This window comes from Lonsdalea britannica, assembly GCF_002111595.1.
Lineage (GTDB): Bacteria > Pseudomonadota > Gammaproteobacteria > Enterobacterales > Enterobacteriaceae > Lonsdalea > Lonsdalea britannica.
Window position 1 is genome coordinate 57,672 of record NZ_LUTN01000011.1, and the last position, 57,671, is coordinate 115,342.

The following is a 57,671-nucleotide window of genomic DNA, read 5'->3' on the forward strand; positions in this document are numbered from 1 at the left end:
CAACTAGTAGCCCATTCATCGGCATCACTTCATGCAAGTTTATTGATTTATCTTTGAATCAATCCCGCGAATATCACTGTTGATGTCACGTATTTACCGGAAGTTTTCAATTTCGCCGCATATCTTCACAACAAACTGACCTTGCATGATCAAACGTCAAGACCGGGTTTTCGGGGGGGAGCGCCGAGCGTATTCTTGCCGAGGCATGGCTCATGCGCGACGAGATTACCGAAGCCCGGCGCGCGACAGGAGACTAAATATACAGCGAGGGTTCGCCCGCCGGGCGAGTTTTAAAACGTCGATGTAGCCAAAGATATTGGCCTGGCGCCTTCATAATTTCACGCTCTATAGCCCGATTGATGTAGGCTGCGGCGGCCAGGCTATCGTCATAGGGATAGTGTTCAAGCGCTGGGGAAATCATTAGCTGATACCCCTGCCCCGCCGGTTTACGGATGACGACGGCTGTCACCAGTTTGGGTTGGGCTAGGCGGGCGATAGTGAAAGTTCCGTTTGAGGTCGCAGCTTTCTCTACGCCAAAAAAAGGAACGAAGACGCTGCCCTTAGGCCCGTTGTCTTGATCCGGCGCGAACCACACCGTGCCGCCGCGTTTGAGCGTGTGTACCATGCTAATTAAATTTCTTCGGTTAACCAGCACGTTACCCGAACGGGAGCGGCCCCACTTCTGTACCCGCTCCAAAATAGGGCTATTGTGCGGCCGATACATGACCACCATCGGTTTACAGTGGCCGAGAATACGAAAATGCAGTTCCAGCGTCATGAAATGCACGCCGATCACCATGACGCCGTTCTGCTTATCCTGTGCGTTGTGCAGGTGTTCCAGCCCGACGATATCGATCCATCGTTTTATGCGTTTGTCCGGCCAGAACCAGGCCATCCCCGTTTCCAACAGCGCAATGCCGAGCGACGAAAAATGCTCAGTCAATTTGAGCTGTTTCTGGCGATCATCAATCTCAGGAAAACACAGTTCGAGGTTACGCCGGGCAATGCCGACCCGTCGTTTCAAAAAACGCATAGAACGCCGCCCCAACCAGCCGCCCAAACGTACCTGAATGGGATAAGGCAATTGAACCAGCAGATACAAGAGCGCCAAACCGCACCAGAGTGGCCAATGCCTGGGGTGTGCGTCACGGGCAAAGAAAAGAGGTCGCGAGCGGGTCACCATAAACGCTTTATCCTTCACTGTCAGATCATGACAGCATCAATGAATAACGGGGGCTCCAACTGCTCGAGCCGTTTCTGTACAAAACCATTGCAGCAACGGCGAGTGTTTAGACATTGCTGAGAGACGTTAATTCCGGGCGAAATACGGGCAACCGCAGATTTCACACAACGGTCAAATAGACTGGGGCGGCACAGGGAGACAAAGCGCAGCAGAACAAGAAAAGAGAAGCTAGCGCATTACAGTGGCAATCTGTGGAACGTGACGGCAGGAAGAAAATGAAGGCCGCAGTGAGTCCGCGGCCCGAGAAGGTATTTCAAGCGACTAGGGTTTCAGGATGGATTCTATTTCCGCCATTTTTGGCCCATACGGAGCACGCATCCGGAGGTTGGACTCGCCGCCGGGACTTTGCACCACCACCGCTTTGGCATGACTGAAACGACGGAAGCCGTAAATACCGTGATACGCCCCCATCCCGGACGCGCCTACGCCGCCGAATGGCACGCTTTCAATCGTGGCCTGCGTCATGACGTCGTTCACCACCAACGCGCCGGACGTCGTCTGCTCGCTGAAATCACGCTGACGCACCGGATCCTGACCAAAGTAGTAAGCCGCCAGCGGACGCGGATGCGCATTGATATAGGCGATAGCCTCCTCCGGTTTTGCGTAGGTTTTCAACGGCAGAATCGGCCCAAAAATTTCTTCCTGCATCACCAGCATGTCGTCGGTCACATTCAACACCACCGTCGGCGACAGTTTGCGCTGCGATAGCGAGACGCCCGCTTCGCCTTCGGCGGAAAGCTCAATCACCGTCGCGCCTTTCTCACGCGCATCGGTCAACAGCTGCTGCAGCCGCTGGAAGTGACGATCGCTGATAATGCCGGTGTAGTCGGGGTTTTCCGACAATGTTGGAAACGCTTCGGCAACAAACGCGCGCGCATGCGAGACAAAGTCATCGCACGCCGACTCAGGAAGAAGCACGTAATCCGGCGACATACAAATCTGTCCGGCGTTAAACGTTTTGACCGTCATCACGCGCTCGGCCACCGTTTGGATATCCGCATCGGTATCCACCATCACCGGTGATTTCCCCCCCAACTCCAGCGTCACAGGGACCAGATTCTCCGCCGCCGCTCGCATGACGTGGCGGCCCACGCTGGTGCTGCCGGTAAAGATCAGGTGGTCAAAAGCCTGTGCGCTAAACGCTTTACCCACATCCGCATCGCCCAGCACGGTCGTCACTTCCAGCGGGTCGAAATAACGCGCGACCAAATCCGCCAGTCGTTCTGCCGTCCGCGGCGTGAGCTCGGAGGGTTTGATTATCGCGCGATTGCCCGCGGCGAGGACGCCGGCCAGCGGACAAAAGGCCAGATTCAGCGGGAAATTCCACGGGCTGATAATCCCAACGACACCGAGCGGCTGGTATTGCACCCGCGCGTGCATGCCCGGCCCCGGCGCAGGCTGTTCGTCGGGCTGCATCCACTGCGCCAGATTTTCCCGGGCATAATTCAACGCGTTCACAGATCCCAGAATATCCGCCATGATGGTCTGATAAGGACTCCGATGACCGTAGTCGGCGCGAACCGCTGCTTCCAGTTCCTGATGATGGCGAGTCAGTAGCTGGATGGCGCGCTCAATGCGGTCGCGGCGCAATTCGCTGCTGGCTGGGCCGTCCTGCACGTGCGCACGTTTCATGTCGGCGACGGCGGCGGCCATTGAGGCCGCGGTAACTGAAGAACTCATGATTCACTCCGAAATAAAAAACACATTAGGCCAGCTGCTTGAGCAGAGCCTGAGCGACCCCTTCTGAACTCGCCGGGTTTTGGCCCGTAGTAAGAAGGCCATCGGTCACAATATGGGGCTGCCAGTCGGCGCCTTTTTCGTAGCGTCCGCCCAGCTGCGTAAATTCATCTTCGATCAGGAACGGAACCACGTCCGTCAACTGGACCGCCGCCTCTTCGCTGTTTGAGAAACCGGTCACTTTGCGTCCTTTGATTAGCGGCTCGCCGTCGGCGGCGCGAACATGACGCAGCGCCCCTGGCGCATGGCAAACCAGACCCAGAGGTTTACCGGCGCGGTCAAAGGTTTCAAGCAAGGCGATGGAGTCGGCGCTTTCCGCCAGATCCCACAGCGGCCCGTGTCCGCCGGGATAAAACACCGCGTCAAAGTCCGCCACGTTCACCTCAGCCAGTTTTGCCGTATGGCTCAGCGCGTTCTGAGCATGCGCATCTTGTCGGAAACGTTCGGTCGCGGCAGTCTGCGCTTCCGGCGCATCGCTCACCGGATCCAACGGCGGCTGTCCGCCCAACGGCGACACCAGCGTGATAGCGGCTCCCGCATCTTTAAATACGTAGTAAGGGGCCGCAAACTCTTCCAGCCAGAAACCCGTTTTCTTGCCGGTATTGCCAAGACGATCGTGCGACGTTAATACCATCAGAATGTTCATACAAGACTCCTAAAAAGAGGATGAAGGCACGCCGAGAACCGTTCCGACGTCCCTAAGGCCCCCGCGGGGGGTAACAATAACTCGGTAGTGATCAATGCCTGGTGCAACGGCGTTTTGTCCTTGCCCAGCTTGGATAGTAGCGCCGCCCCCAGCCACAGCTGATACAGCGTTTGCGCGGTTTCCGTCGGCGACAGCGTTAAGCGTAACGAACCATCGGCTTGCCCATGGGCTATCGTCTCAGCGATACGCGCCACCAGATGCGACACGCCGTCGCATAAAATCAGCCGCATATCTTCGGAAAGGTCGGCGACCTCCGCAGCCAGTTTGACCACCAGGCAGTGTTCAGCCCAGCCGCCCAGTAAGGGATCGTCAATCCACGCGGTCCAGTAACGCATTAACCGCTCGCGGCCGCTGCCCAGCTCTGCGTTGAATAGCGCATCCAGACGTTGTTGATATTCGTTGACGTAATCAGCCAGCAGCGCGCAGCCAAACTGCTCTTTGGAAGCAAAGTAGTGGTAGAACGACCCCTTAGGCACCTGACTGGCGTCCAGAATCGCTTTGAGTCCTACGCCGACAAAACCTCGCCGCAGCACCAACAGGCGACCGGTATCAAGGATTTGCTGACGGGTCTGTTTTGTTTTGTTTATCGAAGTCATAACATCACGCTAACATTAAATAGACCGGTCGTCTAGTAACGAATCCACAATAAGGATCGCGCCATGACAAGCCCCTCTTCATATGAACGTTGCGAACGCTAATTTACAGGAGGTGAGTAGAGAGCTTGAGCTGCGAGCAAAAGAAAGGAACCAGGAGGCAGCGATTGAGGCCGGAGACGGGCAGGCAGTAAAGCTAGAAGCTAGAAGCTAGAAGCTAGAAGCTAGAAGCTAGAAGCTAGAAGCAGAATTTATCACCAGCGCCAAAAGCGACATAACGGCGCACGATAATATGGAAGCCGCCGTTAAGCCATTGAAAGAGGACGCTACCGCTCAATCAGGGCGATATCGGTCCCGAGAAAATAGGATCGCCGCACCAGCATATTTTCATCAAACTCATACACCAAGGGAACGCCGGTGGGGATCTGCGCGCGGATGATCTCTTCGTCCGAGAGGTGATTCAACTGCTTAACCAGCGCCCGAATCGAATTGCGGTGGGCGATGACCAGCAACCGTTCACCCGCACGGATGCGCGGAGCCAGCGACGTCTGCCAGTAGTGCATGACCCGATCGCCGGTCATGCGCAGGCTCTCCCCTAGCGGAAACTCGCCCGGCGCCAGATGCGCATAGCGAGGATCGTAGCCGGAAAAACGATCGTGAATTGACGTTAACGGCGGCGGCGGAACGTCGTAACTTTTTCTCCACTGATGCACCAGCGCTTTGCCGAGCCGTTCGGCCGTTTCCGCCTTGTTAAGGCCTTGCAGCGCGCCGTAGTGTCGTTCGTTCAGACGCCAGTTTTTCTCCACCGGCAGCCATTGCAGCCCCAGTTCATCGAGCGCAATTTGCAGCGAATGCAGGGTACGTTTAAGCACCGATGTACACGCCGCGTCAAACGTAAACCCTTGCTGTCTGAGCAACTGCGCCGCCAGCCGCGCTTCTTCTTTTCCCTTGTCGGTCAGCGGCACATCCACCCAACCGGTAAATCGATTTTGATCATTCCATTCACTTTCACCATGCCGCAACAATACCAACTTAAACACAGCCATATTTTTTCCTTCACACCCTTCAACTTTTACATTCATTCGCAGCCTATACCATCGCTTGTTATGATTATCGTGGCTGATTCAGCATCGTCCGCATTGTGTCTTTCTACCGCTTTCATCGGCGTTTCCGGCTTCTTTCCCACCGGCTCACTGGCCCAACTTGAACACGTCTACCATCAGATTATCCAGCGTCCATACATCATGCAATTATTAATTCCCCAAATGATAGGTATCGAATTAGATATTTATGCTCAAGTGGCGCCCCAATAAAAATAAGCCAAACCATCTAATTAATTTTCTTCACTTAATTAAAATCAGTGTTATTTTCCATTATTTAACATGTTAAAAACACACCTTACGAATGCATTCATTTATTTACCCTTTTCCCGTTCAATTTTCACATTATTTATTCTTTTTTCAAACCAATATATTGATATAACTACATAATATGACATTTAACTTTTCTTTAAAGTCGTTACGGTTTTATTGCCAATCCGGAGAAAAATAGCAGAAGAGAAATAGTTGTAGCGGTAATAGCGATTTCATTAATGGCCAATTAGCGTAGCCTATAAGTAATAAGGAATCGTAACTTATGCGAAAACATGACTCGGCGCCCTCATTGGGGCCTTCGGCATTTGCTGCAAAACCGCAGGGGAAAGACCCTGAGAATTATGTATGTCGCGCGCCGCTGCCGGAAGGTCGGGAATCCGTTTACTGGATGAATCTGGAAGCCATTACCGCCGTCGACAAGGATTCGATTCAAAACAAAAGCGTGCTTCAGTTAGCCGTGTTGTCACGTATCAAAATGCTTGTCCGCCCCGGCGGCGCTGCGTTTAAATCATCAAGTCGATTCGCTGACGATCACGAATCCCACGCCCTATTTCGTCACGCTGGTCAGTTTCACGATGGGTGCGAAAAAACTGCCTAACACCATGGTGTCCCCGAAAGGAACCACGGCGGTTGAACTGCCGAGCGGCAGCAACGGCGAAGTCGCCTTCCAGACCATTAACGACTACGGCGCCGTCACCCCTAAAGCGACCGCCACCCTTCAGTAATTCCTGATTCGAGACGTTTAACCAGGATTATTTTATCAGGAAACGGCTCGGCGTCGCCCTGCTGATGACTGCGATCTGCAGCCTCTGCGAGACGGCGAACAGCAGCGACAGTACGCTGCCGGCATTGAACAGCGCCAGCAGTGCAACGAACCTGAGCATTGCCATTCTGGATAAGGACCGCAATCGCATCCCGCTTGGCCAAAACAGTGAGCTGTATGCGCTCACCAGTAATACCAACGTATTTTACGGTCAATATGTGGCGACAGGCGGCGTCACGCCAGGATCAGCTAACGGCGACGCCACGTATACTCTTAACTACCCGTAGCATTATCGCTTGAAACCGTTGCGCCGGGCGCTACCCGTCTCAGCGGTTCTGACAGGGAAAAACTTTTTAGGCGTCCGTGCGACATGGTGAGGGTGCCTTCCTCCTGCAGCTTCTTAATCACGCGCAGGATCGTACTTTTCGATAGGGAAGTTCGTTGACTGATAAAAGAAAGCACGGTGAAACGTTTTCTCACGTCAGGAGGCAAACGTTCCAACGACGACAACATCTTTGTGACGATAGAAACGGAATCACCACCGCTATCAACGCAATAATTAAGCAGCGAATGAAAATGGTAATTCACGATATTAAGGACATCATCGAATCGTTGATAGGCCGTCACCACTCGCAACGCGGTATCAAAAGATAAACAGTAGATTTTGCCATAATCGATCCTTTCAATATAAACCTCGTTCGCGCCATAAATTGCGTTAGACCAACCGACAATACAAGGTGCCAAAAGTACACAAAGCACTCGGTTGTCTTTGGCGCTTTTCATAAGAAACTCACCCTCCTCGATAAAATAAATCAGTCGAGTCTCTGCAACATGGAAATGATATCTTCTTTTCCCTTTCACCACTTCGGTGGGCTGGGCAAGTTGCCTGTGGGGAGAAAGTATTTTTGTCAGACGAGATATGGATTGCAGCAGACTAATCATTCAAATAACCTTTTAAATAAAAAACAAAAAACACCTCTACCGCCCGCATGTAGCGGTCGACGGCAAGATATTTAACTTTTTACATCTGTGGAAAAAACAACCAGGAAAATAAGCATTTTCTTAATGAGTTTAAAGCTCAGAATTTTCCCTCAGCGACTACCGCTTCTGTATTATCTTTATGGTCAGTCACACATAATGCGTAAACTCATCAATGCTTTTCACCGGCCTTATTTTGGGCCTAACCTAAGTGAAATCGAAAATCAACGATATTTAACTCACCTCAACAAACGAATATCTCCTCTAAAAAATAATATAAAAAAAACTTATAGTGATGACATGGAAATACACATGAATAACGCCAACAACCAAAGAGTTTAGATATAAATTAACGGGTAAATATAACTTAAAAGGGAAAAAACCATCATCAAAAGATTCAAATGGAACCCTATGTTAAATTATTGTTCATTCTCTTTGTCACCGCGCATGCTCTGTGTTAATTGTTTGCTTTGCAATCAACACGAGAGGATCTCCTGCGGAAAAAGCGATATTGCCGCGAGAAAAATTATAAAAATATCGCATTGAAATAAATATCCAGAATAATATATCGCCTTCTTTGGGTATATCGCGCCAATCACTCAACTCCATCGCCTTTGTATAGTTTCAATTGATACCTTTTGTTTCTACTTGCGAAAATAGCAATATGCCAGCAATCAGCTCTGACGTATTCTCGCCACTCTGGCTTCATTGCCATTTCTTTACGTTGAGAGAGATGATAAAGCCTTATTCCCCTATTCAGAAAAAACAAAACTCAACTATCATACAGTGTAAAAAGTCACTCTAAGAGGAAAAATAATTATTTAAACTGAAAAACGGCCTATCATGATATAATTTCAAGAGTGGTTAAAAGAATTTAATCCCTCGTTATTTTTTAGGCGGAAAGATACCGATACAGCAAAGCTAACAGAAATCATCAACACATAAAGCAATAACCGCCTTACTCAAAAAAAGACAAAACTGTAAACAATAAAATATTCACTTACAGTGATTTAACTGTTCCCGAAAATGCTAAATTTATGTTTGCGCAAAATATAACGCTGCGACAAAATAGAGAAAATCACCTCCTCCCGAGAAGATGCTCACCAATAACTCCCCCCCTCCCAGTGTTAATCAATACTCTAAAATAACACCACCCAAGCGCTCCCCTAAAAATAATAGATACCGTAATAGGATAACCTCATTAATTTATCAACTATAGAACGGTATCTATTTAGGGTTCCACCTTCTCGAAAACAGGTCCGTGCATTATTTTCTCATTAAAGATGACTGCGTGATTCACCAAGCGCTTAGCATCGCTAAATAGATGTTGGGGGTCTCCACGTGTTTAAAAATACGGTGTTCGACACAAGATACATGGAAAGATAATGGTCTTGAGACTGAGCAGGCAGGGAAAGAGGATGTTCGGGAAATTCAACGCCTGCGAGTGCAGGAGCAGAGAGGAACTTGATGATAGGGCCTGATGATAAACTGTTAGCGACGGCAGAGTGCACGATAATGGCTGTCAACGCTGTTGCTCATCGCGTTGCAGCCTCCGCCCCGCAGATGAGCAAGCACGACAGCGAACGATATAAATCGGCTATCTCACCGCACCTCACTGGCGATTAGAAGGATACCCGATTGATGTTCATCGTCTTATCGCATATCGGCCCCCTTTTACTCTTGCTGCAGGCAAAAAAACGCCGGCAAAAAAAACGCTGCCGGCGGCCGACAACTGGCGGCTCGAGTCATGCCCTGCGACATAGGGCTGCCGCGACCGACATCACCAATGCAATCATCCGCTCAGACAGGTACGGATGACATTCTGACGAGCCTAACTATGTTTAATAAACACCATATTTGAAAAAACGATGTTTGAACAAACTATGTCTTAAAAAGACTGTGTTTAAACACCCATTTCAAAACAAGGTTTAATAATAATCACTCGATAAAAACGTCCAATGCGAGACTATCTACTCCAGAATTCAGGGGGAGCTGGAGGATTCATCACTCATTTCGCGAATTTATTATTGCTCACGGAGTTAACTACCACTTGATGACAGAACCATGACTAGCGCGGCTCATTACGTCGGGAACATCATAGAATAAATAAAAAGAAAAGTGATAGTTAAATTTTCAATTCCTATATAAAACCTTAGCCTGACGAATTTAGCCGCATCCCATAACTTCAGAAACAACAGCATAAAAAACAATAACTATCATGAAGTTAAAAATAATCATCATTTTAAAAGGCGCCCATTCATTTATAAATGTAGTCCGCTAATATATAAAACATAAGTTTTAACCGAGATTTGTTAATGACCCAATAATTTATTCCCTCTAACATCATTATTATTACTGAGTAGCGACAGAGACTGAATTGAAAAGCAGATAAAGACTAAATACGCACTTTGTTTATCCTTTGTTTAAATACCATCTTATAACCACAAATAAAGAGTAAAATATCAACAAAAACGCATCGCAAATAAAAAAGAATAACTCAGCAGCGGCTTTATTCATTCGCATGGCATCAGTCTTAAATAAGCTCGACAAAGTCGATTCATCACTGACTCACACGGTAAACGCTTACTGAAGCCCCGCGTGGAGACACCGCAACACCGTCTCTGCGTTCATCGTCACCGCCCTAATTTTTTCCCTTGGTTATCAACCGCGAATGCGGTAGGTGAAACGGCAATCTCAATGGCACCCTGCTAAATTGTGTCTAAACTTTACTGTCGAAAAGACACCATTTTTATCGAAGAGAGGACTTTTTGACTCAGATGTTGAAGTTGTTGAATGCGCTGGTGCCGCAGGTCGCGGATCTCTCGCGGGAGATGCCGTGTGAAGTCCGTTATCAACGTTTGCTTGATTCGCTGAATCTCCTGATCCCGGCGGACGCAACCGCGCTGCTGCAGCTGAAAGGCGAAGAATTAACGCCCGTAGCCATCAAAGGTCTTCATGCCGAGGCGCTAAAACGGCGCTTCATTTTGGACGATTATCCACGCTTCGCCGCCATACTGGCTACCGCCAACGTGATGCGCTTCCCGCCGGATAGCGAGGTGCCAGACCCCTTCGAAAATCTGTTCGAAAGTGAAGGAAGTCGCGCAGGCGAAAATGACGCTATCGGCTGCGTCCTCCGTCTGGATCATCATCTCTGGGGGTTGCTGACGCTGCATGCATTTGATGGACACACATTCTCCGCCGACGCGCTCAAAACGTTGGAGATATTCGGCGGCATCGCCGCCGCGACCGTCTCGGCCAGCACCCACGTCGACCAGCTCAAGTCCACGCTGGAAAGCGAGAATCTGCGCGCCGAGGCCTTCCGCCTGACGGCAGTACACGGCCACGACGAACTGACTGGCAGCAGCGAACCGTATCAGTTACTGATGGATGATATTGAACTGGTTGCGTCCAGCGACATGACGGTACTGATTACCGGTGAAACCGGGGTAGGTAAGGATTTGGTCGCTCGTCGGCTGCACGCGCGGTCGCGACGTGCCAATGCCCCTCTCATCGTCATTAACTGCGCCGCCCTGCCCGACCATCTGGTGGAAAGCGTCCTCTTCGGCCACGTGCGCGGCGCATTTTCGGGAGCCACGACAGACCGTTACGGCAAATTCCAGCTCGCCAACGGCGGGACCTTGTTTCTTGATGAAATCGGCGAACTGTCACCGGAGACTCAGGCCAAACTGCTCCGTGTATTGCAAGACGGGCAATTGCAGCGCGTCGGCTCGTCTAACCCGCATCATGTCGATATCCGGCTGATTGCCGCCACCAATCGCAATCTGTTCGCTGAAGTTCAGTCCGGGGAGTTTCGCGCCGATCTGTATCACCGACTGTGCGCGTTCCCAATTCACGTTCCGGCGCTACGGGAACGTCAGCAGGACATCCAGCTTCTGGCGGGCGCATTCCTCGAACAAAACCGTAACCGGATGGGGCTGAAAGGTCTACGCCTGTCGCCCACCGCGCAAACAGCGCTCTCGAGCTATCAGTGGCCCGGTAATGTGCGCGAGCTGGAACAGGCCATCAGCCGCGCAACGCTACGCGCCACGGGCAGACTGGCGTCGTATCCGGCCAAACGCGCCTCGTTTGTCACGATTAGCGAGCGCGATTTGGGGTTGGATACAAATGAAAAGCTACAGCATGACGTTGCGGCCAATGAGCCTCAACAATTCGGCCTGCGCGAAGCGCCGCAGCAGGATCTGCGTACGGCGGTTAACGAATTTCAAAAACAGCTCATCGAGCGGACGCTTCAACACCATCAGGGCGATATTTCGTCGGCGGCCCACGAACTGGGTCTCGACCCCACCAACTTGACGCAGCTGGCGCATCGGTTAGGCGTTATGAGTCAGCCTGAAAAGTCCGTTCTAACCCGTCATTCCAACCGCTAATCCTCGACTCAGCCGCCCCGTTTATTCTGGGCGGCCTCCTCAATCTCACAGGGTGTTTAGCGAACCTCCGGCAGCGCGTACGCAATAATGTAATCCCCCAGTTTGGTGCCGAACGAGCCGTGTCCCCCTGCGGCAATCAACACATATTGCTTGCCGTTGACGGCATAGGTCATCGGCGTCGCTTGCCCTCCGGCAGGCAGGCGCGCCTGCCAAAGCGGCTCACCGTTGGTGATATTAAACGCGCGCAGATAGTTGTCCGCCGTCGCGGCGATAAACAGCACATTGCCCGCGGTGGAGATCGGCGCGCCTAGCATCGGCATTCCGACTTCGAACGGCAAGGGCAGCGGCGAACTATCGCGCACGGTCCCGATCCGTTTTTTCCAGACGATGACATTGGTTTTCAAATCAATGGCGGAGATATAGCCCCATGACGGCTGTTTACACGGGATACCAAGCGGCGACAGAAACGCCTTCAGCGTCACGCCGTAAGGAACCCCGTACTGCGGCTGTACGCCGGACTCCGTCCCCGAGCCCCCTTTACCCGCCGTGTTCGGCTCGATCGGGTTTTGAGTACCTCGCGGGATTAGCCGCGAGACAAACGGCAATGCCATCGGGTTGGCTATCGCAATCTGGCGATCCGTGTCGACGGAAATACCGCCCCACTCAAACATGCCGAGATTGCCGGGGAACACCAGCGTGCCTTGCTCAGACGGCGGCGTAAACGGCCCTTCATAACGGAGCTGGTGGAACATGACGCGGCAGACCAGCTGATCAAACATCGTCGCCCCCCACATATCCTTACCGGCCAGATTTTCTCGGGGACGGTAGCTCAGCTGCGAGAACGGCTGCGTCAGCGAAACGCGATCGCCCTTCGCCGCGCCCTGCGGCACCGGCGTTTCCGGCGCGGGTACGACCGCTTTGCCGTCTCGGCGATCCAGTACAAAGACATTGCCGGTTTTCGCGGGCACATAAACCACCGGCACCGTCTTGCCGTCCTGATTCGTGATGTCCGCGAGCGTTGGCTGCGCGGGCACGTCCATATCCCAGAGATCGTGATGCACGGTCTGATAAAACCAGACCAGCTTGCCGGTGGTCGCATTCAGGGCCAATAAGCCGCTGGCGAAACGTTCCATTTCCGGCGTGCGATAGCCGCCCCAGATATCCGGCGTGGCGACACCGGTAGGCAGATACACGATATCCAGCTTGGCGTCGTAGGCGGCTGGCGCCCACGAGTTGGGGGAGTTCGGGGTATAGAACTGCTTGCCGTCGGGGATCTTGTTAGGATTTTTGCTGCCGGTATCGAACGCCCACAACAGTTTGCCGGTGTTGACGTCAAAGCCGCGAATGACGCCAGACGGTTCACGCGTCGAGCCGTTATCGGTGACCGCGCCTGCGATAACGATGACCTTGTCGGTGACCACAGGCGGCGACGTTGGCTCATACGCGCCCGCCAGCGGGTACGGCATGTTGGTTTGCAGATTCAGCTTGCCGCGTTCGGCAAAATCCGGGCACGGCTGGCCGCTCTGCGCGTCCAACGCGTACAGAGAACCATCGTTGACCGGCAAGAACACGCGGCGCGCACACAGGGCTGGCGGTGTATTCTGAGACCCGGACTGCGCCGTCGTCGGCGTTTCGTGGTACGACACCCCACGGCAGGTCACGTGCTGAAAGGTCGGGTTAGTCTTGAGATGCGGATCAAACCGCCACTTTTCCTTCCCCGTCGCCGCATCGAGCGCAAACAACTTCTGGTGAGGCGTACAGAGATAGAGCGTATCGCGGATTTTGATGGGCGTGACTTCGTTAGTGATTTCTATCGGATCGTTCGGTCCTTTCAGATCGCCGGTGCGAAAGCGCCAGACTTCCTTGAGGCCGCCGACGTTTTTGTCATTAATCTGGCTCAGCGGAGAGTAACGCGTGCCAGCCTGAGTCCGGCCATAAGCGGGCCAGTCGGCGTCCGGGATCGTGCTCCCGAACTGCGGCGAGGCGGTGGTTCCCGCCGCACGCAGCGTCCCGTTAATCTCCTGGGGATCGTTAAACATCGCGTAGCCTAAAACCCCGACGGTTACCGCCAGCGACAGGATCTGCGCAACCCACGGCAGCTTGGTGCGGAACGCCAGTTGGTTGTAGATAAACGGCAGCACCAGCCAGAGCCCAAAGAAAAAGACAACGTCCAGCCGCGGCGTCAGTGCCCAGAAATCCGTCCCGACTTCCCACACACCCCACAGCGTCGTCCCCAGCAAAAAAAGCGCATACAACAGCACCCCGGCCGCCCGACGACGATACAGCAACCCCGCCGTCGCCAGCATGATCGCCCCGGCGATGAGGTAGTACCAGGAGCCGTTAAGGCGAACCAGCCAGATACCGCCGATCAACAGATACAGGCCGCTCAGTACGGCGAACAGCACAGTAAGGAGGAGTAGGACACGAGCGGTCCCCGTGCTTTTTTGCATAGTCTTGCCTCTGTCAATGTATTGCCCCGGTTAAATCGACGCGTTGCTCGCGCTGAACGGAGAACGGGCAGCGAACGGACGTCCGACATCACCTTTACAGGTTAGCGTCGTCATGCCTCTGTTTTATGGTGTCACCGCGTAGCTCATCGGCCCGGCGACGGGAGGAGTTATTCCGCCCGGCCTGCCCATGCTTATCCCGTCACTTAAAGATAGGTCATCCCTCACGATATGGGCGAGCCAGCCCCGTTTTTCAGCACGTTATGCGGTTGCAGATGGCCACGGAGATGGCAATGCAGGAGGAATCGTTAACGGCAGATTCAAGACGCACATTGTGATGTTCTCGACGCACTGGCGCGAGACAACGCGTGATAACGTGACACAGGGATGACCGTTCGAGATAAAAACTCTGGTCGGGGAAACCCAGGTGGCATCAGATTGCCAAACCCCAATCAGGCGCAGATGCTGGCAAGAGGGAATACGGGCAAGGAGATCGAAAAGACAGCGGCATCGCGTTGAAACGCGCAAACGCGGCGCCGCTGTAGAGATGACGACCCGTCAGACACCGGCCGTCAGGGGGAGATTACTCTTTGACCGTATCTTCAAGGAAGAAGCGGCCCAGCGGGTTCTGATAGAAGCCCTTGATATTTTTACGGCTGACGTTGCGGTACGGGCTGTAGTACAGATCGATCCAGTTCACGTCGGCTTTCGCCATTTTCTGCAGGTCGATGTACATCTGCTCACGTTTTTTAGGATCCACTTCCAAACGTGCTGCCGCGACCAACGCTTTCACTTTCTCGTTATGGTAGCGCGTCATGTAGTTCATGTTCGCGTCGTGACCCAGCACGAACGTGGTTTTCTGATCCGGGTCGAGCACATCGTTGGTCCAGTACATAACGGAAATATCATAGTCGCCGGAGACCAGCATGCCCCAGCTCTGGCTCGGGTCGACTTTTTGCAGCGTGACGGTCACGCCCGCTTTGGCCAGCTGCTGCTGCAACAGAATGGCGATTTGTTCGTCCACTTCATCGCCCGCATTCACGACATAGTTCAGCTTCAGATTAGAAGCGCCTGCGTCCGCCAGCATTTTCTTGGCTTTTTCCACGTCGTAAGGACGTTTCAAATTGTTGGCGTAGTGGTACACCGCGCCGGCCGGAATGTAGGAGTTCGCAACCTGACCGTAGCCGAAGGTGACGGTTTTCACGATGGCATCTTTGTCGATCGCATAGTCCAGCGCCTGACGCACTTCAACCTTCGACAACAGGCCGTGTTCGTGGTTGATCAGCAGGTGATCTTCACGCGTTGACGGGTCCAGATGGATGGACAGGTTCGGATCTTTTTGCAGAGAGACGATGCGTGAGAACGGCACGTTGATCGCCGCATCCAGTTCACCCGCCTGCACTTTCAGCATACGCGTGTTGTCGTCCGGGATGGTCTGCCACTCGACGCCATCCAGAGAAACCTTGTCCGCACGCCAATAATGCGGGTTTTTGACCAGCACAACGCGGTCGCCGCGCAGCCACTCTTTGACGCTGAACGCGCCGGAGCCGACCGGTTTTTCCGCAAACGCTTCTTCACCCATCGCTTTCATCGCCTTTTCAGAGATGATGGAGGCATTCGGCAGGGCCAGCTGAGACAGGAACGGAACGGACGGCGCTTTCAGGGTGATGACCAAGGTACGCGCATCCGGCGCTTCCACTTTATCCATCACCATGAACGGGTCGCGCCACAGTGAATTTTCATCGTCGCGCAGGCGCAGCAGGCTAAAGGCCGCGTCGTTGGCGGTGACCGGCGTACCGTCGGAGAACACCGTGTTACGGATCTTCAGCGTATAGACTTTGCCGTCCGGAGAAATGGTCCAGCTTTCCGCCAGCGCAGGCTCCAGCTTGGTGCCGGTCTTGTCCACCCAAATCAGGCGGTCAAGCACATTGGAGAACACCCAGTTGTCTTCGTTTTGCGTCGTTCTAATCGGGTCGAAACTGGTGCTGTCTTCGCGTCGTCCAATCGTCAGCACACCGGCCGCTTGCGCCATTTCACTTGCCACGCAGGCCGCCAGCAAAAGCCCGGCGGCTGCAACCTTTAAGTATTTACGCTTCATCAAACATTCCCTCATTTAACGGATTAATGGCTTGTTCGCCCTTGTCGTCCAACACGCAGGCGAAGGTATGACCGACAATGTGTCGGGTCTCTGGCGGCGCGCCATGTTGGCAGCGCGACAACGCATAGGGGCAACGCGGGTGAAACGCGCAGCCGTCCGGCAAGGCCAGCGGGCTGGGCGGTTCGCCCGAAAGAGGATGGGCGGGCAGCGGCCGGTCGGGATCGATTTCCGGAATGGCCGCTATGAGCGCCGCGGTATAAGGATGGCGCGGCTGGGTAAACACCGCTTCAACCGGGCCAGATTCCACGATACGCCCTAGATACATCACGGCGACGCGGTCGCACAGGCGTCGCACTATCGCCAAATCGTGGGCGATGAACAAAATGGCGAGTCCCATTTTGTCCCGCAGATCCATCAGCAGATTGATGATCTGTCCTTGAATGGACACATCCAACGCCGCCACGCACTCATCGGCGACGATCAGCCGCGGCTCCAATGCCAGCGCCCGGGCAATACCGGCGCGCTGGCACTGTCCGCCGCTCAGCGCATCGGGCCGACGCAGGCCGTGCTCAGGGGTCAAGCCCACCAGAATCAGCAGCTCCCTCACCCGCTCCCGGATCGCGGATTTCGGCACTTTGTGATGCACGCGCAGCACCTCGGCGATGCTGTCGCCGATGGTCTGACGCGGATTCAGCGAAGAGAACGGGTCTTGAAAGATCATCGCCGTCTGCTGACGCAGCTGAGCGATTTCCTGCTGGCTTCCCGGCGTGATCGGCACTCCGTCGAAATACACCCGGCCGCCGACGGTCGGCTCCAGCTGAAGCAACGCGCGGCCCAGAGTACTTTTACCGCTGCCGGACTCCCCGACCAGACCGAGCACTTCCCCGGCGTGAATGTGCAGACTGACGCCATTGACGGCGTGCAGGCTTCGTTTGTTGAAGAGGAAGCCGCCGACCGGAAAACTGACCTGCAGATTGTCCGCCGCCAGCAACGGCGCCGTAGATTGGACCGGACTCACTATAGACTCTCCTCGTGATTCAGCATGGCGAACGGATGGTGACAGGCCGCAGCGTGCGCGAGATTGCGCATTTCACCGTACATATCGGGCCGTACCGCCTTGCAAATCTCCGTGGCGTAACGACAACGGGGATGGAATCGGCAGCCGCCGGGAAAATGTTCCGCCACCGGCGGCTGACCTTTAATGGTCGCCATCTGTCCGGTGCCGCCGGCGCTGACCGGTTGGCAGTCAATCAGTCCCTGCGTGTAAGGATGCAGGGCATCGCCCAGCACCTCGCGTTTTCCGCCCAGCTCACACAGACGCCCGGCATACATCACCGCGATACGGTCACAGGTCTGCGCCACGACGCCAAGATCGTGCGTGATCAGGATAATCGCCACGCCGAGGCGGTCGCGCAGATCGCTCAGCAACCGCAGAATTTGCATCTGCACAGTGACGTCCAACGCCGTCGTCGGTTCATCGGCAATCAGGATTTTAGGCTCGGACGCCAGCGCCACGGCGATCATCGCCCGCTGACGCATCCCACCGGAGAATTCATGAGGATAGTTGTGTATCCGTCGTTCGGGATCGGGAATGCCCACCTGCCGCAATAGCTCCACCGCATGGGCTTTCGCCTCGCGGCGGCTGGCGCCGAAGTGCAGACGTCGACTTTCGGCAATCTGTGCGCCGACGGTCATCACCGGATTCAGGTGGCTGGTCGGGTTCTGGAAGATCATACCGATCTCCCGGCCGCGCACGGCGGAAAGCGCGCGTTCCGGCAGCGCGAGGATATCGCGCCCGTTGAGATTGATGCTGCCGGAAACCACGCGTAGCGCTTCTCCGGGAAGCAGCCGCATCATCGCGCGGCAGGTTACGGTCTTACCGGAACCGCTCTCGCCGACCAGTCCGAGGATCTCGCCCTCACGCAGCTCAAGCGAGACATCATCGACCAGCGCAATACCTTGCCGGTTCACGACCGTCAGCTGTGATAACGCCAGTAACGTCATGGTCGTTCTCCCAATAGGTCGCCCAGTCCGTCCGCCAGCAGGCTAAAGCCCATCGCCAGCAGCACTATCGCCAATCCGGGGAACGTGGTGATCCACCAGGCGGTGGTAATAAAACTTTGCCCTTCGGCCACCATCACGCCCCACTCTGCTGTAGGCGGCTGTACGCCTAATCCCAAATAACTGATGGCGGCGCCGTTAAGCAGTACCAGCACGCAGTCGGACATGGCGAACACCACCGAGCCGGTTAGCGCGTTGGGCAGCAGATGGACGAAGAGAATGCGAGGATGGCTGAATCCGAGGCTGCGTACCGCCAACATAAAATCCCGGTGTTTCAACGACAGTACCTGTGCTCGCACCAGACGGGCGTAAGTGACCCAGCCCACCATCGCCATCGCGATATAAAAGCTGGCTAATCCTGGTCCCAGGACCGCGATAATCGACAGCATCAGCACCAAAAACGGAAACGCCAGGATGATGTCGATACAGCGCATCAGCAGCGTATCCACGATGCCGCCGACGTAGCCGGACAGCGCGCCAATCGAGGTGCCGATCATAAAGGGAAAGATGACCCCCAGCAGGCAGATCTGCAGGTCGACGCGTGCGCCCCAGATGACGCGGGAGAAAATGTCGCGGCCGAAGTTGTCGGTGCCGAACAGATGGTTGAGTCCCGGCGGCATCAAGCTGGCGGTGGAATCCTGCGCAATCGGATCGAACGGGGCGATCCACGGCGCGAACACGGCCAACAGCGTCCATAGCCCAACAATCGTCAGGCCGCCGCTCAACGCAAGGCGGCGAGGAAATGCCAGCCACGGCAGCCGCCGTACAACAGGTGTCTGACTCATAGCTTGATCCTCGGGTCCAGCGCCACCGTGAGCAGGTCGGCAACTAGGTTAACCGTCACGGTTCCCAGCGCAAAAACCAGCACGACGCCCTGCACCACCATATAGTCCCGGCTGAAAATCGCTTTGATTAACAGTTGCCCCATCCCGGGGATGGCAAAAACGCTTTCAATAACCACGGTGCTGCCAATTAGCCAGCCGATATTGACCGCCAGCAGATTAATGGTCGGCACCAGCGAGTTCGGCAAAATATGCCGCCAGAAAATGCGCGACTCCGGTTGTCCGCGCGCGCGCGCGGCCGTCACATAGTCGCTTTTCATTTCCATCAGCAGGCTGGCGCGCAAATTGCGGGTCAGCACCGCAGACAGCGCCAGCGCCACCGTCAGACACGGCAACACCATGTGATGCAGGCGATCCAGCAAATCACGGCCATAGCCGGACACCGGGAACCACCCCAGCTCAATGCTGAACAACAAAATCATCATGATGCCGAGCCAAAAAGCGGGGAACCCCAGTCCGGCGGTTGAGAACAGACGAATCACCTGATCGGCGAGTTTACCGCGCCGCCGCGCCGCCCAGGACGCCAACGGGATGGTCAGCAGTAGCGCTAAAACCACGCTGCCTGCAATCAGCCAAATCGTTGGTTCAACACGCGAACCGATGACTTTCAGGGTATCCACTTTATAAACGATGGATTTACCCAGTTCGCCGTGAAATAGATTACGAAGAAAATAGAAATACTGTAACCACACCGGCTGATCGAGTCCGTACTGTTCACGTACCCGCGCCAGCGCGCCTGGGGTGGCCCGCACGCCGAGAAGAATTCGGGCCGGGTCGCCAGGGATCGCGCGCACCATGGCAAAGGTGATAATGCTGATGCCAAAGAGCACCGGCAACAGTTGGAGTGGCCGAAATAATATAAACCGATAACGATGCATACTAATTCCCTGTGTTTATGCTGGCGTATCTATTAATGGCACCATTTAGTTAGGTACGGTTTGGCACAAACGGGTTGAGCCAGAAATTAAGCATCGCGACGCGTGACCGGAATAATCAAAACCGGCCGCCATAAACGCGATTTGCTAGGGAACATACCAGGTCGTTTTTATTGAATAACGACTCACCAGAATGAAGGTCTGGTCGGTAAAAGGCATCATTTTTCGAACAAACGTGTATTCCTATTCGAAAAATGGCCATTTACTTCAATAGTATGCCTTTTCTGTCTTTATATTTCATTCAACATAAGGACTACTAATGAAATAAAAACACAATAAATCACAAAAGGCCCTGACAGGCGGGAATCTACCCAATCATACCGGTCGTGAATAGTTAGCAAAAATGCTAGTTTTGCCTTAGCAAAAATGCTAGGTTACGCTTGGTTATTGACCGGGTTGAGGCCGAACATGCGCTCTGGCATCTGTACCGACCATCGTCCTCTTTTTAACGGGCTACATTTTCCGGAGGGTAATCATGGATAAGACTACTCAGCTTACCTCGTTGACACGTTCAGCCACTTCACTGGACGAAGCTTTTGATCACATGTTCGCGCAAACGTTACACCTGGGATTCGACCGGGTGATTTATGACTACGCTCCGGTTCCCCGGACAATGGAAGGGAAACTGATCAACCCTTCTCTGTTGCGTGTTAATAACGTGCCGGAAGACATGCCACTGCAGTGGTTCGAAAATGGTTTTTTTCAGATGGATGTTGTTCAACATCATGCTCTGGAAACCTGCGCGCCATTTGTGTGGTCATATCAACGCCCTGAACGGACGCCGCTTCGCTCACGCATTGGCGAAGAGCATCAGTGCGTTACGCATTACATGCAGGAAAATGGGATGCCCTGCGGCGCGACGGTCCCCCTGCACCTGCCTCGCGGAGGCTTCGCCACCGTAACGGCTATTCTTAACAGCTCGCACGAAGAACAGGATATCAGCAGTACATTATCAGATCTGACGTTTATTGCTCATCGTTTCCAGGAATCGGCGTTCCCCCTGTTCAGCGAAGATCTCATGACCTGCCAATACGTCCATCTGACCAAACGCGAGCGTGAGTGTCTGACATGGTCTGCGGAAGGTCTGACGGCGAAAGAGATCGCCCGTAAACTGAACCGTTCCGTCGCAACCGTCACGCTGCATTTGAACAACGCCACCAAAAAGCTGGGGGCGAATAATCGTGTGCAGGCTGTCGTTCGCGCCATGTACTACCACCTCCTCGATAGCTAAAACTATCTATTTTACTAGCTTTCCGCTTTCGCTGACGCGCCTTACTCTTAAGCCAGACTTAACAGACATAAGAGTGACCGTCATTTATGAACACTGTCAGCGAAGGCTTTGCCCCTTTTCTCCAGTATCAAACCTGGTATCGAATCAGCGGTGATTTACATAATGGTATGACACCGTTGGTCGTTGTCCACGGCGGTCCCGGCTGCACCCACGATTACGTTGATTCATTTAAAGATATCGCCAACACAGGTCGTCCTGTGGTTCATTACGATCAGTTAGGTAATGGCCGTTCGACGCACCTACGGGAAAAACCGGCCGATTTCTGGCAAATCTCGTTGTTTCTTGATGAGCTGGATAACCTGTTAAAACATCTTAACATTCAGGACGACTATGCACTGCTCGGTCAGTCCTGGGGCGGCATTTTGATTTCAGAACATGCCGTAAGATGTCCAACCGGTTTGAAAGCTATCGTTATCGCCAACTCTCCGGCGTCGATTCCGTCATGGCTGCAGGCCGCGGCGAAGCTGCGCGCCGAATTGCCAGAAGCGGTTCAAGCGACTTTGCTTGAGCACGAAGAGGCAGGGACGGTGGATAGCGAAGCCTATCGCGAAGCATCACAGGTGTTCTATCAGCGTCACGTCTGCCGTCTGGACCCGTGGCCCGCTGAGGTGAAACGCACCTTTGATTATATCGATGAAGACCCCACGGTTTATCACGCAATGAATGGACCGACAGAGTTCCATGTCATCGGCAGCATGAAAAACTGGAGCATCATCGATCGCGTCAAAGCCATCAACGTCCCTACCCTTTTGATTTCAGGACGTTACGACGAGGCTTCACCAGAAACGATCCAACCTTTTGCAGACGGTATTGCTGATGTTGAGTGGGTTATTTTTGAACACTCCAGCCATATGCCGCATGTCGAAGAGCGCGAAGAATGCATGAAAACCGTCGGTGATTTTCTGCAAAGAAAGATTCGATAACATAAGAAGAAAGACCAATACCAGGGAAAGCGACATTTTAGTCGCGATTGTAAAACGCGCCGGCTAAAAACGGCCGGCGCGTTTCTTTTTTAGAGCGCTATTAAAGCGCCGGGCTTTACCACTCAGCCCAGAGGTAACCGCCTGTTGCCTAAGCTCGTCAGTTAGGACAAGAGACTGGTTCCTCATTCGTTCCTCGCAAGACCGCCAGGGAATGGCGCGGCCTTGTTTATATTTTCATTCCTCTATTTCCAATCACACGCCCGGTTTATTTTTACCCTGCGACTGTCGCTAAGACGGCAGGGTATTCGCGCATCTTGCCAACGCCCAAGAACCCACCTGGATTCCCTTTGCCCGACCGACTCGCCGGCAGGGCCGCCCCGGCGCGGCACGAGATATCCACGTCGATTCGGCATTCAGTCGGGCGTTACATTAGGTCGCTGACCCTGAAACGGTCTGGCGGCTTTGGTGGCGATACCGAAACGCGACGGCAAAAACGCACCCCAGCACCAGCGTATAACCTGAAAATGTCAGCCAAATCGCCTGCCAATCCTTGACGCCGGCCGTCGTGAACAGATCCACTACCCCTCCGCTGGCCAGCGCCCCAAGATAAGCGCCCAGTCCATTCACCATACTCATGAACATGCCCTGCGCGCTGGCTCTGAAACGAGAGTCGACCTCCGTATCCACAAAGATCGCGCCGGAGATATTGAAAAAGTCGAACGCGCAGCCGTAAATAATCATCGAGAGCACCAGCAGCAAGAACCCCATGCCAAGCGGGTCGCCGTAGGCGAAAAACAGAAAGCGCAGCGTCCAGGCGAACATGCTAATGAGCATGACGCGTTTGATGCCGTAGCGGCGCAGAAAAAACGGAATGGTGAGAATGAAAAACACTTCCGAAATCTGCGAGAGCGATAACAGCACTGACGGATAAGTCGCCGCCAGACTCGACTGATAGAGCGGATTACGCGCGAAGTCGTGGAGAAACGGGTTGCTGAAGGTATTGGAAACCTGCAATGCGGCGCCCAATAACATGGCGAAAATGAAGAACACCGCCATACGCGGCGTTTTGAACAGGGACAAGGCCCCCAGCCCCAGCGCGTTGAACAGACGGGTGCTACCGCCTTCGCGATACAGCGAGCATCGCGGCAATGTCAGGGAGTACAACGCCAACAGTAGCGAGGCGCTTGAAGCCAGATAAAGCTGATTATTGCTCAGTTCAATCTGCCCAAAGCTGACCGTCCACATCGCCAGAATGAACCCGACCGTGCCGTAGACGCGGGCAGAAGGAAAATCCTTCACCCGGTCCAGCCCGTGCTGTTCCAACGCGAAATACGCGATACTGTTGGACAGCGACATGCTGGGCATATAGGCGACGGCATTCAGCAGCATGACCCAGAACATCATCATGGGGTCCGTCGCCTGCGCCGCGAGGTAAAGCGCGATCGCGCCTAGTAAATGGCACAGTCCATAAAGGCGATTAGCCCGGATCCAACGGTCGGCGATAATCCCCGCCAAACCGGGGACGACCAATGAGGCCAGCCCTTTAGCGCTATAGGCCATTCCGACCTGCACGCCGGTAAAGTGCAGCGTGTTGATCATGTAAGAGCCCAATGTGACCAACCAACAACCCCAAATAAAGTACTGCAAAAAGAACATCGTCTTTAGACGCAGCGAGATTGAAAATACGTTCGACATGATGACTTTTCCTATTTCCCTGTCAGCGTTCGCGTTGATTACCCGACAAGATGATGAGGTGACCCGCCCTATCGTCAGACTACACGTGTCTATCAATGCGGGCGCTGCGCCGGCCTCAGGCGGCGCGCGTTTTGAAAAATTCGCGGATCAGCCGCATGAAATCTCCGGAAGCCAGCGCCGCACACCGTAACGTCTGCTCGTGCGACAGCACCGTATCGGACATCCCCTCGGCATAGTTTGTCATTGCGGACACCGCGAGAACTTTTAGTCCGCAGTGGCGCGCGGCCAATACCTCGGGCACGACCGACATCCCCACCACGTCGCATCCCACCAGCTTCATCATGCGAATTTCCGCCGGAGTTTCGAAATTGGGGCCGGTGTACCCGGCAAACACGCCCTCGGCAAGATCGATACCCAGATGGGTGGCCACCTTGTGCAGATCGCCTCGCAGCTCGCTGTCATAGGCATTGGCGAGGCTAAAGAAACGCGGTCCGAAACGCTCGTCATTCTCTCCGACCAACGGCGATTCCGGCATAAAGTTGATATGGTCGGTCAGCGCCACTAGCCGACCGGGGGCGACCGACTGACGCAGCGATCCCGCCGCGCTGGTCACCAGTAGAAACTCGCAGCCCAATAGCCGAAACGTCCGCACTGCGGTCGTCATCACCGTCATTCCCCGGCCTTCGTAGTAATGACCTCGGCCCTTCATGCACAGCGCCGGGACGCCTTCCAGATAGCCCGCCACCAGCTTGCCCGCATGGCCTTCCACGCGGCTGACCGGAAATCCCGGCAGTTCGGCATAGTCGAATTCGGTGATGTCGGTCATGGAGTCGGCCAGTTCGCCGAGCCCGGAGCCAAGGATCAGCGCCGCTTCCGGCTGAAAATCAGGGAGTTTTTGACGAATAAGGGTCGCGCAGGTGATGGCATCTTCGGGGTTGAACATAGCAGTTCCTTGTCTGGGAAAGGCCGCGGGATCGGGCCTGATGTCGAAAACCCAATCGCGCCCGTCCCTATAGGCAGGCCGTTTGGCTTAACGACGAAAAGAGATTTTCATATTAAGAGCTTTTTCTACGGACACTAATAGCAAAAGCTTATTAATATACGGAGAGACGGTTTACCAACTTTCGCACAGGACTGGCGGGCGACAGCGCGCCACCCTATGAGGTTCCACCGTCTGCCAACGACGTTTCCCGCCTCGTCGGGATGCGCGTTGGACGCTCACGGCGATACTCGCCGCGGCGTGAAGTTCCCCCCACACAACGCATTTATCGTGATAAGGATGACACAACATGCAGTCCCCCAGCACTTCATTGGACGAAGCTACCGCTGGCAATCACGCCAGTCTCGATCTTACCGCCCGGATTAACCGGCTGCCTTCCACCGCCGGGCTTTGGCGTTTTATCGCCTTGCTCTCGCTCGGGGGATTTTTCGAGCTGTACGATCTCTTTCAGACGGCGTACATCAGCAGCGGACTGGTCGCCGAGCATATTTTTCATGTAGGCAAAGAGGGCCTGTTCCATATCACCGATCAGCCAGCTTCGCGTCGGCGACGTTTTTGGGCCTGTTCGTCGGCGCCAGCCTCCTGGCGCCGTGGGCCGACAGGCTGGGCCGCAAAATGACCTTCATGTACGCGCTGGCCTGGTACGGCGCGCTGTCTTTCGTGATGGCGATGCAGAGCACCGCAGAAGGCGTCATTCTGTGCCGCTTTCTGGTCGGTATCGGGCTGGGCATAGAACTGGTGACCATCGACGCCTATCTCAGCGAATGGATGCCGACGTCTCTGCGTAGCAAGGCCTTTGCCTTTGCCTTCTTCATTCAATTTCTTTCGGTGCCGACGGTGGCGCTGATGTCCTGGTGGCTGGTGCCTCACACCTTTTTCGGGATCGGCGGCTGGCGCTGGGTAGTCATCGCGGGCGCGGCCTGTTCAGTATTGATCTGGGTGCTGCGCAAAAATCTACCCGAGTCCGCCCGTTGGCTGGCGCAGCAAGGCCGTCATGACGAGGCCCATCAGGTGTTGTGCGATATGGAGCGACGGTGCGGCATGACTGCGCAGAGCCAGTATATGCCTACGGAGAATGCGTCGCAGGAAGCCGCACCACGCGCTAGATTCCGCGATATCTGGGCTCCGGAATATCGCCAGCGTACGCTGATGTTGGTCGCCATGAATTTCTTCCAATCCATTGGGTTCTTTGGTTTTGGCAACTGGCTGCCGTCGCTGCTGTCCGGACAGGGCGCAGGGATCACCCAGAGCTTGTTCTACGCTTTTTTCATCACGCTGGCGTATCCAATCGGCTGCCTGTTGTGCAGCCTGTATGTCGGCCGCTTCGAGCATAAGTGGCAGATCGTCGGCTCGTGTCTGATGACCGTGGTCTTCGGTCTGCTGTTCACCCAGCAGACGCACCCGCTGCTGCTCATCGCCTGCGGCTTCCTCGTCACCTACTCCAATGCCTGGCTGACGATTGGCTATCACGCTTATCAGGCCGAGATTTTCCCGACGCGCATTCGCGCCCGGGCGGTCGGTTTTTGCTACTCGTTCAGCCGCCTGTCCACCGCCTTCACCAGCATCCTGATCGGCCTGTTATTGCAGCATGTGGGAAGCGTCAGCGTCGTGATCTTCATCGTATTCAGTATGTTGATGGTGATGCTGTCGGTGGGAGTCTGGGGACCGAAAACGCGCGGCATTAATCTGGATAACATCTAAAAAATATTGGCGGGCGTCCTCGGTTGAGGCGCCCGCCTTTGCATCAGTGTTTAATCATGATGTGACGTACGATCGTGTAATCCTCCAACCCGTACATCGACATGTCCTTGCCGTAACCGGATTGTTTCTGACCTCCGTGCGGCATTTCGCTGACCAGCATGAAATGCGTATTCACCCAGGTGCAACCATACTGCAGTCGCGCGCTCAGACGATGCGCCCGGCCAAGATCCTGCGTCCAGACGGAGGACGCCAGCCCATACGTTGAGCTATTGGCCCATGCCAGCACCTCAGCCTCGTCGTCAAACTCCGTCACGCTGACCACCGGCCCGAACACCTCTTTCTGGACGATTTCGTCGTCCTGCATCGCCCCGGCCAGCAGCGTCGGCTGGAAATAGTAGCCCGGCCCTTCGACTTTCGCGCCGCCGGTCACCACTGAAATATGCGGCAGCGCCTTCGCCCGTTCGACGAACCCGGCAACGCGGTCGCGATGCGCAGCGGTGATCAGCGGACCCAATTCGGTGGTTTCATCCTCCGGCGACCCTATGTTGAGAGTGGCAATCGCCTCGCCCAACGCCGCCACCAATCGATCATAGATGCCTTTCTGGGCATAGACGCGACAGGCGGCAGTGCAGTCCTGCCCGGCGTTATAGAAACCGAAGTTGCGGATCGCTTCGACCGCCGCCGGTATATCGGCGTCGTCAAAGACGATCACCGGGCTTTGCCGCCCAGTTCCATATGCGTACGTTTTACCGAGGACGACGTATGGCGAATGATGTGCTGTCCGGTCGGAATCGAGCCGGTCAGCGACACCATGCGCACCTTCTCATGGCCCGTCAGGACATCGCCGACGGTAGGCCCGTCGCCGAACACCACGTTTATCACCCCGTCGGGCAGAAGACCGACCGCCAGTTCAGCCAGTTTCAGCGTCGTCAGCGGCGTCTGCTCCGAGGGTTTGATGACGACGCAGTTGCCTGCCGCCAGCGCGGGGCCTAGCTTCCAGGCCGCCATCATCAACGGATAGTTCCAGGGTGCAATCGAGGCGACGACGCCCAGCGGATCGCGGCGGATCATCGACGTGTGCTCCTCCAGATACTCCCCACTGGCCATTCCGCTCATACAGCGACAGGCGCCCGCGAAGAAGCGGAAGACGTCCGCTACCGCCGGGATCTCATCGTTCAGCACGGCATGATATGGCTTGCCGCAGTTAAGCGATTCCAGACGAGAGAACGTCTCCGCGTTCTGTTCAATACAGTCCGCTATCTTCAGCAGGCATTCCGCACGCGTTTTCGGCGTGGTCTGTCCCCAGGAAGCAAAAGCCCGATCGGCACTCTCCACCGCCAACGCAACCTGCGCAGGGGATGCCTGAGCGATGTGCGCGATTTCCTCTCCGGTCGCCGGATTATAGACAGGCAGCGTATTGCCTTCACCCGCGACTAAACGTCCGTTGATCACCATGTTTGTCTGCATCATTGGGTCCTCAGTCATTGTTTCGCATCACAGCACGCACGCCATGACGTTCATTTTCAGCGGCCTGCGGGCTATTTGCCGTCGCCGGACACATCCGTTGTTTCTTTTGTGAGATACCAAGCCCCGAGGATCGGGATCATGGTCAATATCATCAGGCATAGCGCCACCACGTTGGTGACCGGCACATCGCGCGGTCGCCCCAGCTGGTTCAATAGCCAGATGGGCAAAGTGCGCTCATGCCCGGCGGTGAACGTCGTGACGATGATTTCGTCGAACGACAGCGCGAAGGCCAGCATCCCGCCAGCCAGCAGCGCCGTCGCCAGATTGGGGAGAATCACGTAGCGAAAAGTCTGCCAACCGTCGGCGCCCAGATCCATCGACGCCTCAATCAGCGAGTGAGAGATACGCCGGAACCGAGCGATGGCATTGTTGAACACAATCACGATACAAAACGTGGCGTGGCCGATCACGATCGTCATCATGCCGGGCTCGATGTCCGCCGCGTGGAAAGCGGCCAGCAGCGCCAGTCCGGTGATAATGCCCGGCAACGCCAGCGGCAGCATCAACATCAGCGTGATGCTGTTCTTACCGAAGAAGTCCCGCCGATAAAGCGCGGCGGCGGCCAGGGTGCCCAGCACCAGCGCAATCAGCGTGGAGAAACAGGCGATCTGTAGCGACAGGCTAATGGATTCGAAAATATCCCGTCGCTCCGCCGCCAACTGGAACCAACGCAGCGTGAAGCCTTTCGGCGGGAAGCTGAACGCGGCCTCTTCGGTATTGAACGCGTAAACGGCGATGATCAGCAGCGGAATATGCAGAAACAGCAGTCCGCCCCAGGCCGCTAGCCGGAGCGGTAGCGGCGCGCGTTTAGAGTGCATCGAAGGCCCCCAATCGTTTTACCAGGGAGAGATAGATGGCAATCAAGACAATCGGCACCAACGTGAACGCCGCCGCCATAGGCAGATTGCCGATGGCTCCCTGCTGGGAATAGACCATGTTGCCGATGAAATAGCCCGGCGGTCCCACCAGCTGCGGCACGATAAAGTCGCCCAACGTGAGTGAAAAGGTGAAGATGGAACCCGCGGCAATGCCCGGCACCGCCAGCGGCAAGATGACATAACGGAAGGTCTGCTGCGGCTGAGCGCCTAAATCTTCCGAGGCTTGAATGAGCGATACCGGCAGGCGTTCCAGCGCCGCCTGTATCGGCAGGATCATGAACGGCAGCCAGATATAGACGAACACCAGAAAGCGCCCCAGTCCGGAGGTCGACAGCGTGTTTCCGCCGATGCCCGGCAGCAACAGCAGGCTGTGCAAGCCCCCTTCCAGCCCGAGGTGGCGCAGAAACCACTGAATGACCCCATCCCGCGACAACAGCAGCGTCCAGGCATAGGCTTTGACGATGTAGCTGGCCCACATCGGCATCATCACCGCGACATAAAAAAAGGCTTTCTGCTTGCCACGGGTGTAACGCGCCATGTAATACGCGATCGGGAACGCCAGCACGGCGCTGAACAGCGTGACGCACACCGCCATCACTACCGTGCGCGCGATAATGTCGTAATTCGTCGGGCTGAACAGCGCCGCGATGTTCGCCAGCGTCAGCGTCGGCGATACCGTCATCGTGAAATCGTCAAAGGTATAAAAACCCTGCCATAGCAGCGTCAGTAACGATCCCAGATAAACCGCGCCGAACCACAACAGCGGTGGCGCCAGCAGCAGCGCCAGATAAAAGCCCGGCCGACGATAGAAGAAGTCGAACAGTCGATGACATGAGCTCCGGGGCATGGCGGGAGCCAGAATGGCTGCGGTCGTCATCTCACCCTACCTCCTGCAGCGCGACCATTGCGCTACGCGCCCAACAGGCGGTCAATGGCTGGCCGATGGTCCAGGGGGGCTGGACAGCGATGCGCTGATGGTTGGTTTCGCTCGCCAGCAGACGCTCGCCCGTTTTCAGCACCAGCTCGTAGCGGGTCGCCGCGCCCTGATAGTGGATATCCTTAATCTGGGCGGCAACGCGAATATCCCCGGCGATATCGTCCGGCGCGGAGGACGCCAGGCGAATGTGTTCTGGACGAACAGCGAAACATCCTGCCGCTCCGGTCAGCCTCAGCGCCTGCTCTGACGACAGCACGTTGGACGTGCCGACAAACTCCGCCACAAACGGCGTCTTAGGGTTCATGTACAGCTCACGGGGCGTATCCACCTGCTCGATGCGGCCGTTATTGAAGACCGCCACCCGGTCGGACATCGACAAGGCTTCGCTCTGATCGTGCGTCACGAAGATGAAGGTGATCCCGAGCCGCCGCTGGAGCGTTTTGAGTTCGCCCTGCATTTGTTCGCGCAGTTTGAGATCCAGCGCGCCGAGCGGTTCATCGAGCAGCAACACGCTGGGCTGATTGACTAACGCGCGAGCCAGCGCCACGCGCTGCCGCTGCCCGCCGGACAGCTGCGCCGGTTTACGCGCCGCGACAAAGCCGAGCGCCACCCGCTCCAGCGCCTCCTGCGCCCGGACGCGGCGTTCATTTTTTCCGACGCCCTTCACACGCAGCCCATAGGCCACGTTGTCCAACACGGTCATATGTGGAAACAGCGCATAATCCTGAAAAACGGTGTTCACATCACGCTGATAAGGCGGCAGTCCGCTGGCTTCGCGCCCGTGAATCCGGATGGACCCCGAGGAGAGCTGTTCGAAACCGGCGATCAGTCTCAGACAGGTGGTTTTTCCTGACCCGGACGGACCGAGCATGGAAAAAAACTCGCCGTCTTTGATGTCGATGGAGACGCGATCCACAGCGCGGACATCCCCAAAGAGTCGGGAAACATTAATAAATTCCACAGCGTTGGACATAATCAACTCCTAGTGGATGGGTTTTTATCGTGAGCCTTAAAATCCATCGGAAAAATAAAACAAAAAACGGCAAAAATAACGGGACCCATTGGAATAAAAAGCCTGAACGGTTAAATCATCAACCGCGAAATAATGAATTCTGTTTCGTCGATTGAAAGCCTCGTTTTATTTTTTTATCCCTCGTTTTATTCAACGCCCGCCCATAATGGCAATATAATCTTGCGTCCAGCGGCTATAGGGGACATATTTTCCGCCTTCGGACTGCGGCGTTTTCCAGAATGCGATTTTATCGAACTGCGTCGCGCCATTATTCTCACACCCTTCAGCCCCCAACAGCGCATTGCCTTTACAGGCGGCCGGCACCGCCGGTACTGAGCCGAACCAGGCGGCGATATCACCCTGCACTTTGGGCTGCAACGACCAGTTCATCCATTTGTAGGCGCAGACCGGATGTTTGGCATCCGACGCCAGCATGGTGGTGTCCGCCCAGCCGGTGACGCCCTCTTTAGGCAACACGGTGGCAATCGGCTGACCTTCGGTTTTGAGCGCATTCGCCTGATACGGCCAGGCGCTGGAAGCCGCGATGCCTTCATTTTTGAAGTCGCTCATCTGCACAGAGGTGTCATGCCAATAGCGATGAATCAGCGCATGCTGGCTGCGTAACAGCGTCAGCGCCGCCTGATACTGGGGTTCCGTCAGTTGATATGGGTCGGTAATCCCCAACTCCGGCTGCGTGTTTTTCAGGTACAGCGCGGCATCGGCGATGTAGATCGGTCCGTCGTAAGCCTGCACCCGTCCCTGATTGGTCTTGCCGTCCGGCAATGTCTGCGCAGTGAACACCACAGACCAGCTTTCCGGCGGCGTCGGGAACACCGTCGTGTTGTACATCAGGAGGTTAGGCCCCCACTGATACGGGGTGCCGTAGATTTGGCCGCCGACCGTGTACCACGGTGCGTTGATCAGCCGCGGATCGAGATTTTTCCAGTTGGGAATGGCGACAGTGTCAATCGGTTGAACACGCTTGCCATAGATCAGTCGCAGCGAGGCGTCGCCGGAGGCTGTCACCAGATCGTAGCCGCCCTTCGCCATCAGGCTGACCATTTCGTCCGAGGTCGCGGCGGTTTTGACGTTGACCTGGCAACGGGTTTCCTGTTCGAACTGCGTGACCCAATCGTAGTTTTTATCGCTTTGGCCCCGCTCGATATAACCGGGCCAGGCCACAATATCGAGACGACCTTCCCCTTGAGCGGATAATTGCGGCGCGGTCGCGTGAGCCATATTCAAACCACACAAGACACTCAGGCAAATAGCGGATAATGACATCCTGGCATGATATTTTTCCATACTGATTCCCCGTCAAGATTGGCTTATTTGCGGCACAATAACGCCACACGTTTTTTATTATCTGTGTCTGCCTTTTTATAATAAAAAAATACTATTGTTCGAGCGCGGTCTTAAAATTGTCGTTTGAATTTGGCCATGATGTGCCGAACCACGCTGTAATTTTGTAATGAATAACTGGATAAATCATTGCCATAGCCGGAACGCTTTAATCCCCCGTGCGGCATTTCGCTAATCAGCGAAAAATGACTGTTAATCCACGTCGTCCCGTATTGCAAACTGGCCGCCACCTGCATGGCGGTATCGATATTTTGCGTCCAGACCGACGACGCCAGCCCATACTCCGACTCGTTTGACCACTGGACCACCTGCTCCAGCGACGTGAAACGGGTGACGCTGACCACCGGGCCGAAAACCTCACGCTGCACGATTTCGTCGCTTTGCAGGCAACCGGCCAACAGCGTCGGCGGGTAGTAAAAACCGGGGCCATCCCACCGGCCTGCGCCCGTAATGCGCTCGATGTGCGGCTGACTCAGCGCGCGTTCGACGAAGCTGGAAACCCGGTCGCGCTGGCGGGCGCTGATCAGCGGTCCCAAATGGTTGTCTTCGTCTCGCGGCTGCGCCATCCGCAGTCGGGACACCGCACCGCCTAACGCGTCAACCAGCTGTGCATAAATGCCCGACTGCGCATACACCCGACAGGCGGAGGTGCAGTCCTGCCCCGCGTTGTAGTAGCCCCAGGTGGCGATCGCCTCGACGGCATCATCGATATCCGCATCGTTGCAGACGATCACCGGGGCTTTGCCCCCCAGCTCCAAATGGGTGCGCTTCACGTTGCTGACGGCGGCGTTCAAAATTCGCTGACCGGTCACAAGATCTCCGGTCACGGACACCATACGCACCCGCGGATGATTGACCAGCGCGCTGCCCGCGCTCTCGCCGCGGCCGGTGATAATATTCAGCACGCCCGGCGGCAGTAGCGTATTCAAGGTGGGCGCCAGCGCCAGTATGGTCAGCGGCGTGTGCTCGGAAGGCTTGAATACGACGGTGTTGCCCGCCGCCAGCGCCGGCGCGATTTTCCAGGCCGCCATCATCAACGGGTAATTCCACGGCGCGATGGAGGCGACGACGCCGAGGGGGTCCCGGCGGATCATGGACGTATGTCCGTCCAGATACTCTCCCGCTAACTGCCCTTGCTGGCAGCGCACCGCGCCGGCGAAAAAGCGAAAGACATCGGCGGCGGCGGGAAGATCGTCATTGAGCGCCTGATACAGCGGCTTGCCGCAGTTAATGGCTTCCAGCTGCGCCAGCGACGCAGCCTCGCGTTCTATCGCATCTGCGATCCGCAACAGCACAATAGCGCGTTGCGACGGCGTGGTTCTGGCCCACGCGGGGAAGGCTCGCTGAGCTGCGTCTACCGCCTCGGCGACCTGCGTGGCGGAGGTTTCCCTCATCCTGGCGACGACTTCTCCATTGGCAGGATTAACGATGTCCTGCAATGTGCCATCGCCGTCAATCAACTGCCCATCAATCAAATGCCTGCTGGAAAAGCGGGCGATAAAATCCTCATCCGACATCGCGTTTCCCTGTTTCTACTGTCGCGCCCCGGAGGGGGATATCCACATAAAACCAACGCCAACGAGAGGTGTGATAGTGCGTTGAAAACACAATAGGGAAAGTCGACGGGCATCAACCACTATTAAATATTGAAGGCAGCATTCGAATAAATCGAATGCTGTTTTATTTCCATGCAGGCTGGATTACGAACTCTTGCGCAGCCCGCTGTTTTCGCGGGCGACGCTGAGGAAGGGGGAAACCAGTTTGGGCCGTGTACTGCCCCGACGCCAGGCCATACCGATTTCTAATGGCTCGATAGGATCGGTCAATTTGCTCGCTTCAATCATATTTCCCTCAAGCGACCAAGCGCGATAAGTCATGTCAGGAAGGATAGACAGCCCCATCCCGGCGGCGACGAGACTCCGTACGGCTTCGGTCGAGGTGGTCTTCATGGCAATGTCCGGCGTCAGGTTGGCTTTGCTCCAGATACGCCGGGCGTGAATATCCATCTCATCCACGTTGAGCTGAACCAGCGGCTCCGTCACCACATCGGCCAGACTGATGCTCTCGCGTTCCAGGAGCGGATGAAGCGGCGGCAACCAAAGACGGTACGGCGAATGACACAGCACTTCGGTCTGTAAGGCATCGCGATCTTCCAGGTTGGAGAGGATTAATACGCCGATGTCGATCTCGCCGCTCACCAACAGATGTTCGATGTATCTGCGCTCATCCTCCACCACCTGCACCACCACATTGGGATAGGCGTCTTTGAAATGTTTGAGCAGGTCGACGAGAAAGTAGCCCGCCACCAGGCTCGTCACGCCCACCGTCAGGGAGCCGGTAATGCTTTCAGTCCCGGTTCTCAGGCTGCGGGTCGCATTTTCCACCGTCGCCAAAATCAGATAGGACTGACGTAAAAACTGATGTCCCTGATGGGTCAGCGTCATGCCTTTGGCGTGACGTTCAAATAAGCGCACGCCGGTCTCGGTTTCCAATTGTTGAATGGCCAGCGTGAGCGATGACTGAGAAACGAAGGCGGTTTGTGCGGCGGCGGAAATGGAACCGGTCTCGGCAACCGCAATAAAGTGCCGGATTTGACGTAGCGTTAACATAGCCGTCAGGCGCCTCTTCAAAGTGAGTCAATGGTCAATAGATATCACGCCATTCGTTTTATCGAAAGCACCGTCATTTTATGAATGCCTTTGCCGCCATCGTTTCATCATCAGCCATGAATCCGTGATTTAACCGGTTGTCTACGGTCGGTTCGATCTACCGCCCTGTTTCAAACACGACGTTCGGCTCACGTTTGCACGGCTGATATGTGGCGAAAACGGCGTAACACTGCGAAAAACGGCGCTTGGTTTTTCTCATCGCCACGGCGGCTGTCGCAGTGACTTCCTCACCCGAGTGTTATGTCTTTTTGAAGTAATGCATTGCCAGATTCGTGCTTTTGATTCGCGCGTCGGCATTGTTATAAGGGAGCTATCTCTATGACCGCCCGCGAGACTCTGCTTATGATTGCTATCCAGGCACCGCAAACCTACCTCAACCGCGACGGACTGATCGGCGAAGTGGGCGACTTTATCGAACCGCTGGCCTCACGCATTCTGATTATCACCAGCCCCCGGGCTTGGCAGGCGACGTCCCAGGCTATCGAATCCAGTCTTCATCAACACGATATCCTGTACGACGTCGTCTTCCAGCAAGGCCCGTGTACGCATCAGGCCATAGATCAACTGGCGACGGCGGCCAGAACCTGGGACGCCGAACTGATTTTGGGCGTCGGCGGCGGTCGGGCGCTGGACTGCGCCAAGGCTGTAGGCGATCTCCTCGGACAGTTGCCGGTGATCGCCGTGCCGACTATCGCCGCCACCTGCGCCGCGTGGTCGCCGATTAGCGTGATCTATGACGGACGCGGCGCACATGTCGCTCCCCTGCCGTTGAAACGGCTCCCCGTCTGGGTCCTGGTCGATAGCGAGGTGATTGCGCACAGCCCGGCGCGCTATCTCAAAGCCGGGATCGTGGATGCGCTTGCCAAATGGTATGAATTCCAACCCTATCTACAAGTGGAAACGACCTCGCTGGCGCTGGTGTTGAAGGCGCAGGCCGCAGGTCTGGCGCTGGAAACCTTCAAGCGTCACGGCGCTCAGGCGGTGACGGATAGTGAAGATCACCGCGTCACGCCCGCGCTGCGGCAGGTCATCGACGCCAATATCGCGCTGGCGGGCTTGGCCAATAGCATGAAGGACAACGTGGCGCGCGTCGGCGTCGCGCATGCCATTCATAACAGCATGACCCGTCTGCCTGGACTTCATCACTGGCTGCATGGCGAGAAGGTCGGCTTCGGGCTGGCGGTACAGGCGCTGTTAAATACCGAGCGGGAAGAGGAACGGCAGCCGCTGCTCGCGCTGCTGTCGCGCTTCGGCAGTCCGCTAACGCTGACCCAGTTAGGATTGGCGGACAAACCGGATCAGGTCGAACGTATCGCGCGCCATGTCCGTATCCGCTCCGCCGCGCTTCTACCTTTCGCGGTGGACAGCGACACTATCCTGAAAGCGCTGTGGGAAACAGAGCATCTGGCGGCCGTCGCTGCCTGACGGTGCTTTTCTTACTCTCGGCCGTGGCGCCAGACCGTCGCCGCGGCCCTGCCGCGTCCTCGACGAACCGAAAAGGCGCCTGTCCACAGGACAGAAACAGCGTTGAACTCGGTGGGAGTGACCACATTAATAAAAGCATCGCGCCTCCATCCCTCCGCCACGTCAGATCTTAACCGACGCACATCTATCTCCTAATTGATCCGACCGGTTGAGCACGGGCTAACGTTCAGAGGCGGGGCCACCGACATGCAGGCCGAATCATCGGGTATTTGAGCAACGCTAACGCAGGCGTTTCGTCCGTGTCGCACTCTGAAAACGGTGTGCATGAATGCCCGGCTGCCTCCACTTATCCTGACGCTGACGCCGGATACTCATGTTTTCGCCGTGTAACTCCGCTATATTATCTGTGGTTCCGGACCCGACAAGGTGTAAAATTTCGGTTCAGAATCAGGTTCTATCCACCATGTAACCGTTATCACTCTCGGCGACGAGGATGGGATACAACCTGGTTTTCATCCGGAACCCATCGTTCAATTATGCAGGAGGCGTAATACATGCAGAGGAAACAGAAGATAAGGTATGCGACAGCTGCCGTCATCGTTGTACTGGTGCTGGTCGGGTTCTTCCTGTTCAGAGACAGCAGCGATGCGCTGTGGAATACGGTCACGGAAAAGTGCGTTCCCAGTCAGCAGCAAGGCTCTCCCGCGCCTTGTCTTGCGGTTGATAGCCATACCCAGTCCGCGCTTATCAAAGACAGAAACGGGCCTCATCACGACCTGCTGATCCCAACCGAGAGAATCTCGGGAATCGAAAGCCCCGTGTTGCAAGAGCATCAGGTCCCCGCCTTTTTCGCCGCGGCCTGGGAGGCGCGTAAGCATCTGTCCAACGAAGCAGGCAAAACGCTGCCGGACGACATTCTGGTGCTAGCCGTCAACTCACGCTATGCGCGCACGCAAGATCAACTGCACATCCACATCTCTTGCCTGCGCCCCGAGGCTTACCAAACGCTGCGCGAACAGGGAAATACCTTAACGACCGACTGGCAGCCGTTGGGCGAAGAACTGCGTGGACATCGCTATCTGGCGAAAAAGCTGACTTCGCAGGATCTGACGCGAGATGACCCGTTCAAAGAGCTCTCTGCCTATGTGCAGCGTCAAGGCGACAGCATTGACAACTATGGACTGGCACTCACCGTCACCCCCGATGGCGAAAAACTGCTGCTAGCTAACCGAGGCGTCCGCTTCGGCTTCAACCGTGGCTCAACCTCGGAGTTGATCGATACTCAGTGTACGCTGGCGCGTTAATCGATAGCGGGACCGGTTGATGGGTCCCGCTTGTTTTATCAGGCCATCGCCTGCGACATAAGCGCAAACGCGCGAGGCCCTTCGAGGGCGTTTCTCCACGGTTCGCCGCGCACCATGACTACCGGCGCATCCACCTGCATCAGACCGCACCGGGATAACCATTCCCCCAGTCCCTGCGACGCATGCGTATCAATACGCACAAAATCGTTTACTCTGGCCTGCATGAGCCGCGCGATGATCCGCTGCGCCTCCGGCACGCCGTGGGCGATGACCGGACCGATCGTCCAGCCGCGGCCGAAACGACGACTCGCGCCCCAACCGACGATGCGCTCGCCTTCTTCCAACACCCAGAGTTCCGCATGGCGAAACAGATCGGACACCAGCGCCGAACGCACCAGACCGTTGGCCTGCCAGTCCTGTTCCGTTAAGTCGGGGAGATCCTCTTCGCGCGCAAGACGAAGCCGCTGCCCAGCTTTATCTTCCACGCGCGGAACAGCCGTCAGACAGGCGGTCTGAAACTGCTGAGTTTCGCCGACCGCCGTGAAGCCCAACGACTGATACAGCGGAAGCCCGGCGACGGTGGCATGCAGCCTGAGCTGTCGCTCGCCCAACGCCGCGACTCGCTGTTCCAAGAGGCGACGACCTATGCCCTGCCCCTGAAATTCCGCATCGACCACAACCAAACCTAGCGTGGCCCACTCGGCTCCCCAGCGCCAGCTCAGCGCCGTGCCCACTATCTGCCCCTCGCACTCGGCAACCGTCCCATCGCCCAGTCGCAACGCCTCCTGCCAATCCTCCACCCGATGCGGCCAGTTCAACTGCTGGGCAAGCCGATAACCAGCCAGGCAGTCGGCCTGCGTCATCGGACGCAATATGATCCCCATCACCTTTCCCCTCTTGTTCTGTTAACGTCCGCGGTGCCATGCATAACGTTAACGAGTCAAACCCGCTTCGACCCCGCGACTTTCGCCCTGCGCGCGCCGAGACCTTATTGTGCGAACCTATCTGAAGCCCCTTTCCAACGCAATGCTCTCACACTCCGGCTCAATCGCGGCCAGCCACTGCTTGCCAAGCCTACCAAGACTGACATAACGTGAGTTCTATCGCGCCTATCAGTGGGTGCCGCTGCCTGCAATCGCGTTCATATCAAACCAATGGGGAATATCATGGCCGAAAAACAGCATACTTACCGGGTAAACGTACGTTGGACGGGAAATCAGGGCAGCGGAACCGAAAGCTATCGCGGCTATAGCCGCAGCCATGAAATCAGCGCCCAGGGTAAAGCCTCCACCCTCGCGGGCTCGTCAGATCCCAGCTTTCGCGGCGACGAGACGCGGTGGAATCCGGAGGAGCTGCTGTTGGCCTCCCTTTCCGCCTGTCATAAGCTGTGGTATCTGGGCCTTTGCGCCGGGGCAGGCGTGAGTGTGCTGGAGTACGAGGACGCCGCTGAGGGCGTTATGGTCGAGGAGCAAAATGGCGCGGGACAATTTCTGTCGGTCACGCTGCGGCCACGGCTGATCGTGACGGCAGAATCAAATCTGCAAACAGCACGTGAATTGCACCATCAGGCTCACGAAATGTGTTTCATCGCCCGTTCGGTCAATTTCGAGGTGCGCTGCGAACCGGTCATCACGCCATCCGCTGCATAAGCCTACGCCATATCTATCGCCACTCCTCCTGAGCAGCCGTCGAGTCCCTCCCTCCGGGGGGACGGCGCTCACACACGGTTCCACACTCACCTTAGCGAAGCGGCATTTTGCCCGCATGGACCCCGGCACTGAGGCTTCAGTATTGTTAGCGTCTAAAACATCTTCGAAGACAGTCGAAATCAAACTGACGTACTTCCATCAGATGGACTTGGCGCATATGACCCCCTCAATAAATCAACAGCGCATGCAAGACGCAACCCGCTAATGCTCACTCATGGCAAGCCATTTCACTTAACAGACTTATTTTATCTTACCGGCCATAACTTCCCCTTTTTAATAAAAACGGATATTATCACGAGAATTAAATCATTATGTGATGACGTATTTTCTGACATAAGAATCAATAAAAAACCTTAATATATCCAAGCCTAACGCTACAAGGAGTGTTATATCGTGGCTAGAAGAATGGTAGCGCGCTACCCTTATTTAAATATGATATACAGGATGCTAAATATAGTCCCACCCAGTGATATATTTTGCGCAAAGGTAACCCCAGACAGGCAGAGCCCCCCGAATGAAGGCCAAATATATCAGAGACATCTCACGTGGCCACCCAGAAAAAAAACAGTTAGACGTCAATCACTTCATCACACCTCTCTTTACTCCAGCGACAAAACTCCCGAAACCGCCTTTCTTGTAAACGATTCCACCGCTCACTTCTCATTTATTTTATTGCCCAGAATAGTGACCTATTTATTTAACCCTTTGGTTCCTATAAGGCGTTATTTCCCTGCCCCAAAAAGTCTCCACCATCACACTTTATTTTCACTTTAACGACGCGATACTTATGAAAAATACTTATTTTTTACACAATAAGACTCAACGTCATTTTACCCTATCGCCTGACCCCGTTTGGCTGGCGATAATTAAACCGGTTGCAGTATTGAAGACAACGCTGAAATGGGCGTGCGACGATCGTACGCGGCATCGAGAGAGAAAAACGGGTCACAGCGGACCGCTGATCATGCGTTCTCGTCGCTGGAAATATTTCTCCAACGGCGAATTCTATTGGTTGTACAGCCGACGTCAGCAGCAGGGCGCTCACAGTCTGGCTCCGGGCGGAAAAGCCAGCATAACGGACGCACTCAAAAAATGGGCGCAGGGTCACCTGCTGCCGAGCAAACTGTCTATCAGACAAACAGAGGGACTCCATGGCTGACTTTAACTGGACCCTATTTCTTATCGCCTCGTTCACCTTTTGCGCCATCCCCGGCAAGGACGTGCTGTGCATCACCGGTAACTTTCACCGGTTTGGCCAGCGAGCCGCGCTGAGCGGGATCGTCGGACTCGCGCTCGGCGACTATTGCTATGTGATTTTATCCTGGCTGATTATCAGCTTCACGCTGGCGGCATCGCCCGCCCTGCTGACCCTCGTCAAACTGCTGGGCGCGCTATTTTTAATCTGGGAAGCTGCCGCATATACCGCCGGCCCCCGGCGGCGCGGTATTTGTCTAAAAGTATGACGATAGCGCCAGTACATCCCTCCTCGTTTTTTCTACAGGGAACCCTCCGCAGCCTGCGGAACCTCCGGACGGGCATTTTTTTCCTCGCCTTCTTTTCCCAGTTCGTCTCGCCAAACAGCTCCGGCGATATGTTTATCCTGATGGGAACGCTGTTTTGCCTGGGAACGTCCGGTTTCCATTTGGCGTATTGCTACCTGTCTCCCTGGCTTAAAAAACGGAGCGTCAACGATATCGATTTCTTCCTTTCGCAAGTGCCGGCCATGTTGCTGTTAGCCATTGGTAGCTGGATGACATGTGAAATTGCCTGGGGGGTGATGCCGTCGTAGAGAGAAAATGACAAGCGCCGCGCGATGCGCCAGCCGCTAAATAGCACGGCGCATCGCGCAGCGTTCGTTAAAACAGATCTTAGGTGCAGGCCGCCGTGGGATACGGGCCCGGAATAGGGCCCGCTCGCTCGGATGTTTTATGCCCGAGAGTCACCGGAAGGCGTCGTCTGACGCAGGCGCCATGAACTCCAGACAAAGGCGAGCAACATAATGACGACGGCATACATCATGTTGTCACCGATGACTCCGGCGACGCCAAGACAAAACAGGCTCGCCAACAGCGCCATCACTCGTTGATGACCGTGAAGCAAGCGACATGCCGACAGAGAAGCCGCCAGATAGATCATCACAAAGACGCCGTTAGCACAGGCGATCAGGCTATCCAGACCGATAGACCAACCGTACTTGAGGGCGACGGTGATGGCGACGGGAAGTACCGCAAACAGCGTCGCCACGACCGGCGCATGAAAACGGTTACGGTACGCCAGACAACGACTTATCGCGTCCTCTCCCTTCATCGAAACAATCAATCGGGTAAAACTGATGATGTAAAGATTGACTGCGGCAAGACAGGTCAAAAAACCCATCAGGCCGATGACTATTGCCCCAGTTCGACCAAAGGCTTGTCCAATTAGCCGGGGCAACGAGGAGATATTTTCGACTTCGTTGCCGAAGGCGGAAAAACGCAGCACGGTATAGCTCAACAAGCAATACAGGCTGAGCGCGATAGTCAGAGAGATGACAATTGTGCGGGGAAAGTCTCTTTCAGGAGACGCGAATTCTGGCGCGAGATGCGCTACAGCCTCAATGCCCACGAAGCACCAAAAAATAATGCCCATCGCCTTGAAGAACGACAACAGGCCATCGCCGCCAGTCGGTATGACCTTAGGAGCGGCGAGCGGTGCTTCCATGAAGCCCACCACAATGACGCTGATCAAGACCAGCGCCGTCAGCACCGTGATGCCGAACTGCACATTGCCCGAGAGCGTGACGTTGAAGGCATTAACGATCAGAATCAGCGACAGCATGAGCAGCGCGAAATAACCGCAGTAGACCGGGGAAAGCCCGAGGCAATACGCCAGGTAGTTGGCGCCGGTGATCACCACCACCGGCGGACCGATGGGGATGACGGAAAGGTACAACCAGGAGATGCTCTGCCGCAGGCGATGCCCGTAGGCCAGTTCAACAAAGTGTGCTGTACCCGCGCTGTGGGGAAAATGACGCCCCAGCAGCGCGAAGGTGAAGACCACGGGCAGCACCAGCATCGTCATTCCCAACCACGCCAACCACGCCCACGGTCCGGCAAGTCCGGCCACCATGGCCGGAACAATAAAAACACCTGAACCTAACAGCGTAGAAACCAGAAAACCCACTCCTTGATGTAGACTTAACTTACCGCACTGCTCAGACATGCCATTTCTCCCTTTATCGAACTCCTGTCATCCAAATGACGACAATGGCACAAACCATGAACACGTAACGCTTTATCGTCGGGACGGTCCGCATTCCATATATCGATCAGCGAGCGCTCACGAATATTGCCGTAAGTGGGCTGGCTCATATTGAAACAATCGTAAACGTCCCCGATGGAATTCACGTTCAGATTCGTACCGATACGATGACAATCTCCGGCCAGTTCGCCGACGATAATTCCGCGATCGTTTTCACGCTTAATGATTTTAATTGGCCATTCGAAGCCCATCTCCCGATCATATTGCCGGATGCGGCTAACCTCTTCAACCAGACGCGTATAGGGCACAAGAAAATCGTCATAACGGTGCTGTTTGGCGCTGCCTTCATACAGCACGGTATCAACCAACGGAAAAATAGTGTGACTGCGGCAATAACTCCAAATATCGTAAATCTCGTCGATATTCTCCGGTAAAACTGACGTTTCAATCGCCAGTCGGGTATTTCCTTTTTCCAAACGGTTGAAGCCAACGTCCATGAGGTTTTTCAACCCACGTCGCATTTTAGACGCGGCATTATGAATGCCACCGACGATTTCATTTTGGACATCGTCTTTGAAACTATTAATTTTTCCGATAATAGAAACGTCGCGCGCATAAAGTTTCTCTGCGGTATCACTGTTAATCGCCGTCATATTAGAGAACACGATACAGTGCAGACCTTTATCGCCAATATAATCGATCACTTCCCAGAAATTACGCGCCAGCAGCGGCTCTCCCGCCCCCGCGACCAACACGGTTTTAATGCCTAGCGCCAATCCATCGTCCACCATTTTTTTGATCTCTTCTGTAGACAGTTCGTTGTCGAACTTTTGCGTCTGGGTATAGCAGAAGGGACATTTAAAATTACAAATGTTTTCCAGCATAATGGTGAGCGTTAATAACTGACGATCTCTTAACGCGAAATAAACATCCTGTTTGGTAAAGGCATTTCCATGAAGTGAATACATTGATTCTGTTTCCTTAATTAAAAAATCGCAAAATGCCCAGCCACACTATATCTATGTCATTTATTTAAATTTGACCAAGGTCAATCTAAAAAACTGTCAATTTTAATTATTATTGAGAATATAAAAATAAAATAAACAATATTCACTAAAAGCACTTCGTTACAGGTAATAATAGCGGACCGTCAAAGGGATGGTTCTCTGACTTATCGATATAAGAAAAGCCCGACTCCTGCGTACTGTAAAAACACTGCATTCCTAGCAGATAAACATGCGTCATTAAAATCTAAATACGAATCAATTAAGGAAATAATAACACCATTAAACCACCGCCACGATGAAATGAATCACACGATTGGACGTCTTATTTTAATACCCCTATATCATGCGATCGTCTGTTACCATCTTCCTTGCTGGCGCGACTATAATTTCTTGTCTCGATAATCAGCCATCAAACCATTGTTCCATATTGGTGCCTGACCGGAGTCTCATGCTGAGAAAGAGTGCAATGACGTCGTCGCAAAAAGGCACAGCCCCTCCCGGGTTATTCGGCGCCAACTTACCTTTTCCCTCATGGCATAGTCGATAACAGCGGGAACGTGTATTATCCCGGCCGGATTATTCCGTTTAACACGCGGGCGCTGGCACATTAATTGCTGCCTTTAGTCCAGAGCAATCATAAATTCTTGGATGACAACGGGATAATGTTATGGCGAAAGAGAACGCAGAGAGCAAAGGAAAGCTGGGATTATGGCAGGTCGTGATCATCGGGGTGGCGTACATGACGCCCATGACGGTGTTCGACACCTTCGGCATTGTATCCGGCCTGACCGAAGGCCGTGTGCCGCTCGCTTATTTGCTGGCGTTGGTCGCCGTTTTGCTCACAGCGCTCAGCTATGGCCGCATGGTAAAAGCCTTTCCGGAAGCGGGCTCGGCGTATACCTACACCCGTAAGACCTGCGGTAATCAGGCCGGATTTATGGTCGGCTGGGCCTCGCTGCTGGACTACATGCTGCTGCCGATGATCAACGCGCTGCTCGCGGGTATTTACCTGAGATCGCTGTTTCCTCAGCTACCGCCGTGGATCTGGATTGCCACCTTTACGCTGCTGGTGACCTGGATTAACAGCCGCAATATTAAATTGTTGGCCAACCTGAACTTCCTGTTTGTCGGCGCTCCCGTCGTGCTGATGGGCGTGTTCATCTATCTGGTGATACAGGGCGTCAGCCATCAGGGCGGCCCCCATGCCGTCTGGACTCTGCGCCCCCTGCTTAACGGCGACACCAGCATAATCCCGCTCATTGGCGGCGCGGCGGTGCTGTGCTTCTCTTTTCTAGGGTTCGATGCCGTGACGACCTTGTCCAACGAGACGCATGCGCCGAAGCACACGATCCCCCGCGCTGTCTTTCTCACCGCCCTGATCGGCGGCGCCATCTTCTTTACCGCGTCCTGGTTCATTCAACTGTATTATCCGACCAACGCGCAGTTCAAGAACCCCTCAGAGGCAATGCCGGAAATCGTTCTGTACGTGGGCGGCGCGCTGTTTCAGTCACTGTTTCTGGTGGCGATTCTCGTCAATACGTTCGCCTCCGCGCTGGCCTCTCACGCCAGCGCCGCGCGCCTGCTTCACATCATGGGCCGCGACGGGATTTTCCCCGGTTCCTTTTTCAGCTACGTCCACCCGCGACTCGGCAGCCCGTTGTACTGCGTACTGTTTATCGGCGGACTGTCGATGAGCGCCATGTTCTTCGGGTTGGATACCGCCGTGTCGCTGATCAGCTTTGGTGCGCTGGTGGCGTTTACCGCGGTCAATGCGTCGGTCATCGCCCTGCATGTCATTCGTCACAAACGACTGTCCTCTGCCCGTGAGTGGCTTTTCAACCTGATTCTGCCCCTGCTCGGTATCGGCACAATTGGCGTCATGTGGGCACATTTGGAAAAGGATTCGATGATTCTGGGTCTGGTCTGGTCGGCCATTGGGCTCGGCTGGATCATTTGGTTCCGGGTCACCAAACGGGAACTGGTCTTTTCTTGACGGCTGGCGCGGTTCCTGAACCGCGCAGCCTCATCCGTTGATCGTTAGCCGCGACGTCGCATCAGGTCGTCACGGCGGTCGGCGTCGGCGCGCGACTTCTCTCTCACCGGTTCCAGCCAGTGCTCCGCGCGCGCCGGGCTTAGAATAAACACGCCGTCGTCATCGCCGAACGCCATATCGCCGGGATGAATTGTTACCCCGCTGACGACAATGGGCTGGTTGACCTCGCCGCCGGTGCCCAGCGCACGCGTGGTGATCGCGCTGATGCCGCGACAGAACACGGGCCACCCCAGCGCCCGCAACTCACGGACATCCGTCACCGCGCCGGACACGATCACGCCCGCCAGCCGTTTAACCTGCGCCGCGAGTGTCCGTAGCTCGCCCCAGCAGGCGCGTTCCGCGTCCTCCATCGCATCGATCACCAGCACATCGCCCGGCTGACTGAGCAACAGCGCCTCGCGCAGTGCGCCGCCGTCCGGCATCCGCAGGCTGACGGTCACCACATTCCCCGCCACACTGACGCCCGGAGACAACGCTCGAATGCCGCGCAGATAGCCCTCCTCCGTCAGATGGCCCAGCGCGGAGGTCGACATTCCTCTCCATTGCGCCAGCACATCGTCACTCGTCCGCTGCTGACGGGGCGATACGTGATAGTTCATCGTCGCGTTCATCTCCATTAGAAGTAGAAGGCCGCTCGCGGCCAAAGGGAATACACAGCGGGGTCTGGAAAAAGGGATCGGGGATGATACGGCAGTCCAGATTAAACACCGTTTTCACCATAGCTTCCGTCAGAATGTCGGCAGGTCGCCCCTGCGCGAATGCAGTTCGGTTGTGGACTGCCACCATGTGATCGGCATAGCGGCAGGCCAGATTCAGGTCATGCAGCACCATCACAATCGTCTTACCGGCCTGACGATTTAGATCGCGCAGCAGATCTAAGACCTCAATCTGATGCGCCAGATCGAGATAGGTCGTCGGCTCATCCAGCAGCAATACCTCCGTATCTTGCGCCAGCGTCATTGCGATCCACACCCGCTGCCGCTGACCGCCGGACAATGCGTCGACCGGCCGTTCGGCCAGCGCCGTGGTGCCGGTCTGCTGCAACGCCTGAGAGACAAGGGCTTCATCCTCCTTCGACCACTGTTGAAACCAGTTCTGATACGGATAGCGCCCCAGACTGACTAACTGCCGGACGGTAATCCCCTCCGGCGCATCCGGCCGCTGCGGCAAGATCGCCAGTTGCCGGGCCACCGCGACCGTAGACTGGCGATGAATGTCCTCGCCGTTCAGCAGCACCGCACCGGCCTGCGGCGCCAGCAGCCGGGCAAATGATTTTAACAACGTACTTTTCCCACAGCCGTTGCTGCCGATCAGCACCGATATTTTGCCGCGCGGCAGCTGGATGTTCAGCCGATCGATGATGATCTGATGCGGGTAGCCGAGCGTCAGATCGCGGCTGGTGATAGCAGTCATTTCCATTACCTCAATGACGTTGTTTCAACAACAGATACAGGAAAAACGGCGTGCCCAACGCCGAAACAAAAATGCCCGCCGGCAGGTCCAGCGGCAGGAACAGCGTACGTCCGCACAGGTCGGCCAGCAGTACCAGACCCGCGCCGCACAGGGCGGTCATGGCGGCCTGCCCGCCGAATGCGGGCCCCACCAGTCGCTTGGCGATATGCGGCGCAATGAGGCCGACAAAGGCCATGGCGCCGCCCCAGGCGATCGCCGCGCCGGCCAGCGCCACGCTAACCGCCAGCAGAGATAGCCTGATCCACTGGACCCGAACGCCGATCCCCTGAGCCAGATCGTCATCGAGCTGTTGCGCCGTCACATGCCGCGCAATGCCGATCCACAACGGAATAATCGCCAACAGCCAACCGGCGAGCGTCCGGGTTTCCTGCCAGCTGGCGGCGTAAACGCTGCCGGTCAGCCACACATAGGCGGATAATGTGGTGGTCAACGGGCTGAAAACGAGCAGGAAGGTCGTGACAGCCGTCAGAAGCGCCGAGATCCCCACGCCGGTCAGCACCAGTCGCTGCGGCGAGACGCCCCCCCGCCAGGCCAGCAGGTATACCGCCAACGCCGCGACGGCCGCACCCAACATGGCCGCGAGCGGCAGATAGCCCGCCCCCAGCGCCACCGTGGGAAACGAGAGGTAACAGACCGTCGCCGCGCTGGCTCCGCTGGTGATGCCCAGAATATCGGGCGAGGCCAGCGGGTTGCGGATCATCGCCTGCAACAGCAGGCCGGAGAGCGCCAGCGCGCCACCCACCAGCATCGCCAGCAGGCTTCGCGGCAGTCTCAGTTCCATGACGATAAAGGCCAGGCCGTCCTGCCGCCCGTCGGCCAACGACTGTAGCACCGCCCAGGGCGACAGCGGGATTTTGCCCATACATAGCGACAACAGCAGCAGTGCCAGCAACACCCCACCGGCGATCAACAGACGAACCACCGTTGAGACATTTAGCTGGCGGGAAATAGCGCGGCTCCGCAGGAGCACGATCTTATCCATGTCGACCTCCGCGACGCAGCAAATACAGGAAGCACGGCGCGCCGAGTAGCGCGGTCATCACGCCGACCGGCACCTCCTGCGGCAGAATGACAATACGCGCCAAAATATCCGCCAGCAGCAGCAAGGCAGCGCCCAACAGCGCACATCCCGGCAGCCGCCAGCGCTGGTCGACCGGAAACAGGCGACGGGCGATATGCGGGACGACCAAACCGATAAAGCCAATATTGCCCGCCATCGCCACCGTGCTGCCCGCCAGCACCACCACCAGAATGCACATCATGAGTCGTATCCGGCCGGTACGCTGCCCCAATCCACGGGCTATTGCCTCACCCGCGCCCAATACATTCACCTGCCCCGCCAGCAGCAGCGTCGCCGCCAGCGCCATCAGGCATCCCGCTAACAGCGGCTGCACCATCGTCAAATCGCGCCCCGCGACCGATCCTGCGAGCCAGAACAGCACGGTATCCAGCCCCTCCTGACTGACCACCAGTATCGCCTGGCTGAATGCCGCGAACATGGCCGTGATCGCCGCACCGGCCAGCACCATACGCAGCGGGTTCAATCGCCCTTGGCCTATCGTACCGGTTAACCATACCAGCCCGCCCGCCAACGCGGCGCCCGCAAAGGCCGACCACTGCCCGAACTGCGGCGACGCCGACGGCAGCAATGCTGCGCAGACGATCAGGAAAAACATCGCCCCGGCATTCACGCCGAACAACCCCGGCGACGCCAGCGGATTGCGGGTCAAAGCCTGCATCAGCGCCCCCGCGACGGCCAGACTGCCGCCGACCACCACGCGATCGCCGTCCGCGTCAGCCGCGTTGAGGTCACGATGCTGTGACTCACGTTCATGGCGTCGGGGTGGAACAGCGCCGACAGCACCTGCGCGGGCGGAATAAACACCGGCCCCACGGTCAAACTGCACAGAGCCAGCAGGACGACGAGCGCCAGACAGCCCACCAGTGTGATGACGCGATAACGCTCCCTGATGTTTCCCGGCCTCATGTTGCGCCGCCTTGCGTGACCCGCTCAACGTCTTCCAAAATGCGCTGGGCCCCAAGAACACCGCCCGACAGGCTCCAGGTGACGCCGTCCACGAGCCATACCTGCCCGCGCTTGGGCGCGCGCATCTGCCGCCATAACGGATGGGCGATAACACGTTCGTAATGACGCAAGGCAGCAGCGCGTTCCGTGCGCAAAAACACGAAGAAAATATCGGCATCAACGACCGGAAGACTTTCAAGGTTAGTGAGTTTGATCGAGACGCCGGGCTGCGCCCGACTGGACTCACTCCAGCCAAAACCCAGCTCGGTCAGCACCGATCCCGGAAAGCTGGCGGGTAAATAGCTGCGAATATGATCCTCTCGAATATCCAGCACCGCGACCGTCGGCGGCCACTGACCGCCGAACCGGTGTCGCAGATGGCCTTGCAGCTGCGCTACCCGCGTTCGCCAGTCCGCCAGCAACGCCTGCGCAGCCGCCTGTCGCTGCAAAGCCTCTCCCATCGCCTGCACCGTTTGCTTGAACTGATAGATCTCCTCCAGCATCACCACCGGCGCAATCCGCGATAGCAGCGCGGCCAGCCGCTGATGCCGAAACCGGGACGCCACAATCGCCTGCGGACGCAACATCACGATGTCCTCCAGACTGGGCTGCGTCTCCAGCCCGACAATCGGCACGCCTGTCAGCGCCGAACGCAGGTAGCGATAAGTCGGTTTTTCGCTCCAGGATTCGACCACGCCGACGGGGGTGATCCCCAACGCCACCGCGGTATCCGTCGCCCCCTGAAACAAGGTCACGACTCGAGGTTCCGCCATCTCGGCCAATGCCAGGCGCGGCCAGTTCAGCCCCAGCGGCAGCAGGCCCAACGACAGCCGCAGTACGCTGCGGCGCGAAAAGTGTCGACGATGCACGTTAGCGGAAACCTCGTTCTAGCTGGATAAACGGGTTCACCACTTCGCCTTTGCCGAACGGCATGCTGCCCGGCCCGCCCGCGCGGGCGATGGTCGGGGTAATCAGCAGTTTCTGCGGCCAGGTTTCGCGCTCGAACAGCTCCCGTTGCAACATTTCCCGCATATCGGCTTCCACGATCACCGCTGAGATAGCCTGTTCGATCTCAGCCCGCAAGGTGCGCCACAGCGTGGCGGGCGCGATGGCATAGACGGCGGCCAGCGTGTCGATAATCGCGCGCAGGTTGACCTGAATGCCCAGCGTTTGCAGCCAGAACAGCAGGTCTTGCGGACGTTCGTGATAAAGCGTGTTGGCGGTGTTGCCCGGTTTGAGGCGATAGACCGGGTCCTGCATACCATGCTGATTCAGCGTCGGGACATGAATACGCAGCGAATCGTGGTCGCGCAGCAGCAGGCCATGCGCCCGCCCCGCTTTCCAAACCAGCACCGCGTTTTGCCCGTGAATTTCCCCCAGCATCCCCAGACGGAACAGGCGGAAATTCAGCGTGAAGAAACAGCGGCATAGCTCGGCGAATAGCGTCAATACGCTCTCTTTGGTGACGGGCAGCGCTCGGTAAGCTAACCAGTCGTCGAAGAAGTGCCGACGGCTGTCCGGTAACAAGGTGCCCAACGCCGCCATCGGCAACAGCCGACACGTCGGATCCTGCAACAGCTGCGGCGGATAGCGACGCACCATCGCGGACAGGTGACGCGGCGCTTCGTCGAACAGCGTCGCCTGCGGCGGCATAAACGCCCACCAGCGTCGTTCGCCGCAGAGAAATAACCGCGCTTTCAACTCGTCATCCCGCGCCAGCGCCTCATGCAGCAGCGTCTCGCTCAGATTGCCGTTAATCATTTTAACGGCGGGCAAATAGCGCGACGCGCCCAGCGAATAGACCGCCATCGGCAATTTCAGATAATCCGCGCTGGCGAAACTGGGGGTCATGGAGCGCAGCGAAGACGTCGGCAACGCCCCGTCAGACCGAAATGCCAGCCGACGGCAGCGCCCATCATGCAGCGCATCGCCCAAGAGCGGGTCCAAGACATGCGCGTCCTGCCAGGGGTGTACCGGCAGCGCCACATGACTTTCGTCCAGTCCGCGATCCGTCAGCTCGTCGGCCAGCCGGAGGCGATCGTCCGCCGTTAACAGATAGTCCGCCGGGGTCTGTCGGGAGAGATCTTCAATCCCTTCCCCGCACAGCAGGCAGTCGCGGGCGACGGCCACCCAACACAGCGTAACCGGGCGGGCGAACTCCGCCACATAGTGCTGATAGTCATGTGAATTCAGTCCCTGTTTCGCCTTGGCAGTCGGGTGATAGGGCCGATCGCGCAGCGAGGCCCACTGCTCCATGATATGAAAGAAATCTGCATTATCGCGCGTCAGCAATCCCTCAGGGTCGATACAGTGAGACTGCGACAGCGCCGTTTGCTGCACGCTGGTGCCCAGCGCATCAAGAAACAGCTGCTGTCCTTGCGCGTTCTGCTCCGACTGACCCTGCGCGGCGAACACCCAGCGCATCACATCTTCCGGCGACAGCGCCTGCCACTCCGCCGTATCAGGATCGCCGACATAGACTGCCGACAGCGGCGCTTTTTCCCACGCCTGCGTGATGCCCGGCCTCAGCGCCACCAGCAGCGTCATCGCCGCCTGCGCGGGTCCGCGCCATCGCCACAGCCGCGCCTGTGCCGAGGCCGACAGACAGGCGCTGAGCGGGCTGGGATGACCGTACTGCTGTCGCCACTCGGTTTCCGACACCAGCGTAAGCGCCTCTTCCCCAAAAAACTGTTCCGCCAGCAGGCAGTCGATCAGATCCTGCATGACGATCTGTTCTGCACGCAGACGATGAAAGGACAGTGACGTTTCCATACCCTAGACTCCCTTATCCGAAGACAGTGTGGTGGCCAATTTGGCCTGTAAGGCGCGAAAGGCAATCCCGCGCTCATCCCCCAAAACGAACGTATTCACGCCGCGCGCCCGCCAGCGTCCGAGGTCTTCCGGCTGGCGTGGAATGGCGCAGTACGGCACCCCTTGCTGTTGCGCCGCCCGGCATACCGTCGTGAGCGCATTCTGAACCGCCGGTTCGTCGATGCGCCACGGCATGCCCAGCGACTGGGACAGATCCGCCGCGCCCTCCAGCATCATGTCCAGCCCGTCGACGGCGGCGATAGACTCGGCCTGCGCCACGCCCGCCGCGCTTTCAATCATCGCGACCAACAGAATTTCATCGTTGGCCCGGCGCACGTACTCCGCCAGACTTTCCTTGCCGAACGCGCCGGGACGCCCGGCATTCAGGCTCCGGACGCCGCGCGGATGATAGAAACAGGCGGCCACGGCTTCCCGCACCTGCTCCGCTTGCTCCACCATTGGCAGCACGATCCCCTGCGCGCCGCCGTCCAGCAGGCGCAAAAGCGTTTTCGGGTTGCCGTCGGCGACACGCACCAGCGGCGTCAAGCATAGGATTCCGCAGTGCGGATCATGTTCTCTACCGTTTCCGGGTTGATCAGCACATGTTCGGTGTCAATAATCACAAAGTCGAAGCCCGCTTCCGCGATCAGCTCTATCGAGGCCGGTGACGGAATGGAGGCAAACAGGCCATAGGCTGGCGTTCCCGCCGCCAGCTTGCGTTTCAACGCGTTGACTCTCAGCATGATGACGGCCTAAAGGGATAGAGCGGATTCGGCACGGCTTTGAAGCGGCGTTCGCCGTCGCCAAACAGACGGCGCTGAGTGAGCGCTTCCACCTCATACGTCGGGGCGAAGACGTCGAACAGGGCATAGCGCGTGCGATGCTGCGGATGGGCGGCCTGATAGTCGAGAATGACGTCGGCGGTCATCCGCCAGAAGCGCGATTCGTCCATGCCATAGTGCTGGCGCAGGAAGATGGCCATTTCCGCCAGACAGATAAAGAAGAAGGCGTCGCAGGTGAAGTCGCGCACCGCGTTGACATCATCCGTCAAAATGAACGAGTTGCGGTTGATTTTGGCGTGACTGGGGGGTAATGGCGCCAGCTCAGGACAGCGATCCGGCCGGGCCAGATGCTGCGGCGAGTAACGCACGCCGTCGTGAAAATCTTTGAGCGCGATGCGCTGCGGCCAGCCGTCGCGGGCGATCAGCACGATGTTCTGGCCGTGCGACTCCATGCCAATCCCTTCGGCAAACAGCATATGGATGATGGGCGAGACCGTGACGCTCAGCAGTTGCCGCGTCCAGTTTTCCAGCCCGTACTGCCGTATCCAGGCGTCGATAAACGGAACCGTCTCCCCTTCGCCGTAGCGATTTTCGACATGGCTTAATCCGTTGAACGGGATCGCCTGTTCGCCCGGCTGCAAATAGGCGTGAATGCTTTCGCGCCACAGCGCGCCGAGCACGCCATAGGTCTGCGCGCTCCGGCTGGCGGAGTGCTGGCGAGTATCCAGACTCACTCCGGCGATCTCGCCGAGGATCACGCATTTCATGTCCCGCGCCGCCTGATCGGTTTCAATTAACTGTTGCAGCCAGTCGGTGATAATCGGCCCGTTCATCACCGTGTGGCGGGCCAGAATGCGGGTGCTGGAGGTGTTAGTGATGCTCAGCGCCAGCTTGACATAGGGCCGGGTTTTGACCGATGCGTTCGCCAGCGTGCGGATAGACTGCTGCGCCTGCCAGCGGTCCGGCGTGGTTCCCAGACAGATTATTTCGCCGCTAACCAGCTCGGTGTGGCAGGCTGGCAGGATCACGTTGCGCCACTGCCAGGGATGCGCCGGGATTAGCCAGTAATCCTCCAGCCGTTTTCCCTGCTGTTCCAACCGTTCGGCCCACGCTCGCCGACAGACCTCGCCGACCTCCTCATCCAGAAAGCGCTCAAAATCCAGACGCGACGAATGATTGACGGACGCCAGCCGCTTTTCCACGGCCAGCCAGACCAGCGAAATCGGCGCGGCGAATTCCGGCCCCCATTGCGCGTTGTCGTCCAGCGTGAAGCCGATGCGGGATTTGTAGCAGGGATGGTAGCTGTGGGCGTCCATGAAATGGCGCTCCAGCGCATCGAAGTCGAGCCGATGCGGGTGGGTGACGGGCGGATAAGACTGCGCACGAGACTGTAAATCTTTCAGCTGCGTCTGCTCCAACTCCTGCACGAAACGCGCCAGACAGGCCGGATCTTCGCTTTCGTTTAATAGTTCAGACAACAGCTGATGCAGCGACGGCTTCGCGACCACGCCGTCCCGATCGCGGCGGCGCAGGCTGGCGTAATCCAGCCGAATCAGGTTGAAGCTGTCGCTGAACAGGCCAGTGCAACGGTACTCTACCGGCGCTCCCTGCGCATCACGCCCCTGGATGACGAACTGCGACCGCCCTTCATCCAGCGGCGTCCGTTGGTAAGTCAGTACGTCTTCATATAACAGCGTTTGCAGCAGTTGGCCGACCACGCGCTGCACCACACGCTGATAACGCGTCTTATCCATCTGCAATAGCCATTGACAGTCGGCGGCATCCGCACGCTGTCCGGCGGGTAACGATGTCTCCATGAGGTTTACCTTTATCCGTTGACGGTGAACAAAATCATTCGCTTTAGTGCGGCTCCCGACGCGGTGCCAGTAGAGCGGCCGCCTCCTCCGCCGACGTCTCTGCGCGCGGAAAACGCAGGCGCACGGCAGCGCCAAAAAAATCAACAGGCCGGTGGCCATAAATGTTTCGCCGATGGCTGATGCACGCAGGGACGCCAACGCCCCCCCGGCGCCGGTCATGCGCCACTCCAGATAGAGCGCGGCCATTACCATCGCCAGCGACGCCGCCAGCCTGCGCGCGATGTTGTTCATCGCTGCTCCCTGGGTCACCAGCGTATCCGGCAGCACATTCAATCCAGCGGTGGTCACCGGCATGTAAGACAAGCCCAGTCCCGCGCCGCGCAGCACCATCAGCACGAACACCATGCCAAGCGAACTCTGCGGCCCCAGCAGACCCAGCCCGCAGGTCGCCAGCCCCGTCAGCAGCAGGCCGGTCGCGACCACGCGCGACGGTCCGTGACGATCCAACAGGCCGCCGCCGATCCGGCCAAACAGACTGGCGCTCAGCGCGGTGCACAGCAGCGCCAGACCGGTGTCGATGGCGCTATGGCCCAGCACCAGCTGTACCAACAGCGGCAACAGCACTAAGCACTCAAACATGCCGACGGACTGGATGACAGTGATCGCCACGCTCAGGCGATAGCCGCGCAGCCGAAACATGCGTAAATTCAGCAGCGGCTCAGCCTTGCGCCAGGCGCGGCGAACAAACAGCGTCAGGCAGAGCGCCGCCAGCAGGAGCAGCGTAAGATTCATCGGGTTGGACAGCCCCGAAAGCTGGTGTACGCGGCTGGTCGCCAGCAGCAACAGACCAATACCAGCGGCGATCAGCACGTAGCCTTTGGCGTCGAACGCCGCCTGAGTATCAGGAGACGTTGAGGGAAGAACCCGACCGCCCATCAGCAGCGCCAGCACTGCAAACGGCAGATTGACCGCGAACAGCGCTCGCCAGTTGAAGACCTCCAGCAGCAGCCCGCCGCACAGCGGCCCCACCGCCGGCGCCAGCATGACCACGGCGCTCCACACGCCCGTGATGGCCCCCCGCTGTTCCCGCGGATACACCGCAAAAATCAGCGCCAAAGACAGCGGGATCATCAGGCCGCTGGCGATACCCTGCGCGACGCGCGCGCCGATCACACCCGACATCGACGTCGCCAGCGCGCCCGCGAGCGAACCCGCCATAAACAGCGCCACCCCAATCAGGTAGAGGCGTTTATGCCCTAGCCTCGCGCCCAGATAGCCGGTCAGCGGCATGGTCATCGTCATGCTGACCATGAACCCTGCGACGATCCACGTCGCCAGCAGCGGGCCAACGTTGAACGCGCTCATGAACGCAGGCAGCGCCGGGTTGAGCGCGCTGTTGCTGAGGCTGACGGTGATCGTGCCGAACAGGACATTGATCACCACCAGCGCGCGGGGGCTAGCGCTCATGACGCTCCTCGCCCTCTTCGGCGGCTGACACAAACCACTGCGGCGGACGCGGATGGCACAGGAAGTCGGCATGGGAAATGTTGTAGCCGTAGGCTCCCGCCATCGGCAGCACCAGAAGATCGCCGATGCGAACATCGGCCAGCCGACGGTCTCGGCTCAGAACGTCTTTGGGCGTACACAGCTGCCCCACCACCGTCCACGTTTGCCAGACTGTCGGTTCGCGCGCGTCTTCCGTCAGATGAATCACAGGATGGTCGTGGCCCTGCGCGACCGGCAGACGAAATTGGTGCGTACCGCCGCGGCAGACGAGGAATCCCTTGCCGTGACTGACTTTGGCATCCAATACCTCAACCACGTAGTAACCGCAGTAGGCGCTGATGAACCGTCCCGGTTCGAACCGCACCACGGGCGCATCGTCCAGCTCGGCCAAACGCTGCCCCAGAAAACGGCACAGCGACGGCCAGTCAAACTGTTCCGCATGGAGGTAGTCCACGCCGATGCCGCCGCCGACGTTGAGATGTGTGATCGTCTCCGGCCTCCGCGACATCGCTTTCCAGCAACGCCAACGGCTGAGATAGACATCCAGCAGTTGCCGATGGCGATCCGCCTCAAGCTGGTGCGACATGGCATGCACGTGAAAGCCTTGCAGCCGCAGATGGCTGGCGTCGTCAACCGCGGCGACCGCCGCCGCCAATTCGGACTCATCAATACCAAACGGCGTCGGTTTACCCGCCATCGCCAACTTGGTGGTCAGGCCGTCGGACAGCTGCGGATTGATGCGGATGAACACAGGCTGTATTCGCCCTGCCCGCTGCGCGCAGCGTTGTAAACGGGCGATTTCGTGCAGGCTTTCCACATGCACCGCCGCCACGTCGCGTTGCAGCGCCGTATCGAAATCCGAATCCAGTTTTCCCGGACCGGAGAAGACGAAAGGACGTGCCGTTGCGCAGCCCGCGACCCGCTCAATTTCCCCGCCCGACGAGATCTCAAACCCATCGACCCACGGCGCGACCGTGTCCAGAATCGGCCTTTCGCTGTTGGCCTTGATGGCGTAGTAAAGTTCGACGCCGGGCGGCAGCGCCGCCATGACGGACCTCACGTGCCGCCGCAGCGCGGTCAGGTCATAGACGAAGGCCGCCAGCGGATCGGACTCCTGCCGTTGCAGGCGACGAATGGCCGCGACGATGTGGGCCGGCAGCTTAGTCATGACGCGCCTCCTCATGCCACGGCGCGGGCAGGTTCACGTAGCCCGCCGCCCGGTCGGCGTCGGCGGAAAGCCGTACCTTGAGATTGGTTTTACAGGCGATCGGATGCCCCTTGATAAGGGCCTCCAACTCGGGCGCAGGGCCCTGAAGCTCGGTCTGGATCGCCTTTAGCTGTTCCCGCACGCGCTGCCAC

46 protein-coding genes and 3 pseudogenes (1 of these 49 only partly in view) are annotated in these 57,671 nt (G+C 56.7%); 14 read left to right on the plus strand and 35 right to left on the minus strand.

Translation table 11 applies throughout. The features are described from left to right. Window positions 1-253: 253 nt before the first annotated feature. The 5 genes from lpxL to gpmA form a co-directional block, all read right to left on the minus strand. The gene (lpxL, locus tag AU509_RS10730) at window positions 254-1,183 is read right to left on the minus strand and encodes an LpxL/LpxP family Kdo(2)-lipid IV(A) lauroyl/palmitoleoyl acyltransferase (RefSeq protein ID WP_085651938.1); all 930 of its coding nucleotides are present in this window, start codon (window positions 1,181-1,183) and stop codon (window positions 254-256) included. Window positions 1,184-1,504: 321 nt separating this feature from the next. Continuing rightward, the gene (locus AU509_RS10735; protein WP_085651939.1) at window positions 1,505-2,923 is read right to left on the minus strand and encodes a coniferyl aldehyde dehydrogenase; all 1,419 of its coding nucleotides are present in this window, start codon (window positions 2,921-2,923) and stop codon (window positions 1,505-1,507) included. A 25-nt stretch (window positions 2,924-2,948) separates the two neighbouring features. Beyond that, window positions 2,949-3,626, minus strand: coding sequence for a type 1 glutamine amidotransferase domain-containing protein (locus tag AU509_RS10740; RefSeq protein WP_085651940.1), 678 nt, complete (start codon window positions 3,624-3,626; stop codon window positions 2,949-2,951). Then, complete coding sequence (locus AU509_RS10745; protein ID WP_094118313.1) at window positions 3,623-4,282, minus strand: TetR/AcrR family transcriptional regulator; 660 nt, start codon at window positions 4,280-4,282, stop codon at window positions 3,623-3,625. Before AU509_RS10745 ends, AU509_RS10740 begins: the two co-directional genes overlap by 4 nt. Before the next feature lie 323 nt (window positions 4,283-4,605). Beyond that, entirely contained in the window at window positions 4,606-5,325 is a 720-nt protein-coding gene (gene gpmA, locus AU509_RS10750) for a 2,3-diphosphoglycerate-dependent phosphoglycerate mutase (protein ID WP_094118314.1), read from the minus strand. Window positions 5,326-5,914: 589 nt separating this feature from the next. Here gpmA and AU509_RS19080 point away from each other — a divergent pair. The 3 genes from AU509_RS19080 (at window position 5,915) to AU509_RS10760 (ending at window position 6,702) form a co-directional block, all read left to right on the plus strand. Then, window positions 5,915-6,250 carry a fimbria/pilus periplasmic chaperone gene (locus AU509_RS19080; RefSeq protein WP_100053519.1) on the plus strand — a complete coding sequence of 112 codons (336 nt, stop codon included), beginning with the start codon at window positions 5,915-5,917 and terminating at the stop codon, window positions 6,248-6,250. Continuing rightward, window positions 6,132-6,377: a fimbrial biogenesis chaperone gene (locus tag AU509_RS18160; protein WP_162896355.1), complete on the plus strand. Its 246-nt coding sequence runs from the start codon at window positions 6,132-6,134 to the stop codon at window positions 6,375-6,377. The genes AU509_RS19080 and AU509_RS18160 overlap by 119 nt, the downstream gene beginning before the upstream one ends. Window positions 6,378-6,441: 64 nt before the next feature. Next, complete coding sequence (locus tag AU509_RS10760; protein ID WP_085651943.1) at window positions 6,442-6,702, plus strand: fimbrial protein; 261 nt, start codon at window positions 6,442-6,444, stop codon at window positions 6,700-6,702. Here AU509_RS10760 and AU509_RS10765 read toward each other — a convergent pair. Then, window positions 6,689-7,357, minus strand: a complete 669-nt coding sequence (locus AU509_RS10765; protein ID WP_085651944.1) for a helix-turn-helix domain-containing protein — start codon at window positions 7,355-7,357, stop codon at window positions 6,689-6,691. The genes AU509_RS10760 and AU509_RS10765 overlap by 14 nt on opposite strands. A 2,813-nt stretch (window positions 7,358-10,170) precedes the next feature. On the opposite strand from AU509_RS10765, the gene norR reads away from it, so the two are divergent. Next, entirely contained in the window at window positions 10,171-11,781 is a 1,611-nt protein-coding gene (gene norR / locus AU509_RS10770) for a nitric oxide reductase transcriptional regulator NorR (RefSeq protein ID WP_085651945.1), read from the plus strand. A gap of 56 nt (window positions 11,782-11,837) precedes the next feature. On the opposite strand, the gene AU509_RS10775 is transcribed toward norR, so the two are convergent. From AU509_RS10775 to AU509_RS10800, 6 genes are all read right to left on the minus strand, one after another. Continuing rightward, window positions 11,838-14,231 (minus strand): glucose/quinate/shikimate family membrane-bound PQQ-dependent dehydrogenase, encoded by a 2,394-nt coding sequence (locus AU509_RS10775; protein ID WP_094118315.1) that lies wholly within the window; start codon window positions 14,229-14,231, stop codon window positions 11,838-11,840. A gap of 580 nt (window positions 14,232-14,811) precedes the next feature. Continuing rightward, window positions 14,812-16,326 carry an ABC transporter substrate-binding protein gene (locus AU509_RS10780; RefSeq protein ID WP_085651947.1) on the minus strand — a complete coding sequence of 505 codons (1,515 nt, stop codon included), beginning with the start codon at window positions 16,324-16,326 and terminating at the stop codon, window positions 14,812-14,814. Further along, complete coding sequence (locus AU509_RS10785; protein WP_085651948.1) at window positions 16,316-17,344, minus strand: ABC transporter ATP-binding protein; 1,029 nt, start codon at window positions 17,342-17,344, stop codon at window positions 16,316-16,318. Before AU509_RS10785 ends, AU509_RS10780 begins: the two co-directional genes overlap by 11 nt. Beyond that, window positions 17,344-18,330 carry an ABC transporter ATP-binding protein gene (locus AU509_RS10790; RefSeq protein ID WP_085651949.1) on the minus strand — a complete coding sequence of 329 codons (987 nt, stop codon included), beginning with the start codon at window positions 18,328-18,330 and terminating at the stop codon, window positions 17,344-17,346. Before AU509_RS10790 ends, AU509_RS10785 begins: the two co-directional genes overlap by 1 nt. Beyond that, a complete protein-coding gene (locus AU509_RS10795; protein WP_085651950.1) occupies window positions 18,327-19,172 on the minus strand; it encodes an ABC transporter permease in 846 nt (281 codons plus the stop codon). Before AU509_RS10795 ends, AU509_RS10790 begins: the two co-directional genes overlap by 4 nt. Beyond that, the gene (locus AU509_RS10800; protein ID WP_085651951.1) at window positions 19,169-20,107 is read right to left on the minus strand and encodes an ABC transporter permease; all 939 of its coding nucleotides are present in this window, start codon (window positions 20,105-20,107) and stop codon (window positions 19,169-19,171) included. Before AU509_RS10800 ends, AU509_RS10795 begins: the two co-directional genes overlap by 4 nt. A 532-nt stretch (window positions 20,108-20,639) precedes the next feature. Between AU509_RS10800 and AU509_RS10805 the strand changes: the two genes are divergently transcribed. Together AU509_RS10805 and AU509_RS10810 are read left to right on the plus strand one after the other, a co-directional pair. Continuing rightward, window positions 20,640-21,395, plus strand: coding sequence for a LuxR family transcriptional regulator (locus AU509_RS10805; protein ID WP_085651952.1), 756 nt, complete (start codon window positions 20,640-20,642; stop codon window positions 21,393-21,395). An 86-nt stretch (window positions 21,396-21,481) separates the two neighbouring features. Then, window positions 21,482-22,378, plus strand: a complete 897-nt coding sequence (locus AU509_RS10810; RefSeq protein ID WP_085651953.1) for a proline iminopeptidase-family hydrolase — start codon at window positions 21,482-21,484, stop codon at window positions 22,376-22,378. Window positions 22,379-22,807: 429 nt separating this feature from the next. Here AU509_RS10810 and AU509_RS10815 read toward each other — a convergent pair whose 3' ends face one another. Both AU509_RS10815 and xapA read right to left on the minus strand, forming a co-directional pair. Beyond that, entirely contained in the window at window positions 22,808-24,073 is a 1,266-nt protein-coding gene (locus AU509_RS10815) for a nucleoside permease (protein WP_085651954.1), read from the minus strand. A gap of 115 nt (window positions 24,074-24,188) precedes the next feature. After that, a complete protein-coding gene (gene xapA, locus AU509_RS10820; RefSeq protein ID WP_085651955.1) occupies window positions 24,189-25,016 on the minus strand; it encodes a xanthosine phosphorylase in 828 nt (275 codons plus the stop codon). 346 nt (window positions 25,017-25,362) lie between these two features. Here xapA and AU509_RS10825 point away from each other — a divergent pair. Then, window positions 25,363-26,774 (plus strand): annotated as a pseudogene (locus AU509_RS10825) (MFS transporter). A gap of 43 nt (window positions 26,775-26,817) precedes the next feature. On the opposite strand, the pseudogene patD reads toward AU509_RS10825, so the two are convergent. The 7 genes and pseudogenes from patD to AU509_RS10860 all read right to left on the minus strand — a co-directional run bounded on the left by patD (window position 26,818) and on the right by AU509_RS10860 (window position 35,099). Further along, window positions 26,818-28,241: pseudogene (patD, locus tag AU509_RS10830) on the minus strand (aminobutyraldehyde dehydrogenase). A gap of 71 nt (window positions 28,242-28,312) precedes the next feature. Then, entirely contained in the window at window positions 28,313-29,119 is an 807-nt protein-coding gene (locus AU509_RS10835; protein ID WP_085651957.1) for an ABC transporter permease, read from the minus strand. Further along, a complete protein-coding gene (locus AU509_RS10840; RefSeq protein ID WP_099045377.1) occupies window positions 29,109-30,026 on the minus strand; it encodes an ABC transporter permease in 918 nt (305 codons plus the stop codon). Before AU509_RS10840 ends, AU509_RS10835 begins: the two co-directional genes overlap by 11 nt. Window positions 30,027-30,057: 31 nt before the next feature. Continuing rightward, window positions 30,058-31,089, minus strand: a complete 1,032-nt coding sequence (locus AU509_RS10845) for an ABC transporter ATP-binding protein (protein WP_094118316.1) — start codon at window positions 31,087-31,089, stop codon at window positions 30,058-30,060. Between the two features lie 189 nt (window positions 31,090-31,278). Further along, window positions 31,279-32,412, minus strand: coding sequence for a putative ABC transporter substrate-binding protein YdcS (gene ydcS / locus AU509_RS10850; RefSeq protein WP_409359762.1), 1,134 nt, complete (start codon window positions 32,410-32,412; stop codon window positions 31,279-31,281). Window positions 32,413-32,543: 131 nt separating this feature from the next. After that, window positions 32,544-34,007 carry a gamma-aminobutyraldehyde dehydrogenase gene (locus AU509_RS10855; protein ID WP_094118318.1) on the minus strand — a complete coding sequence of 488 codons (1,464 nt, stop codon included), beginning with the start codon at window positions 34,005-34,007 and terminating at the stop codon, window positions 32,544-32,546. A gap of 183 nt (window positions 34,008-34,190) precedes the next feature. Next, window positions 34,191-35,099, minus strand: a complete 909-nt coding sequence (locus AU509_RS10860) for a LysR substrate-binding domain-containing protein (protein ID WP_094118319.1) — start codon at window positions 35,097-35,099, stop codon at window positions 34,191-34,193. A gap of 402 nt (window positions 35,100-35,501) precedes the next feature. On the opposite strand from AU509_RS10860, the gene AU509_RS10865 reads away from it, so the two are divergent. Next, a complete protein-coding gene (locus tag AU509_RS10865; protein ID WP_094118330.1) occupies window positions 35,502-36,584 on the plus strand; it encodes an iron-containing alcohol dehydrogenase family protein in 1,083 nt (360 codons plus the stop codon). Between the two features lie 554 nt (window positions 36,585-37,138). Beyond that, window positions 37,139-37,888, plus strand: a complete 750-nt coding sequence (locus AU509_RS10870; protein ID WP_085652626.1) for a CDP-diacylglycerol diphosphatase — start codon at window positions 37,139-37,141, stop codon at window positions 37,886-37,888. Between the two features lie 38 nt (window positions 37,889-37,926). Here AU509_RS10870 and AU509_RS10875 read toward each other — a convergent pair whose 3' ends face one another. Further along, window positions 37,927-38,772 carry a GNAT family N-acetyltransferase gene (locus AU509_RS10875; protein ID WP_094118320.1) on the minus strand — a complete coding sequence of 282 codons (846 nt, stop codon included), beginning with the start codon at window positions 38,770-38,772 and terminating at the stop codon, window positions 37,927-37,929. Between the two features lie 282 nt (window positions 38,773-39,054). On the opposite strand from AU509_RS10875, the gene AU509_RS10880 reads away from it, so the two are divergent. The 4 genes from AU509_RS10880 to AU509_RS17975 all read left to right on the plus strand — a co-directional run bounded on the left by AU509_RS10880 (window position 39,055) and on the right by AU509_RS17975 (window position 41,386). Then, on the plus strand, window positions 39,055-39,537 hold the full coding sequence (locus tag AU509_RS10880; RefSeq protein ID WP_085652628.1) for an OsmC family protein: 483 nt from the start codon (window positions 39,055-39,057) through the stop codon (window positions 39,535-39,537). A 943-nt stretch (window positions 39,538-40,480) separates the two neighbouring features. Continuing rightward, window positions 40,481-40,756: a hypothetical protein gene (locus tag AU509_RS10885; RefSeq protein ID WP_139824045.1), complete on the plus strand. Its 276-nt coding sequence runs from the start codon at window positions 40,481-40,483 to the stop codon at window positions 40,754-40,756. After that, the gene (locus AU509_RS10890; protein WP_094118321.1) at window positions 40,749-41,060 is read left to right on the plus strand and encodes a hypothetical protein; all 312 of its coding nucleotides are present in this window, start codon (window positions 40,749-40,751) and stop codon (window positions 41,058-41,060) included. The genes AU509_RS10885 and AU509_RS10890 overlap by 8 nt, the downstream gene beginning before the upstream one ends. Beyond that, on the plus strand, window positions 41,045-41,386 hold the full coding sequence (locus tag AU509_RS17975; protein WP_139824046.1) for a LysE family translocator: 342 nt from the start codon (window positions 41,045-41,047) through the stop codon (window positions 41,384-41,386). The genes AU509_RS10890 and AU509_RS17975 overlap by 16 nt, the downstream gene beginning before the upstream one ends. Window positions 41,387-41,523: 137 nt before the next feature. On the opposite strand, the gene yjeH is transcribed toward AU509_RS17975, so the two are convergent. Together yjeH and AU509_RS10900 are read right to left on the minus strand one after the other, a co-directional pair. Then, a complete protein-coding gene (gene yjeH / locus AU509_RS10895; RefSeq protein WP_085652631.1) occupies window positions 41,524-42,798 on the minus strand; it encodes an L-methionine/branched-chain amino acid transporter in 1,275 nt (424 codons plus the stop codon). Further along, on the minus strand, window positions 42,774-43,805 hold the full coding sequence (locus AU509_RS10900; RefSeq protein WP_085652632.1) for a radical SAM protein: 1,032 nt from the start codon (window positions 43,803-43,805) through the stop codon (window positions 42,774-42,776). The genes yjeH and AU509_RS10900 overlap by 25 nt, the downstream gene beginning before the upstream one ends. Window positions 43,806-44,511: 706 nt before the next feature. On the opposite strand from AU509_RS10900, the gene AU509_RS10905 reads away from it, so the two are divergent. Further along, window positions 44,512-45,837 (plus strand): APC family permease, encoded by a 1,326-nt coding sequence (locus AU509_RS10905; RefSeq protein ID WP_085652633.1) that lies wholly within the window; start codon window positions 44,512-44,514, stop codon window positions 45,835-45,837. 44 nt (window positions 45,838-45,881) lie between these two features. Here AU509_RS10905 and AU509_RS10910 read toward each other — a convergent pair whose 3' ends face one another. The 11 genes and pseudogenes from AU509_RS10910 to AU509_RS18665 all read right to left on the minus strand — a co-directional run. Beyond that, window positions 45,882-46,496, minus strand: a complete 615-nt coding sequence (locus AU509_RS10910; RefSeq protein ID WP_085652634.1) for an RraA family protein — start codon at window positions 46,494-46,496, stop codon at window positions 45,882-45,884. Then, entirely contained in the window at window positions 46,456-47,310 is an 855-nt protein-coding gene (locus AU509_RS10915) for an ABC transporter ATP-binding protein (RefSeq protein WP_085652651.1), read from the minus strand. The genes AU509_RS10910 and AU509_RS10915 overlap by 41 nt, the downstream gene beginning before the upstream one ends. 10 nt (window positions 47,311-47,320) lie before the next feature. Next, window positions 47,321-48,352, minus strand: coding sequence for a FecCD family ABC transporter permease (locus AU509_RS10920; protein WP_094118322.1), 1,032 nt, complete (start codon window positions 48,350-48,352; stop codon window positions 47,321-47,323). Then, window positions 48,345-49,357 (minus strand): annotated as a pseudogene (locus AU509_RS10925) (FecCD family ABC transporter permease). The gene AU509_RS10920 and the pseudogene AU509_RS10925 overlap by 8 nt, the downstream one beginning before the upstream one ends. Beyond that, window positions 49,354-50,265 (minus strand): ABC transporter substrate-binding protein, encoded by a 912-nt coding sequence (locus AU509_RS10930; RefSeq protein WP_244200945.1) that lies wholly within the window; start codon window positions 50,263-50,265, stop codon window positions 49,354-49,356. The pseudogene AU509_RS10925 and the gene AU509_RS10930 overlap by 4 nt, the downstream one beginning before the upstream one ends. Window position 50,266: 1 nt before the next feature. Next, on the minus strand, window positions 50,267-52,168 hold the full coding sequence (locus tag AU509_RS10935) for an IucA/IucC family protein (RefSeq protein WP_208640004.1): 1,902 nt from the start codon (window positions 52,166-52,168) through the stop codon (window positions 50,267-50,269). 3 nt (window positions 52,169-52,171) lie between these two features. Further along, window positions 52,172-52,753, minus strand: a complete 582-nt coding sequence (locus AU509_RS10940) for an HpcH/HpaI aldolase family protein (RefSeq protein ID WP_254901558.1) — start codon at window positions 52,751-52,753, stop codon at window positions 52,172-52,174. Beyond that, window positions 52,750-52,950 (minus strand): HpcH/HpaI aldolase family protein, encoded by a 201-nt coding sequence (locus AU509_RS18655; protein WP_254901559.1) that lies wholly within the window; start codon window positions 52,948-52,950, stop codon window positions 52,750-52,752. The genes AU509_RS10940 and AU509_RS18655 overlap by 4 nt, the downstream gene beginning before the upstream one ends. Next, window positions 52,944-56,273, minus strand: a complete 3,330-nt coding sequence (locus AU509_RS18660; RefSeq protein WP_254901560.1) for a DHA2 family efflux MFS transporter permease subunit — start codon at window positions 56,271-56,273, stop codon at window positions 52,944-52,946. The genes AU509_RS18655 and AU509_RS18660 overlap by 7 nt, the downstream gene beginning before the upstream one ends. After that, window positions 56,263-57,480, minus strand: a complete 1,218-nt coding sequence (locus tag AU509_RS10955) for a type III PLP-dependent enzyme (protein WP_085652641.1) — start codon at window positions 57,478-57,480, stop codon at window positions 56,263-56,265. The genes AU509_RS18660 and AU509_RS10955 overlap by 11 nt, the downstream gene beginning before the upstream one ends. Beyond that, window positions 57,473-57,671, minus strand: partial view of an IucA/IucC family protein gene (locus tag AU509_RS18665; RefSeq protein ID WP_254901561.1) — the final stretch only. Its footprint extends 923 nt past the window's final position; 199 of the gene's 1,122 nt are visible here — the last part of the coding sequence; the start codon falls outside the window, past its right edge; the stop codon is at window positions 57,473-57,475. Before AU509_RS18665 ends, AU509_RS10955 begins: the two co-directional genes overlap by 8 nt.

Bases quoted from the DNA above. Each gene is read 5' to 3' on its own strand.
- AU509_RS10815 (WP_085651954.1), bottom strand. From the start codon at position 24,073: ATGTCGAACGTATTTTCAATCTCGCTGCGTCTAAAGACGATGTTCTTT.
- gpmA (WP_094118314.1), bottom strand. From the start codon at position 5,325: ATGGCTGTGTTTAAGTTGGTATTGTTGCGGCATGGTGAAAGTGAATGG.
- AU509_RS10845 (WP_094118316.1), bottom strand. From the start codon at position 31,089: ATGTCCAACGCTGTGGAATTTATTAATGTTTCCCGACTCTTTGGGGAT.
- AU509_RS10745 (WP_094118313.1), bottom strand. From the start codon at position 4,282: ATGACTTCGATAAACAAAACAAAACAGACCCGTCAGCAAATCCTTGAT.
- AU509_RS10810 (WP_085651953.1), top strand. From the start codon at position 21,482: ATGAACACTGTCAGCGAAGGCTTTGCCCCTTTTCTCCAGTATCAAACC.
- AU509_RS19080 (WP_100053519.1), top strand. From the start codon at position 5,915: ATGCGAAAACATGACTCGGCGCCCTCATTGGGGCCTTCGGCATTTGCT.
- AU509_RS10890 (WP_094118321.1), top strand. From the start codon at position 40,749: ATGGCTGACTTTAACTGGACCCTATTTCTTATCGCCTCGTTCACCTTT.
- AU509_RS10835 (WP_085651957.1), bottom strand. From the start codon at position 29,119: ATGCACTCTAAACGCGCGCCGCTACCGCTCCGGCTAGCGGCCTGGGGC.
- AU509_RS10740 (WP_085651940.1), bottom strand. From the start codon at position 3,626: ATGAACATTCTGATGGTATTAACGTCGCACGATCGTCTTGGCAATACC.
- AU509_RS10855 (WP_094118318.1), bottom strand. From the start codon at position 34,007: ATGTCGGATGAGGATTTTATCGCCCGCTTTTCCAGCAGGCATTTGATT.
- AU509_RS10910 (WP_085652634.1), bottom strand. From the start codon at position 46,496: ATGAACTATCACGTATCGCCCCGTCAGCAGCGGACGAGTGACGATGTG.
- AU509_RS18660 (WP_254901560.1), bottom strand. From the start codon at position 56,273: ATGAGCGCTAGCCCCCGCGCGCTGGTGGTGATCAATGTCCTGTTCGGC.
- ydcS (WP_409359762.1), bottom strand. From the start codon at position 32,412: ATGTCATTATCCGCTATTTGCCTGAGTGTCTTGTGTGGTTTGAATATG.
- AU509_RS10765 (WP_085651944.1), bottom strand. From the start codon at position 7,357: ATGATTAGTCTGCTGCAATCCATATCTCGTCTGACAAAAATACTTTCT.
- AU509_RS10735 (WP_085651939.1), bottom strand. From the start codon at position 2,923: ATGAGTTCTTCAGTTACCGCGGCCTCAATGGCCGCCGCCGTCGCCGAC.
- AU509_RS10790 (WP_085651949.1), bottom strand. From the start codon at position 18,330: ATGACGTTACTGGCGTTATCACAGCTGACGGTCGTGAACCGGCAAGGT.
- AU509_RS10865 (WP_094118330.1), top strand. From the start codon at position 35,502: ATGATTGCTATCCAGGCACCGCAAACCTACCTCAACCGCGACGGACTG.
- lpxL (WP_085651938.1), bottom strand. From the start codon at position 1,183: ATGGTGACCCGCTCGCGACCTCTTTTCTTTGCCCGTGACGCACACCCC.
- AU509_RS10880 (WP_085652628.1), top strand. From the start codon at position 39,055: ATGGCCGAAAAACAGCATACTTACCGGGTAAACGTACGTTGGACGGGA.
- AU509_RS10800 (WP_085651951.1), bottom strand. From the start codon at position 20,107: ATGCATCGTTATCGGTTTATATTATTTCGGCCACTCCAACTGTTGCCG.
- AU509_RS18655 (WP_254901559.1), bottom strand. From the start codon at position 52,950: ATGCTGAGAGTCAACGCGTTGAAACGCAAGCTGGCGGCGGGAACGCCA.
- AU509_RS10870 (WP_085652626.1), top strand. From the start codon at position 37,139: ATGCAGAGGAAACAGAAGATAAGGTATGCGACAGCTGCCGTCATCGTT.
- AU509_RS10900 (WP_085652632.1), bottom strand. From the start codon at position 43,805: ATGTATTCACTTCATGGAAATGCCTTTACCAAACAGGATGTTTATTTC.
- yjeH (WP_085652631.1), bottom strand. From the start codon at position 42,798: ATGTCTGAGCAGTGCGGTAAGTTAAGTCTACATCAAGGAGTGGGTTTT.
- AU509_RS10860 (WP_094118319.1), bottom strand. From the start codon at position 35,099: ATGTTAACGCTACGTCAAATCCGGCACTTTATTGCGGTTGCCGAGACC.
- AU509_RS10805 (WP_085651952.1), top strand. From the start codon at position 20,640: ATGGATAAGACTACTCAGCTTACCTCGTTGACACGTTCAGCCACTTCA.
- AU509_RS10780 (WP_085651947.1), bottom strand. From the start codon at position 16,326: ATGAAGCGTAAATACTTAAAGGTTGCAGCCGCCGGGCTTTTGCTGGCG.
- AU509_RS10875 (WP_094118320.1), bottom strand. From the start codon at position 38,772: ATGGGGATCATATTGCGTCCGATGACGCAGGCCGACTGCCTGGCTGGT.
- AU509_RS10840 (WP_099045377.1), bottom strand. From the start codon at position 30,026: ATGCCCCGGAGCTCATGTCATCGACTGTTCGACTTCTTCTATCGTCGG.
- AU509_RS10920 (WP_094118322.1), bottom strand. From the start codon at position 48,352: ATGGATAAGATCGTGCTCCTGCGGAGCCGCGCTATTTCCCGCCAGCTA.
- AU509_RS10795 (WP_085651950.1), bottom strand. From the start codon at position 19,172: ATGAGTCAGACACCTGTTGTACGGCGGCTGCCGTGGCTGGCATTTCCT.
- AU509_RS10760 (WP_085651943.1), top strand. From the start codon at position 6,442: ATGACTGCGATCTGCAGCCTCTGCGAGACGGCGAACAGCAGCGACAGT.
- AU509_RS10775 (WP_094118315.1), bottom strand. From the start codon at position 14,231: ATGCAAAAAAGCACGGGGACCGCTCGTGTCCTACTCCTCCTTACTGTG.
- AU509_RS10935 (WP_208640004.1), bottom strand. From the start codon at position 52,168: ATGGAAACGTCACTGTCCTTTCATCGTCTGCGTGCAGAACAGATCGTC.
- norR (WP_085651945.1), top strand. From the start codon at position 10,171: ATGTTGAAGTTGTTGAATGCGCTGGTGCCGCAGGTCGCGGATCTCTCG.
- AU509_RS10915 (WP_085652651.1), bottom strand. From the start codon at position 47,310: ATGACTGCTATCACCAGCCGCGATCTGACGCTCGGCTACCCGCATCAG.
- AU509_RS10955 (WP_085652641.1), bottom strand. From the start codon at position 57,480: ATGACTAAGCTGCCGGCCCACATCGTCGCGGCCATTCGTCGCCTGCAA.
- AU509_RS10905 (WP_085652633.1), top strand. From the start codon at position 44,512: ATGGCGAAAGAGAACGCAGAGAGCAAAGGAAAGCTGGGATTATGGCAG.
- xapA (WP_085651955.1), bottom strand. From the start codon at position 25,016: ATGTTCAACCCCGAAGATGCCATCACCTGCGCGACCCTTATTCGTCAA.